Origin of the sequence: Bacillus sp. SD088 (assembly GCF_017355205.1) — a bacterium.
Classification (GTDB): domain Bacteria; phylum Bacillota; class Bacilli; order Bacillales; family Bacillaceae_C; genus Lederbergia.
This window is the reverse complement of record NZ_JADIJK010000027.1, coordinates 1-57,671: the sequence shown is the minus strand read 5'-3', so window position 1 is coordinate 57,671 and position 57,671 is coordinate 1. Positions and strand designations below refer to the sequence as shown.

Sequence of the window (57,671 nt, the reverse complement as noted above, 5' to 3'; positions counted from 1 at the left end):
AGGGGTAGATGGTTGAGTGGCCGCTACAGGCAATGGATTAGTAGGTGGTGCTTGAATTGATTGTACGTTCGATCGTTTTTTCAATTCCACTTTAGATCCTTCATGCTTATACACAAATTCTTCTATAGAGGATTGATCAATTAATTTGATAATCTCGCGAATTTCTTCTATTTTTAACATAATGACACTCCTTAAAATTTATGAGTAGCTGCTAATATCATAATATAATACCTCATAAAAATTCAATCCTTCCTTCTCTATTATTAAAAAAAACATGAAAGTGCGTGTTCAAAAAGGAGGATAAAGAGGACCAAGTCGGATAAAAACGCTGACTTCTACGTTGCCCACAGGACGTGGGCGGTGCTAGTAGAAGTTCCTTTCCTTGATATACGAGCACAAGGAAAACTTCCTCGAATCCGCATCGCACGAAGGAAAAGTAGTTTTCTTTTCCAAGGAGCGGAAATGCAAGCCAAGCGAGCTTCCACAGGATGTGGTGACTTCGACGTTCGACACAGGACGTGTCGGTAATTAGTCGAAGACCCTTTATCTCGCAGTGTCATTTTTACCGAGGCCTGCAGGACACAGGTCACAAAGGAGTTGCGACAGGATGTCGCGAATTTAGCCTTTGATCCTTTTGAACATCCTCTGAAAAAAAGAAATGGGACGGATGGGAATCCCCCCTCCGTCCTCAGTTTATTTCGTGTCAAATTCGATATTCGGCACATAATTCGTACTGATTTCATCTTTTACAACTTTAAGGATACTCACAGCATCTGCTGCTGAATGTTCTTCTGCTTTCACCATAATATTGACTGTATGATCTTCTATTTCCACTAGTGCATCACTATATCCCAAACCTATTATACTTGTTTCAATAATATTTTCTTTTGTTGCCATTTCATCAATTTTTTCCATTTCATCATACAATTTATTTTTTTCATCTGCTGTTAATTCTTTCTCCCCTAATTGGCTTTGCAAGTTTAGCTTTTCTTCACTACGCTTATCTTGCAAATCCATGCGCATGGCTTCATAGATTTCATCACCCGCTGCTTGAGTCATGATGTCTATATCCTTATCGCTCATTTGGTTACTGGCACTTTCTGCTTCCTCTTCCCCACTTGTCGCCAAATCATTAGATGTTGGGTTCTGTAGAACATAATAGACCGATAATACGACCACAAGACTTAACATTGTTAATAGCCAAACCGTTTGCTTTTTCAAGAGCATTAAGATTCCCCCTTAGATTTTTTTGGAATAACGGCCACTTTATGAACAGGTACATTTAAAGACTTGGTTACAGCCTCTCTAATCCACTTTTTCACTTGCATATTATCTGCTCCCTCCGCCACAACCAAAACACCTTGAATATCTGGCTTTCTCGTCTCTGAGGTGAGAGGCGTTTCTTTATCTCCATTTTGGATGATAACAATCTGCTCTTCCTTTGACTGATCTTCAACTTGCCTTGTCCCCCCGTTTGTGTCGCCTTCTTGGGTTGTCTGATTTCTTAAGACAGTATCTTTCTCGTATACTTTTTTTTCTGTTCCAGAGACAGTGACAATAACGGTAGCACTTTGAACACCTACAATTGATTCCAAAGCCTCCTTTAACTGCTGTTCATACTGATCTTCAAATAATTTCATCCCATCATTTGATTCTGATTGCTTCGAACCAAATGCCTCAGAGCTTTCATCATATTCTTTATCTAGTACGGCTGCTGGATGTTCCTCTACATCACTTTTCCATAGACTACCCATGATCATAAATAAAGCTCCTAATGCAAGTAAGATGAGAAGATAGGTTGTTTTACCGCCATTTTTTCCGGGAGGCTTTTGTTTAAGGTTTTCTAATTTTTCTTTTATCCATTGAAAAGGATTATTTTGATTCGCCATCTTTTCCTGGTTCCTCCCCCGAAACAATTTCAATGACATCTTCAGGAATTTCCCATCGATTAGACAGTAAGGCTTTGATTTCACTGTTTGGCTGATTGCTTTCCTTCGGCTTTTCTTCTTTTGTATTGATATTAACTGGTTCTACAATCGCTATTTCATTTTCGGAAGGGTCGATATGAACCACCACCTGATTGATCTGTTCTTCTGGTTGATCCATATTGGCATCGGCAGAGATTTGTATGTGGTTAATTACGACCTGATAATGATCCATCAACTCCTTTTCCACTTCCTTTTTCATTTGGACAGCCATCTGATCTAATGTATATGCATCTTGTGAGGCTTGTATCTCTATTTTTTTCTTTTCTAGCAAATTTCCTGTAGATTGTTCACTTGCTTCTATCTTTTTTGTAAAAGAGGTCAACACTTGTTCATAATCACTTGATAATAATTGAAATAAAGGTGTGATAATGATGGAAATAAGCAACAAACCTGTCACAAGCTTTACGTATTTCCGCATATTATTCGCTGGCAAAAGCATGTCGATAATCATTGCTAGAAGAAGGAAGATAATAATATTCAGAATCCAATCCTTTATAAATTCCATATCCTCTCCTCCTTATCGAACCATCATCGTAATATTGCCAGATGTAATAATAATCGTCATACTAATAAAAAACATGAAAGAAACAATGGCTAATGAGGCAAACACATAAATCATGCTGTTGCTTACAGCATTTAAACAAGAAATTACTGGGCCATCTCCAAGCGGCTGTAATAAAGCTGCTGATAGTTTGTAAATAAAGGATATGATCAATATTTTTATAGCCGGAAAAGCGGCGATTAAAAGAAGAATGATGACCCCTGCAATCCCAATGGTATTCTTCAATAAAACGGAAGCCGATAGTACCGTATCAGCTGCATCAGTAAACATCTTCCCAACAACTGGAACAAAATTTCCTGTTACAAACTTAGCTGTCTTAATCGCAACCCCATCTGCAACAGCAGAAACAGCTCCACGCAATGACATCACACCGAGGAGAATCGTAATAAAAGCTCCTAACAGGCCAACACTCGCTTTCTTTAGCAAACCAGCTAATTGAGAGACCTTGATCTCGCCATTCAAAGCATTGGCGATGCTTAACAATGTAGAAAGAAATAATAGGGGTAAAACGCCGTTTTTAATCAACAAACTACTAATATTTATTAAAAACACAAGGATCGGATGATAAAAACCTGAGGAAGTAACTCCTCCAGATGAGGCAATTAAGGCTAGTAAAAGTGGTAATAACGCCAAAATAAATTGACTCATTTGGTCAATCGCTTCAATTGCATATTCACTTGCAACCCGAAAACTATTGAGCGCGATAATAATAAGGACCATAAAAATAATTGAATAGGCAACCTTACTAACAGCACCTTGTTCAAATGCGTTATGAAGAGATTGCAAAAACACACTGAAAATTGTCAAAAGCATTAAGGTGCCTAAAAGCTTTAAATTCAGTGATATTTCTTGAACGATGAACGCAATAATTCCATTCATCCAGGCTTGCATAGAGGAGGTCCCGTCTCCTTTGACAAAGTCGATCAGGGTCCCTCGTTTACTTTCGGGTAAATAATTCCCATAATTTTCAACAACTGTGTCCCAATATTGATTTAATTCCTCAAGTCCTAAATCTTCCATATAACGATCTAACGTACTCTCTTTTTCATCTTCTATAGGTTGTTCCTCTTGAGCATTAACTTGTCCGGGTTCCATGAACATAAGTATAAAGAACAAAAGAATCATCCAATGGCGGAATTTCATCTATTTCCACTCCGTTCTACAAATGCATTTTAGGCAGGCATTAGAGCAAGAATCGTTTCAATTAGAACTGTTAAGATTGGCACTGCCATCGCTAATATTAATATTTTCCCAGCTAATTCTACCTTGGCTGCAAGAGAACCTAGACCCGCATCTTTGCTAATATGAGACGTGAATTCTGCAATATAGGCAATTCCAATTATTTTTAAAATTGTCTTTACATACATAGAGTTCACATTAGCATTTGCTGCCAGCGTATCAATCATCATAATGATCTTCTGAATTTGATCAACAAGAAATAGAAATACTCCTGTTCCTGTAAATAATATAAGCAAAAAAGCAAACCCAGGCTTTTGCTCCTTAATCGCTAATACTAGAAATGTCGTAATCAGGGCGATCCCCGCAATTTGCAACATAACAATGACGGACTCCCCCTATCACTGAAATAAAAACACCGAACGGATTTTCTGAAAAAGCCCGTCAACGATTGTCACAACCATGAATAAGATATAAATAAAACCAAACAAAGTGACCCACTGGGCATATTCTTTTTTTCCCACCTGGTCAAGGATCGTATGCAAAAAAGCAACAACGATGCCGACTCCAGCAATTTTGAAGATGACATCTACCTCTATGCCCATTCTCGTAACCTCCTATTTATCCCGCATTTACGGGTAGTAAGCCCCCATTTCAAGAGTTCATGAAAAAGCATAGTAGTATATATACGGGAGATCACAGCCCTAATCCAGCTCTAGCACTAGAAATTAACCGTTATATCAATAAAATAATTATGAGCATTCCAACCAAGACTCCTAAATTCCTGGACATTTTTTCGTAAGTTTTTTGTTTCTCCCTTGCTTCCTTTTCTTCTCTACCTAAATGATTCAGTGTTAAGATAATTTGCTTTTGCTGAGACTCACGATCATGCTTCCCAAGATTAGCACCAAATTGTTGAAGGATTTCAAATTCATTTTGCTTTAAGACTGTTTGTTTCCATGCTTCTTTTAATGCCTCTTCCCATGCCTGATAAACGGTTATTTCTTCTTTCTCCAGAAAATGAGCAAACCTTTCGTAATGAACACAAATTGGATTAGGTAGCTGCTTTGATATTTTCATACATGCCTCGCCAAGTGGAGTATGACCATACATGATCTCCGTCTCTAATGTTTCAAGGGAAGCCGCAAACAATTGAATTTGTTTCGGTCTCACGCTTAATCTTCTTGCTATTTCAAATCCAATAAAAGTTGTGGCAGCTAAGATGAGGAGAGAGCCGATCAATTTAAACATGATGGACCAGCTCCGGAATTCTAATTGGTTGCCCTTTGATATCCTTAATCGCTGCAATCGTTCCAGGACCGTCTATACGAGACAATTCAATAAATCGTTCAAATACTTGTGAATCAATAATCTTCTGAAGCAATGGCCTTTTCCTCACTTCCTCAAAGGAGTGACCATGGGTTGTCATCATTAAGGCAATCCCGGCATTGACTGCTTCCATAATCGCTAATTGATCTTCTTCTCGACCAATTTCATCTACAACTAATACATCCGGACTCATCGAACGTATGAGCATCATCATCCCTTCTGCTTTAGGACACGCATCTAATACATCGATCCTTGGACCAAATTGAAGTTGCGGAATTCCATGCACACAACCGGCAATTTCTGAGCGCTCATCCACAATACCAACTTTTTTCGCAGTAAGCTTTTGATGGGATGAACCAGTTGAGATCATCCGAGCTATATCTCTTAATAAAGTCGTCTTTCCTGTTTGCGGCGCACCAATAATCATGGTGTTTTTCCAGTTTTCTTGATACAAAAATGGCAAATATTTTTCGGCAACACCAATTTTCTCCCTTGCGATACGAATATTAAATGAGGCTAGATGGCGGATCGCCTTCACATGACTGTTTTCAAGAATGACTTTTCCAGCTAATCCTATTCGATGGCCACCATCAATGGTGACATATCCCTTTTTTAATTCTTCATCCAGTGTATAAAATGAATGATTGGCTAGCTTTGCAATAAATTGCTCAGCATCTTCTTTTGTAAATATATAGGAAAGAAAATGAGGTTGTCCTTTAGCAGCTACTTCCACTTGTTTCCCAATCCGTAGTCTAATTTCCTCCATCTCATTCCATATGTGACTAGGAAGCTGAGTGATTAAATCACTGATTCGGCGAGGCATCATTTGCAACACAGCTCTCATTTGTTCCTCCCCCTCTATCAATCCTCTAACTAATATGTATTCAGCTTGTCTCTAAATATGAAATAACCTCTTAGAAAAAAACAAAAAAACGACTCTACATTCACATTTCGAATGTTAGAGTCGTTTTTTACTGTCATAGCTTATTCTGTTTAACAATCAGAAAAAATTTCAGCACCCTTAAAAATAGTTCGTTTATGCTCGCGAAACATAGCTTGCATCAGATGTATTAATAACTAGACGATCTCCCGTGTTGACAAAGAAAGGGACTTGGACCGTTAGACCTGTTTCTAATGTTGCCGGCTTCGAACCACCAGAGGCTGTATCCCCTTTTATACCTGGTTCTGTTTCACTCACCTCAAGTTCGACTGTATTTGGTAAATCAACACCTAATGTTTCCCCTTGATACATGATAAGATGAACTTCCATGTTTTCCTTTAGGAATTGCAATTCATATTCAATTTGCGCTTCTGGTAATTCAATTTGTTCATAGGTTTCATTATCCATGAACACATGCATATCCCCATTAGCATAAAGATACTGCATTGTTTTATTATCAATTTGTGCTCTTTCTACCTTTTCACCAGCACGGAATGTCTTTTCTTGAATCGCACCAGTGCGTAAATTCCGTAACTTCGATCTTACAAAAGCAGCTCCTTTTCCAGGTTTCACGTGTTGAAAATCAATCACACGCCAAATCCCTCCATCTGTTTCAATTGTAAGTCCTGTACGAAAATCATTTACTGAAATCATCTTTATTCCTCCAAATCTTAAAATATGTGTTCAAAAAGGAGGATAAAAAAGACCATGTCGGATAAAAGAGCTGACGTCAATCGCTAACGCCCGACACTAGTACATCCTGTACGTCGAGAAAGTTCAAGGCAGACTTGCGCAGGAAGTGCTGACTTCTACGTTGCCCACAGGACGTGGACGGTATTAGTAGAAGTTCCTTTCCTTGATGCAAGGGCACAAGGAAAACTTCCTCGAATCCGCATCGCACCTAGGAAAAGTGATATTCTTTCCAAAGGTGCAGAGCAGAGAAGCAAACCAAGCGAACTTGCACGTGTATGCTAACTTCGACGTTCAACACAGGACGTGTCGGTAATTATCGAAGACCCTTTATCCCGCAGGTCATTTTTACCGGACTTTTTGAACTTTTATTAAAGTATAATTAAATCTTTCGTTGAATGGGTAAGGGCTTCGTTTCCTTTTTCAGTGATCAAGGTATCATCCTCAATACGTACACCGCCTACATCCGGAAGATAGATTCCTGGTTCGACTGTCACCACCATACCCGGTTGCAGTGTAATCTTAGACCGTTTAGAAAGCCCTGGTCCTTCATGTACCTCTAATCCAATTCCATGGCCGAGAGAATGCCCAAAATAGTCTCCATATCCTTTTTCCGTGATATAGTCTCTGGCAATCGCATCCGCTTCGATACCAGTCATCCCTGGTTTAATTTGTTCCATTGCTCGTAATTGCGCTTCTAATGTCACATCATAAATTTCTTTTAAAGTAGCAGCTGGCTCTCCCACCGAAATCGTGCGAGTAATATCAGACACATACCCTTTATGGAGGGCACCATAATCCATTGTCACAAAATCTCCCTTTTCAATCTCTTTATCACTGGCAACACCATGTGGCATAGAAGATCTTTTTCCAGAAGCGACAATAATGTCGAAGGATGAAGAGGTGGCTCCACATTTTCTCATAAAAAACTCTAATTCATTCGATACTTCTAATTCGGTTTTTCCAGGTTTTATAAAATCAAGGATGTGTTTAAAGGCCGCATCCGCTATGTCTGCTGCTTCTTTAATTTTAGCGATTTCATCATTCGTCTTAATTAACCGCATATTTTCCATCAAATTCGAAACAGGGACAAATTCTGCAGAAACAGCTTGGTCGTATTGAGTCCAAGTAGAATAAGACATATAATCTTGTTCAAATCCTAATTTTGTTATACCTAGCTCTTTTACTTTCGCTGCCACCTCATCCATAATCGGTCCTGAATGAATAGAAATCTCATATTCTTGTGCCTGATTTTGAGCTTGTTCCGCATATCGAAAATCAGTAATAAAGATGGCTCGGTCCTGTGAAATTAAAGCTAAACCAGCTGTTCCTGTGAAGTTCGTCATATAGCGTACATTATATGGACTTGTCACAAACATGCCATCAATTCCCAGTGATTGAAAAGACGAACGGATTTTATCTAACTTACTCATTTTACCCTCTCCCTTGTATGTATTGCTTTAAAGCTAGAAGTGCTAATTCATAACCATATAGTCCTAAACCCGTAATTTGGCCAATAGATACAGGGGCAGTTACTGATTTACTTCTAAATTCCTCTCTAGCATAAACATTTGAGATATGCACTTCGATCACTGGTAAATCAATAGTGGCAATTCCGTCTCTCAGGGCAATACTATAGTGTGTAAACGCACCTGGATTCATAATAATGCCTGCATATCCTTTGTTTTCTGCTGCATGTAATTCATCAAGAATGGCACCCTCATAATTAGATTGGAACAGATCGATTTCCATGCTTTCTTTTTGACACAATTGATGTAAGTTTTCTTCCAATTTAGCTAACGAATCTGTCCCATAAATATCGGGTTCCCTTTTTCCCAACATATTTAAGTTAGGGCCATTTAAAACGAGTATTTTCATTTTTCTCCCACCCAAAAATCAAAATCCTTTCGCAAACACATTTTACCATAAAAAGCCAACCAGCATCTAGTTATAGTGTAGGGTCAATGAGATTCAACTTTCTTCCAGTATTGTTGTTCATTATACTCATATGAAATCGAATAGCCAATAAAAATTCCATACAAAATAAAAAAGCTCGCTTCCGTTAGAATCGTCATGATATTATAGTTCGTAATAAACTGAATGGTGGGAATAACAGGATAGAAGACTAAAAAAACAAGACAAAAAAGTGCCGCTCCGTAAACTCCTCCCCATATAATCGATCGCTTAGTTTTCAATAAAGCATAATAGCCACTCGCCACCGCTATTGAAATCAACCCATATATTAAACAAGATATCAAGATCCCCAGCCAGCCATCTTTCCAATCTCCGTTAAAAATCATTAATATAAATGATGGCTTAATCTCGGTAAAATGAAAGTAATGAGCGGCAAAGCATAATAAAGTCCCTCCAGCACCTGCAACAAAGCCTGTATAAATCGACAATTGCGTTAATGACATATAATATTGCGTGTTATATTCTCTATTGCGCACAATTCTCACCTCAGCATTATCTTGCCCATTTTCGGCTGTTACATTTATAACTGGTGAAATTTTTATTTTTTTAGTAAGATATAGATGAAGCCTTTTAAGCGAATCTTGATTTTCTAGAAGAATGATTGTTTGCATTATTGGTTTCCAGTGGAAAATGAATTAACATCTATTCTATTAACGTTCAAAATAGTATATTTGGTTTTCTTTTTGGGAATACTGTTCAATACTCCCGAGGAGGTGGCATTCTTGATCATACGGAATTGGTTATTTGGTGGAATTATCATCGCTGCTCTTATTGGATTAGGTACCTGGCTTTATTATAATCCTGCCAGTCTATTTCTTCAGCTGTTTGTCACGGTTCTCATTGCAGGAATTATTTTTCTTGTTATTCGTGCTTTTATGAGGAGAAAGAACGGTTATAAAGAAAATAGATCTTACGCGAAAGCAGCTAAATTCTCGAGAAAAAAGTATGAGCAGCCAAGGAAAAGTGCTCATACAAATAAGTCTACAAAAAGACCGCTTCGCAAAAAGTCTACAGCCCATTTAACAGTGATTGAGGGAAAAAAAGGGAAGAAAAAAGACCGTGCTATTTTTTAATCAACTAATATGTCCAAGTTTTCAAAAATTCTCTTGTTCTGATACGTCCTGTTTCAACGAGGACGTCTTTTTTTTGATCTGATAAATGAAATTCAGTCGTTAGACCCTCGCCTAACGGGATAAAAATGATGTTCTTCTCATGTCTCCTTGAGATATAGCGCGCATCATGAACGTTTTTCATGGTACTAAATAATGCCTCAAATAATGATAATGCATTTTTTATTTCTCTTTTTGGTTGTTCATCAGCTCGATAGCTAAGTTTGATTCCAAGGATAGGACGCTTTTTCTTCCCTTTCTCTTCATCAAATAACCAGATCGGGAAATTACTTAATAAGCCCCCATCCACGATAATATTTTTTCCGGACAGGGAACGTAATTTCACAGGTTCAAAGAAAAAGGGAAGCCCGCAGCTCATTCTTACAGCCTTAGCAATCGGGAATGTTTCTTTTGGAATCCCTAATGCCTCAAGGTCATCTGGTAATACGAGTAGCTTCCCCGATGAAAGATCTGAGGCAATCAGTCTTAACTTCCCCTTAGGTAAATCCGCAAACGTATACACCCCTTTATCCGCTAATGTTTGACGAATCCATTCCTCCAATGCTTTCCCTTGATATAGGCCCATCCGCCAGTATAAACATAACCATTTTGAAATGGCAAAGGGAATAAGGGTCTTTTTTTGATCTAAAAAAACGGAAATCTCGGTCTCATTCAAGAGTTTTAGAATTTCTTTGCTTGTATAACCAGCCGCTATAAAGGTAGCCATGATTGCTCCAGCGCTTGTTCCCGCCAATCTGTTAAAATTAATGCCCTTTTCTTCCAAAACCTCGTAAGCCCCTATAAGGGCATAGCCCTTAATCCCACCACCTGAAAAGACGCCATCTACATTCATTCCCTACCCCTCCTGTTACCGCCTTTTTATTATTTTAGAAGAGGAAAACATTTTTAGAACAGAAGACAGGCTTGATTATTTTATGTTATACACTTTTCAACAAAAACGTCTGATTGTTGAAGCGCATTTATATGTCTTACAGAAGAAAAGTAACTTAGTACAATAAGAAAAAAGAGCGTTAATATTGAAATATCCAATTAACGCTCCAAAATATTTCTATATTATTTAATGAAACGTATAAATCGCTTTTTACCAATTTGTAATACTTCTTCATTCATTAATACACGGTCTAAATCATCTACATTTATTTTTTCTTTATTGAGCTGTACACCATTTTGTTTAACCAATCGTATAAATTCGCTTTTACTCTTTACGAATCCTTTTTCAATTAGCTGTGGGATGATGGCTTCAACTGTTTCTGCACCAATTTCTATTAATAATTCTGGGATATCATCTGGTATTTCTTTTTTACTAAAAGCCGTTTCAAAATATGATATCGCTCTTTTCGTTTCTTCTTCTCCACAGTATAAATTCGTAATGATTTTAGCCAATTTAATTTTAATATCTCTTGGATTTACTCCTTTTTCAAGAAGCGGTTTAATGTTTTCTATTTCTTCTGGATGCTCATCCGTTGCCAGCTCAAAGTATTTAATAATTAGGCTATCTGGTACTTCCATAACTTTTTTAAACATTACTTCTGCCGGTTCATATACTCCGATATAATTTCCAAGACTTTTACTCATCTTTTCTATACCATCAAGCCCTTCAAGCAAGGGCATAAAAATGGCAATTTGCTTTTCTAATCCCCAGTGTTTTTGAAGTGTACGGCCCATAAGAATGTTAAATGTTTGGTCTGTACCACCTAATTCAATATCCGCTTGTATCTCTACCGAATCGTACGCTTGCATTAGTGGATAAAAAAATTCGTGAATTCCTATTGGTACTTGATTATTATATCTGTTTTGGAAATCATCTCGTTCTAATATTCTTGCAACTGATGTTGTTGCTGCTAATTTAATGACTTCCTCGAATGTTAATTTTGAAAGCCACTCACTGTTATAGCGGACAGAAGTTTTTTCTGAATCTAAAACTTTAAAGATTTGTTCAAAGTATGTTTTTGCATTTGCTTTAACCTGTTGATCACTTAGAGCTAGTCGACCTTTTGCTTTTCCTGTTGGATCTCCAATACGACCTGTAAAATCACCGATAATAATTACAACTTTATGACCTAGATCTTGCATCTGTTTTATTTTTCTTAATACAACTGCATGACCTAAGTGAATATCAGGTGCAGAAGGATCAAGCCCTAATTTAATAATAAGCGGAGTCTGTGACTGGTATGATTTCTTTAATTTAACCAGTAATTCTTTCTCGTTTACTATTTCTTGAACACCTTTCTTAATAATTTTTAATTGTTCTTCAGGTTTTACTATCATACTAACATCTCCTTGAAATATTTTTTCTAATATTGCAAGTACTACAAGAAGCAAAGGATAATAAAAAAACGCCCTTTTGGATTAACCAAAAGGACGATTCATCTCGTGTTACCACCTTTAATTCATAAGCAACTCACATAGCTTATCTTAGTAAGTACAGTCATTTGACGATACTTTAGCACATGATTACGGGTGCTTAACCGGTAGTAGCCTACTAAGGAAATCCTGTTCGGTACACAGCTCCAAGATGTATTCACAATCGTTCAACATGCACCTCTCATCAACCGGTAACTTTCTGTCTGTTTACATGATTGCTACTCTTTCTTATCATAGCCTTTGTTCTTATACTCCGAATGCTTTAAACAAATCTTCGTAATGCAAATACTAATTGATACATATCATATCTATTTATTTAAATTTGTCAATACGAATATCCTTGTTCATTCTAGCTCTTTTGGACATAAAAACACCCCTTTAGATAAAAATAATCTAAGGGGGTGATTTTAAATCCACATTTTGTGTTGCTTAAAATTTATAAACCACATTTTAATTGGGCGTTACAGTTGTCACAAGTATTGCATCCACCAATATCTTTAACATTTCCTTTGCGGCAGACTGGACATGTATCTCCTACCTCAGATCCAAATGTAACACTTGTTGAGCGAAGATCCTGGATTGTATCAACCAAGACTACTGGTTCACTAAACTGTAGCTGCTCACTTGTCTCCGCTGTATTATCTTCGGCTTTCAAAGTAAGGACCTGTGAATCACGACTTCCATCCACATACACGGTTCCGCCTTTTGCTCCTCCCTGGTAGAGTCGTTCATACACCTTTTGTACTTGTTCTACCGCATATCCTTTTGGTGCATTCACAGTTTTAGAAATAGAGCTATCAATCCACCGTTGAATGATACATTGTACATCCGCGTGAGCCTCTGGCGCTAGACTCATCGAAGTCACAAACCATTCTGGTAAATGATCTGGATCCGTATCAGGATTTGCTTGTAAAAATTCCTCCACAATATCTGCTTTTACTTCTATAAACTTCCCGAGGCGGCCACTGCGATAATACGTAAAGGAGAAATAAGGCTCTAAACCTGTAGAAACGCCAACCATTGTGCCTGTACTCATTTTTGTTACTCTCTAGAAATTATAGAGGGCGGGATTATTAGTACCCGCTCCCCATGTCGCCATGGGGATCAGACTATATCATCAACCATGTTTTTATGTCTATTGCGGTGACACGGATGTTCACATAAACAAACCAAATTCGTTAATCTATTTGCTTCTTCCCAGTCTCCATTAAACTCCCTAAAAGGGATAATATGATGAACAGATAGTTCTTTACCATATTCTTTTTCGGTTAGTCCGCAATCTTGGCAAGTAAAATTATCTCTAATTCTGGCTTTTTTTCTTTGAGATCTCCAGTTAGGACCATAATAATCAATATCGCCACCTTGCCAAGCCAAGTTATTTTCCCCCGAAAAAGCTCCGGATTTTGTATAATATTCAGCCATACAAGTACTATCGCAAAAATTCCATTGCCTTATTATGGAGGGTTTACGTTCTAATGTACGTGAGCAATTAGTACATTGAATTTTAACTCGTTTTCTATACTGAATTTTACCTCTTTCACCATTTGCTTTTCCCAGACAAGACCTAGAGCAATATTTTGCAGTTTCTTTTCTTGATTCAATTACCTTGAATTCTTCCCCGCAAGCAAGACAAATTTTCGTGATTTGTTTTTTTAAATGTTGATTTGTGTTTTTGCCATTAGCTCTTAAGTAAGCCGTACGACAAGTTCGATTGCAAAAGTTACTCTTACTAATGGAAGAAGGTTTTCTTAATAATTTATTACCGCAATATGCACAAATTACAGTTGTCTTTTTACTTAAATGTTGAAAAGCATCTGGTTTTTTTGAGTGGTATTCCCCTTTACATTTTCGGGAACAAAATTTCTTTCTTTGATAAAGACTGGGTTTAACATTCATTGTAATTCCGCAATTTAAACATAATTTTTTCATTATGTCACCTCATTATATTCTTATTTCTCTGAGGTGCATATTTCATGGTTGCTCAGCGTGTAGTCGTTGAAGGGTCAGCCACGACTTCCCTGCGGATTGTCTCCACCATTCGATTTTTACTCTAATTGAGCGTTGGCAAGACGCGAGTACGAATGGATACTGAGAGTTTCCCGCATATAGCCAAGTTTACGCTACATCTTTACAGATATAGGGGGCAATCACTTTACCCGTAGGCGCAACAGTTAGTAGATGTGAATTACGAATACCGTATTCTAAAATATCTTCCCTAATCTCCTCTGGCATCTGTTTCATATAACCTGTTTCAATAAAGGCTTGACGTAAACGTTTTGTTTCTTCTTCCGATTCCCCTTGAAGGAATGGGAAACTACCTTTTTCTTGCGCAATTTCAATCGACTCTTTGTAGGCTTCTGTTGCAATGGTTTCAAATACTTGATCAACAAGCTTATTTCCTGCGGCTGATCCATATTCCTTTTCACAATAGATTAAAAGATCGGCAAGTCCCATAACACCAAGCCCAACACGTCTTTCTCCAAGTGCTTGTTTTTTATTGTCTTCTAAGAAATAAGGAGTTGCGTTGATGACATTATCCTGCATTCTTACACCGATTTTAACGGTTTGTCTTAGTTTTTCAAAATCAACAATTTTCTTTTCTTTATCTGCCATATTCGCAAGATTGACAGCCGCCAGATTACAAACAGAATATGGTGCGAGCGGTTGTTCCCCACACGGGTTAGTAGCAACAACCTTTTGTCCATATGCTTTCGCATTGGTCATGTCATTAGCATTATCAATAAAGAAAATGCCTGGTTCTGCTGAATAGGTGGCACAAATATTAATTAAATTCCATAATTCTTTTGCTTTCATTTTTCGGTATGTACGCACTTTATGACCAAGTTTCTCCCATTCACGCACATCCCCAACATTATGCCACTCTTCATTATAAATCTGCATGGATTCCTGATCATAATTTTCAACATCTGGGAAACGAAGCTCATATTCACCGTCTGCATCGACTGCTTCCATAAAATCATTTGTCAAACAAACAGAAATATTAGCTCCTGTTAAAAATTCAGAGTTATGAACAGAATACGTACCACCTTCATTTAATTTCTCCTCAGCTTCAAGAAAAATAGACTCATCAAAACCGCCATATCCAGGCATATTACGATAATTGAGAATCCCTTGGTACATTGCTTCTTCTGTTTGTGTTAAAGGAGTAAATTTCAGTTTATCTTTGGCATGTTTTTTAATGACAGGATCTGTTGTATTCTCAATTAGGAATTTTAAAATTCTTGGGTTCTGCATTTTGGAAATAATAAATTCCACAATATCTGGATGCCAAGAAGACAGCATGATCATTTGAGCCCCTCTACGAGACCCACCTTGTTCAACTAGATGTGTAAGCTTTGCAATATCATCAAGCCATGAAACAGATCCCGATGATTTCCCGTTGACACCACGAGCGAGTGTATTCCGAGGTCTTAAAGTGGAACCATTCGTACCAACTCCGCCCCCTCTACTCATAATCTCCATTACTTGCTTACGGTGCTCCGAAATTCCTTCTCTAGAATCCGGGACAAAAGGCATAACGTAACAATTAAAGTACGTTACATCCGTCTCAGAACCAGCGCCATATAAAACTCGTCCCGCCGGAATAAAATTTAAGCTTGAAAGTTCTTGATAAAACTTCTCAAACCATTCTTGTTTTTTGTCGGCTGTCTTTTCTACCGCAGCCAAACCATTAGCGTTTCTTTTAGCAATTTGTTCATAAAAAACTTCCAACGGTTTTTCGATGACATCAAGCGGGCGATCGATGAGTCCTGTTTGTCTTTCTTCTGCCTCATCTAACGAATTACGGAATTCCTCTTCTACAAGAACTTGTGCTGTATTCTCTTCCCAATCAATTGATTGGATAAAACCCAATCCTCTTGCCGGAAATTTCGGATCTTCTTTAATCGTTAAAACAATAAAGTCACCTGCTGCTAATGTTACTTTTTCTGTATCCTTATATGCATACCGATCAATCATAACGAGGCGGGATACCCCCTTATGTGTGATCTTCATGTCTGCTGTAACGGGAAATACTTGTTCGAACTGTCGGATATCCTTGTTTAATCTTTCAATATTCAAATCTGCGTATTGTTGAAAAGCTGTTGCCATTTAACTAACTCCTTCCATCTTAAGAAACACATAAACCCCTCTAAAATAATCACTATCAATACTATATATTGTTTCTAAACCATTATTAAACACAATATATTGTAAATCAAGTAAAAAGATTTTGCCTTTTGTCAAATTCAAAAATGGATGATATCGCGAGAAAAACAAAGATTCGTTACGAAAAAATCAAAAAAAACGACAGTTTTGGATATTTTCCTTTTTCGTATTCATTACCCCTTTTACTAAATTTCCTCACAACTCATATAAAAGTTTTGATAAAGGCCGCATTGAATAATATAATAAAAAATAGGCTTGTTTACCAGAGGGGGGAAGAAAAAAATTGACAGCTTTATACACATTACTTATTATTTTAGGGATTATCATCATATTTTCTCTATATAATTTTTTTCATCAAAAGAAAATTATAAACACACTTTCAGAAGATGAATTTCGTTCGGGCTATCGAAAAGCACAACTCATTGATGTGCGTGAGACAAATGAATTCGATGCCGGCCATATTTTAGGGGCTCGCAATATCCCTATTTCTCAATTGAAAAATAGAATGAAAGAAATTCGTCCTGATAAACCAGTATATCTTTATTGCCAAAGTGGAATGCGCAGCGGAAGAGCTGGGCAAATGCTATACAAAAAAGGATACAAGCAACTTTACCAACTACAAGGTGGATTTAAAAAGTGGACCGGGAAAATAAAGGCCACAAAAAAATATAATAGTTGATCTAAGCACCGCAGAGCCCTAATTGTCTGCGGTGCTTTTATATGCATTAATAAAGCGCAATCCCCAACACAGAAATAGATATTTAGTTTTTTGGCTATACTAGTACCTAACTGCTTAAAATCCCACTCGATATGTCTCGCTTTATTGTAGGAGGTACTTATGTCCGTAAACATACAATTCGACCAAAATTGGAGAAAAGATTTTATAGAAAGATTAGAAAAAGACGGTCCTTGGGCCAATGTAGAACTATTTAAACTGGCAATGAAAACCGAGAAACATTTAACAATCCCTAGCTTTGAAGGTTTAGTAGCACCAAAATATTTACAGCAATTAACCCCATTACCCCATCAGCTGGAAACCGCTCAACAAGTGGTTGAAAAAATGAACGGAAAGGCGATTTTAGCTGATGAAGTGGGATTGGGGAAAACGATTGAAGCGGGATTGATTTTAAAGGAATATATGATTAGAGGGCTGGTCAAAAAAGCGCTCATCTTGGTACCAGCTTCCCTTGTTTCTCAGTGGGTTAGCGAATTGAACGAAAAATTTCATATTCCAGCCGTTCCCCAAAGGAAAAGTTATGTATGGGATCAATTTTCTGTTGTGGTCTCCTCAATCGATACGGCTAAACGCAGCCCACATAGAGAAATAATTGCTAAGCAAAATTATGATCTTATTGTGATTGATGAGGCCCATAAATTAAAGAATCCTAAAACGAAAAACTATCAATTTGTCCAATCTCTTAAGAAAAAATTTTGTCTTTTATTAACAGCTACCCCTATTCAAAATCGAATGGAAGAAATTTTTCACCTTGTCTCTTTACTTAAGCCTGGGCATTTAGGGTCAGAAAGTGGCTTCTTAGACCAGTATAAAAATAATAAAGCTACCCTTCAACAAGATGAATATTTAAAAGAATTAGTGAATAAAGTGATGATCCGAAATAGGCGAGGTGAAACAGGAGTAGAATGGCCTGAACGCCATGTCGAAAGTATTTTTATCGATTTTTCAAAAGAAGAAAAAGCATTATATCAATCCATTGATACATTAAAAAATGCAGTAGATGGATTTGCTGCACATGGATTTTCCCTTCTCACCCTAAAAAGAGAAGCATGTAGTAGTAGAGAAGCCGTATTTATGACGTTAAAAAACATGTTAAATAAAATGGATAATCCTTCTCCAGCTATTGTTGAGAAAATGAATGATGTCAAGCAAAAAATTGATGTCGTTCAACAAAACTCGAAAGCTGAAAAAGCGTTAGAATTGATTCAAACGATCAATGATAAAGTCATCATTTTCACAGAATACCGCGCAACCCAATTATATTTACAGTGGTTTTTGCAAAAAAATGGCATTCTCTCTGTTCCTTTTAGAGGTGGGTTTAAGCGTGGTAAGAAAGATTGGATGCGAGAGCTGTTTAAAAATCATGCTCAGGTGTTGATCGCCACAGAAGCAGGTGGAGAAGGGATCAATTTACAATTTTGTTCCCATATTATTAATTTTGATTTACCTTGGAATCCGATGCGATTAGAACAACGAATTGGACGAATCCATCGTTTAGGACAAGAAAAAGATGTTCATATTTATAACTTCTCAATAAAGGAAACAATTGAAGAACATATTTTAAAACTGCTTTATGAAAAAATAAATTTATTTGAACGAATCGTTGGAGAATTGGATGAAATTCTCACAAGGTTTGATCATTTAAACATGGAGGAATATGTCCAAGATATTTTCCAAACCTCTCATTCTGAAGGGGAAATGAAAATTAAGATGGACAATCTCTCTTCTATCATCCAATTTGCAGATTCTATAAGAAAGGATGAGGATAATATTGCAGCAGAATGACATTCGCGAATATCTTGAAACCTTTTTTACAGAAAATGATTGTCCAATTGAGCAAAATGAACCAGGATATATGACCGTACAATTAACCATTGATATGGATAAAGCATTAATGAATCGTCCTTTTTACTGGACTTATTTAGAAAAGACGGGTGGAACGCCTAATCCAATGAAAATTCACCTAATCACAGACCCAAAACAAGCACCAGAAGATTTGAAAGGCGAAGTGATTCATTTCGGAGCTCCACGTCTGCATCAGCTCTTCGCTATCACGAAGCAAAGGGCTGGGTTTATACGCCTTTATGAAAATCCTGCGAAAGGGACCATCAATAAACAGGTTCCCTTACACCCATGGTTAATGCTGAATATTAAAATCTCTTATGAATGTGACAGAAAGAAAGATATTCTAAGATCGCTTGGATTAAATTTGATTAATGGGGTTTTGTTCGATCAATTTTTCGATAAAATGGAGCAGATAGATCTCCAAGCAAAAATTCCTGACTATTGCTTTACCGTTTCCCCGATCATTAAACCAGAAAGTGGCTTAAATAGAATGGAAGCCTATTTACAGAAAGAACTTCATTCGACAGATCATACATGGGCTGAAGAGGCAAAATTACGTTGGGAACAAGACTTAGATCTGCTTGATCATTTCTACGAGGACCAAGAAGAAAAGCCGAAAACCTATGAAGTTGAAAAAAAAGCACTTCAAGACCAATACGAGCCGTTGATAAATGTCGAAATCATTAATGGGGGAATTTTCTATTTAAATGCACTTTCTCAATAAGAAAAGATAGGCTCTCCTCTTGATCAAAAGGGGAACCTATCTTTTGAATATCATCCGAATAGAATAAGGCATTAAACCAAACCATTGGTATAACTTTGGTGGACTAGCCTCTTTGCGCTTCAATCTAATTTGTTTACGCTCTGCTTTCGGTCTTTCAAAATGTTTCACAAAGGTTTCTGTCATATATCTCATATAATCATCAAACGACATCGCCTTCACCTCTTTACAATTAAGGAAATGGTTGGAAAAACTACTTCCTTTGTAAAGTATAACCAAGTGAATTAGAAATCATTCATCTTTTGTATAATCATTTGGGCAACCTCTTCAATCGATAATTCGCTTGTATCCACCACAGATGATGCGCATTCCAAATAATAAGGCATCCTCGTTTGATACATATCTGTCACTTCTTCCAAGCTCTTATTTTGCAAAAGTGGCCTTCCGCTATCTAGCCCAACACGCTCCAGAATGGAACGAGGATGAGCTTGTAAAAAAATCGTCTTACATTTTTTTAATACCTCTCGATTGTCTTCTTTTAAGATTATCCCTCCACCTGTTGTAATGATAACAGGCTCCTGAGATAACTCGCTTAACACGTCAGATTCCACTCTTCGGAAATATACCTCTCCGTATTCAGCAAAAATTTCCGGAATGGTCATCTTCACCTTGCGCTCAATTTCCTGGTCGGAATCCACTACGGAAGTGCCGCAAATTTCAGCTAGTTTTTCACCAACAGAGGTTTTTCCAGCTCCCATAAATCCAATCAAAAATAATGGTCCTTTTATATTCAAAGTGATGCTCCCCCTTGTTTCACACTTTCATTTATGGTTATTTTATCATTAAATTTCTTTCCTTTGCATTTTGTTGAATTATTTCCCTGATTTCACTTTGATAAAAGGATTGAATTTCTTGGATATACCCCCACTCCGCTACATAAATATGGACCATTTCACCTATAAAAATTAAAACAAGCGCAGAAATGAGCATAACAAGTGGATAAATGGCCCCTTTCTCTTGCTTTAAAATGACTCTGCCTCCTTAATAGTAAAACCTGCTCCATCTTTTAATCCATCTATGAATTCAACTTGAAGTTCAAGCTCGTCTCCATTCAATAGAAATTCAAAATGTTGAATTTCTTGTAATACAATTTCGTGTCCTAGTTTATTCACTTGCCTACGCAATGATCGACCATAGCGCTCATAAGTAATGACTTGGTCTCTTTTTTCTAAAATGAGACTAGTATTCGTGTTTACTTTCACAACATTGACCTGTTCCGATTTCTCCAGCTCCTTCCGTAAGCCGATTATGAATAAGTTCCATTCATAATCTTGATCTGTCTTCATGAGCCCATCCAACGTATGGACCGATTGAAAGATAAGTGGCAGTATCGACATCATTAAAGTGACTAGCATTATTGAAAATAGGGTTTCTAATAAGGTAAAGCCTGATGACTTATTCAACACATTTTTGACGATTTTCATAACGAAAGCAAGCTCTCCTATTCCCTGTTTTTTCTTCATAAAATAATTCATACTGAATACCTTGGCTCAGTCTTGTTTCTCCCAGTGGATACTTAGAAACCGGATTTTGCTCGACATATTCATATAAGAGTCGGTATCCAATCATTTCTTTTTTCCCGTCAGATAATTTGTTCACCATCGAAAAGGAGATAGGAAATAAAGTTATACACAGTATAAGAAGAAAGGAAAGGGAGAGAAGCCCTTCTAAAAAACTAAAACCTCTCTCATTCTTCAATCCTAAAGCGCCCCTTTCCAATATAAAATGTCAATTTGATTGTATGCTGATGTTGTTGAAAAATAATGGTACCAAAATTAGAAACATTTCCTTCCGAGTTAATGACAAAGCTATTCACATTACTTTTTTGAATATAAATCGTTGATGGAATCCTTCTCTCCAATACTATTTCACCAGACTGAACATCGATAACCTTGTATTCTTTCTTGATCGACGAAAATTGAATTTGCACTTTATCCCTTCTACTGAGAGCGTAAGCATGGGCATAATATAAATCCGCTTCTAGTTGGGTAATAAATGTTTTTTTCTCCAGCATGTCAGAAAAGGATTGATACGTGAAAATACTAAATAGCAAAATGATCGATACAACGGATAAGACAATAAGCATCTCTAACAAGGTAAAGCCTTTGCTTGACTGTATATGCTTCACGACCCTGGCTTATTGATAGGCTGAACTTTCCCGTTTACAATTTCCAGTTCACTACCATCTGGACATGTGACTTTTTCCGACTCAAGATACCCCGCGTCACCAAGCTCTTGAAAATCCTTTGGATATTGGTTTTTCTCTATATGATAAGCTTGTACCTGCCCTTGAAGCATCGATACAAATGCTTCACAGCCTTTGCTATTAATATTTTTATTATGCTTCGTTACATTCGGTAACGTAATAAGCAAAATCACAGAAATAACAAGCAGAACAATTAGCATCTCGATTAAAGTGAAAGCTTTCTGATTCCGTAGATATTTCACTTTACTGATCCTCCTTATAATTAAATAGAATCCATCATTTGAAACATTGGAAAAAAGATCGACATATACATCACAGTCACCATTAATCCGACCAAAATAAAAATCAATGGTTGAATAATTGACATAAAGCGCAAGATTTTCTCCTCTAATCTCTCTGTACAAATTTGACTATAATACAACAATTCACTGCCTAGTCGATCATTTTTCTCCCCATGGGCAGCAATGATAACCATTTCGTCTGCAATAAAATGAAGCTTAGAAAGCGCATTAGGAAAAGAGCTTCCCAAAATCAGTTCCTTTTTCAAAAATCCCCCAACCTCTTGCATAAGTGGACGAAAATTTTGCGTTTCCATCATCTTGATAATTTCATTTAAGGAATGGCCACTTTGGAACAATAAACTCCATTCTCTAGCAAGGAAAATAGTTTGATATAGTTTATAGTAGGATTGGTAAAAGGGAATGGAAGATTGGTACGTAGCGATTTCAAAGGCTGATTTCTTGCGGAAATATCTTTTTATACATAAAGTGAGTAGAAAACAAACACTGAGAGAAATAACGAAATATATGGGGAGATGATCAACCAAGTGAATGAGGGTTTGAGTCATCCCATTTGGTTGAAAACCAATTGTACGATAGAGAAGCTGAAATTGTGGTAATAGCACGGTCTTTAAAATAAAAATCACAATCAGTAAAGCTACAAATAATAGACATGGGTATTGAATTAACTTTAGTAATTTTTTCTGTTGTTCTATTTTTTTTAGTAAGTAATTGCCACTTTCCTGAAATGATTTTGCAAGAAATCCATGTTTTTCCGCAAAATAAATTGTTGCACATGCTCGATTATCAAAACCATGCTGGAGGAAAACCTCATGGATGGCATTGCCTTCTTGTAAATCTTTCATCATGGATGCAAAAAGGGAACGTTGTTTCTCTTGAATATTCATAAAGAATTGAAAGACTTCTACAAAGGTATAACCATTTTCCAGCATATCACTCGCTCTAATAAAAAATTGCCCTTGGTCTTTTATCGATATTTTTTTCATCAACAATCCATTTTTCATATTCTTCATCTGAAATATAGCCAAGCGCAGCCCCCTTTGCAATCAGTTTTGGTAAGGACAATGATGGAGAAAAGTGATCTCCCCCCTTTAATTCTTTCATAGCCATTTGTAAGGTTTGACTGTGTAAAAGTTCATACACTCCTGTTCTCTTCGATATTTGCGATCGAATACAATATTTAGAACATGAAAATCCACAGAATGGACATCTTAACGTGACTAATCTTTGCGAAGTAATAGCGAGCAAAGTCTGCTCTAAATCATGATGTTTGACACCGAATTCGCTTAAACGATACAAAGCACCCTTTGCATCTCTCGTATGCAAAGTCGAAAGAACTAAATGACCCGTCAAGGCGGCCCTTATAGCTATAAACGCTGTTTCCGCATCACGAATCTCCCCTATTAAAATCACATCTGGGTCATGTCGTAAAATAGCTTTCAAGCCTTTATGAAAACTCACCCCTGCTTTTTCATTCACTTGAACTTGTATAAAATGATCATTTTGTTGCTCAACAGGATCTTCCAATGAAATAACCCGGCGATTCAGTTGCTTAGAACAATAGTCAGCCAACGTAAACATGGATGTAGATTTTCCACTCCCAGTCGGACCTGTTAGGAGAATCAAACCATGTGCTTGTGTCATAAAATTTTGCAGGATATGCATATTCTTTGGGAATAGGGATAATTTTTGTTGAGAAAGGATTTTTTTATGATGAAGGATGCGAATCACAATACTTTCTTTTGCCTTTGCGGTAGGCAAGGTGGATATTCGCAATGAAGTCAAATTTCCGGAGATGTAAGTTTGTAGGGAACCGCTTTGCGGCTTTCTTCTTTCACCGATATCCATGGAGGCTAAAAATTTCAGGTGAGAAATAACCCTCTCTCCCATTTGAATCGGGATTTTTTTATGGGAGGTCAAAATACCATGGATCCGAAATTGTATCAGATAATCCGCTGAACGAGGCATAGCGTGAATATCTGTAGCCTGATAATACAAAGCCTGGGACAATATGGATTCTGCGATTTTCTCAATGCTCATTTTTCATAAAACACCACCTTTCATACCTTTCTCAAATAACATTTTCGACATGTTTCCTGTTTTTCCTGCATGAATTTGAAAAATATTTTTAAAAAATAAAATCCAAGCCATAAAGGATGATCTTGCTCTTTCTAAGGTATACTATATCTAAGTCGGATCATAAAGAGTCCACGTATTTGACACAAAGTTGCTAGCTCATATATTTACATTTCAATCGACTTTCCTATATAATAAGGTATTGATGGATGAACGCTAAAAAGGAGGGAATACATATGGACCGCATGTATAGAGTATTAGGCTTTTGGACCGGTATATTTGCTATTATGCTGTATCTTGGAGATATGGAGAAAACGGCATTACTATTCTTGGGCCAAACTGGATTTTTTGTTCTTCTTAGTTATTTAAAATTATCTGAACGTATGTATATGTATGTATTCGCCGCATATTTAACCGTATTTATGTGCGGATTTACATACTATACCTTGTTCCTAATGCCTCCTGGCGGCGGATTAGGGTAACATGAAAAAAGACTGCTTATCTATTATAAGAGATGCAGTCTTTTTTTCTTAAACAGATGTCCTGACTTTACAGTTGTAGTAAAAATTCCTTCTCCTTGAATACCGGAAAAGCAAGCCAACGAACTTGAACGTGTGTGATGACTTCGAGGTTCGACACAGGGCGTGTCGGTACTTGGTCGAAGCTACTTGCTTTTTTGAATAACCTCTTTAAAGGAAAGGATTTCTCTTTTTCTCATCCAGAATGGTGGTGGTTGGTCCATGACCAGGCAGTACTTCCGTTTCCACCGGCATTGTTAATAATTTGTCTTGAATGCTTAAAAGCAATTGACTATGGTTTCCTCCTGGTAAATCTGTTCTACCTATACTTCCAGCAAATAAAGTATCTCCTGCTACAACAGCTTGAATCTCTTTTATATAATAAGAAAGACTTCCTGGCGAATGACCAGGTGTATGGAACATCTCAAAAGAAAACGGTCCAATTTCCAATTCCCCTTCCCCAGTAATAAGGTGTTCAGCTGGTTGTGCAGTAATATCATCTCCGAAACGACCGGAACCGTTTAAAGATGGATTAGTCAACCACTCTCCTTCTAATTCATGAAGATAAACTGGAATTTGCCACTGCTTTTTAACATGATCAACTGCGCCAATGTGATCGAAATGTGCATGAGTTAACAGAATCGCCAATGGTTGAAGCTGTTGATCTGCTACATATTGATTGAACTCTTCTCCTTGGCTACCGGGATCAAAGATAATACATTCTTTACGCTCATTTACAAGAAGGTAACAATTGGTTTGTAACGGCCCTAGTGGGATTTGCATCCATTTCAACATTCTTCGCCCCTTTATCTCAAAAGTAAACATTGAATGAGTTTGTTCATTCACGTATATACTATTCATAACATAGCTTTCAAAGAAGTGTCACTTTTACCGCTCGACAAATCTGAGAAAAAGCTATAAAATAGATGTGAGTATGAGTATTCATTACATAAAAAAATGGAATGATCCTACAGAAAGGAGTTTCTTATACATGGGTACAGGTATTATCTTTTTGTTAGTTGCATTATTAGCCGTTTTCGCAGTCATTAGTGCCTTAAAGAACAAGAATATCCTTGGATTTTTATTCGGTTTCGGAACTTTAGCTGTTTTTGGATTTTTCGCGGTTGCAACACTTATCCATCTTCCTGATTCATTACCTAAGTAATATGAAGATCATTAATAAAACGGTGCAGGATTTTTTCCTGCACCGTTTTATGTTGCTGTAATCAACTCGTCATTCTCTTCCTCTTTTTCTTTGGGGGGTAATACCAGTCGATCCTTCGTTTCTAAGTTGATTAATTCTTCTAGTTGGTAACCATATAAACATAATTTCCAATTAGGCGAACAGGAAATCGGCTTATTTTCCATATGATCGAACATGACTTCTTCATTTTGCTTTGAGAGGTCATAGGCAATAAGTTGAAAGCCTTCCGTATACATATCGGCACTTCCATGCTGTTTTGGTACGAACGTGAGAAATACCTGCTCCGACTCGATATAGTCATAATAAGGGATTAACCAGTCTGTATATTGCGTTAAGTTCGGTACCTGTATGGAAGACATCATCTCCTGTAACGAAGAGTCAAAAAACTGGTACTCCAATTGTTCTGAATCCATATCAGCCACATCGATCGTCATCAGGACATTTGAAAAAACATCAAAACGGTACAGATGATCTATAAGCGTTTCTTTTTCCGGAGAATTAGAGAGTGATTGTTGAACGAGAGGAGCAAAAACACTCGGCTCATCTGGTGCCCATTCCTGTATGAGAATAGCTTCCTCTCCAAACCACTTTATAAATGGCTCTATTCCTTCTTTTTTCTGAATGGAATGATCACCAACATCAAGCTGTAAACTTTCATAAGACCAATCTTCGAAAAAAGCTGTGATCATCATCAAATTGGAATTTTCTGGATTCCATTCTGCAGCAATTTCATGTGAATCAACAGATGTGGAAAATTTAACATCACCTGCTAAATCAATAAAATCAAGCTTTGCAGAGTGTGCATTTTCTGAGGTATATACAAGCAGTCGCTCTTTATCAGGATGAATCACAACTTCATTAAAAGGGGATTGAGAAGTGAAAATAACATCTGTTTTGCCCTCATAAAGCTGATAGGTCGCTAATTGGTAGTTCCCTTTATGTATAAATGCATATAGGATCGTTTCGTCATCAACCCAACCATATATTTGTTCAAACTCGTCACCCGCCTCTAATTGAAATGGAGTGGGAGTTGATTGTTCATCTTCTTTCGATGTAGGAGGAGGGTCTTTTTTCTCAATTTCTGGTGAAACAAATTTATTTTGTGACAAAGTACAACCAGGTAAAACGATCAGTACAAGTAGGATCAAGAATATCCAAAAAAACTTTTTCTGCACTTCCACTCCCCTCTTTCTTTTAAAGCCAACATTCCGCTGACCTCAGTCAAGCCAATTCTTCTCTTCAAGAAGTTGCCTTTTAACTTCATTCGTGATCTTGGGAGACTTAGATTATGCATTTACAACATTTATAATAATCGATTTTCAAAACAACTCCCGCAACCTGCAGTTGGGGAGTTGAAAATTATTGCGATGCAGCCGTCCGTAAATCACCCCTGATGGCAATCTTGCTTTATATTCAATTTTATTACTAGTCATCTTCATAAAAACGTAACAAGTCACCATTAATAATGCTATCGGAATAACCCAAATCTTTGCTTGCTTTCTCTTTATATGGTTCACAGAATGTCTCTTCTACAGGTTCCTCCGTTTCTTTGGAATAACAAGTATTTCTCGTATATATATACTCACTTGTAATAAAGCTGCCATCTCTAAATACAATAAAATCTTGATGGTCAGGTGAAAACAGATCTTCTCCAAAGGCTATATCATTTTTCGATTCCACTCCTACTAAGTGAAGTAACGTGGGTTTTAAGTCAATCTGACCACTTACTTTTGAGATCGTTTTGCCTTTCCCTTGATCTGTAACCCCTGGAATATGAATATACAATGGAACGCGTTGCAACTGGGCGCTTACATATGGGGTTACTTCTTTGCCCAAATATTGCGCCATCGCTTCATTATGATTTTCTGAAATACCATAGTGATCCCCATACATCACAATAATGGAATTTTCATATATTCCTTGATCCTTGAGTTCTTGAAAAAAGTGACGCAATCCTTCATCCATATAACGAACCGTTTGGAAATAACGATTTAACGTACCACTTTTCGAATCATACTCATCAATAAATTTATCTTCCTCATCCAATTTAAATGGGTGATGGTTCGTCAAAGTAATCATCTTCGTATAAAATGGTTGTTCCATCGTATTCATTAGATCAACCGATTGCTCAAAAAATGGAATATCTTTCATTCCCCAGCCAACTGAAATATCTGGCGTAATCTCATAATCATCTGCTGAATAAAAGTAGTCATATCCAATCGAATCATACATAATATCGCGATTCCAGAAGCTTTTATTATTGGCATGCATCGTTGATGTGAAATACCCTTTGTCACCGAGCTTGCTTGCCAGTGAATTAAGCTTATTACCCGAATGGGTGAAAAACACAGCTCCCCGACCTAACGGATACAAAGAATTTTCTAACAAAAATTCCGAATCGGATGTTTTTCCTTGCCCTGTTTGGTGATAAAACTGATCAAAGTAATAACTATCGTCAATCAATTCATTTAAAAATGGTGTGACTGTTTCACCGTTCATATCATGATCAATTACAAAACTTTGCAAAGACTCCAATGTGACCACAATTAAATTACGGTCCTCTGCGATCCCAAACATCTCAGGGTCTGGTTTCACATATTTTGCATTCACATGATTTTCGATATCCACCAATTGACTTCCGTCTGCCATTGCTCTTTGTGCAGATGATTTGGATTGTAAAAAAATGTCATATAAATGATAGTTGTATGTTCCTAAATTTTTCACTAACATTTCTCTATCAAAAGTCCTTGTAAGAAGCTGTGGACGTTCTGCTTCTGCAAGGCCAATATTAAGGAATAAGATCGCTGCCGATATAAGAAAATAAGCACGACGACTTGATTTTTTCACAGGAGTAAACTCTGTATTTTTCCAGTAATAGCGAGTCAGATAATAGACAATTACGACATCTATAAAATAAAGGAAATCGTACCAATGAATTTCGGTTGCTGCGCTATCACCCAAATCAGCAAAATTATTGGTTTGAAATAATACTGGTAAAGTTAGAAAATCTGTGAAAAATCGATAAAAAGCTACATTCGCATATAAAATAAAACTTAAAATCAAACTAGTTAAGAGGATATAGCGTGATTTCCCCTTTTCCGTTTTAAAAAATAGCGAGAGACCGAAGGCGAATAACAAAAAGCTAATCGGATTCATAAATAAGATAATCTCTTGCATAAAGTTCTCAATAGTAATAGAAAAACTTGTTTTATATACAATATATGTTTTGATCCAGAGCAAAAAGGCTGCAATTACTGGAAGCAATATAGTGGCCTTTTTCAACTTACTCAATTTTGCTAACCTCCTAAACTATTTCAAACCCAACTTTTTTCAAATATTGGAACCTCTCATTATCTCTGATCATAATGGTTTTACTGTGAATAACCAGAAATTGAAGAACACACAAATAAAGTGAAACTTCAATCAGTGGGTTTTTTTCGACGCAAAGGATCTTGTGCTAGTGCAGACGTGGCAATTGTTGTTGCGAACTTAGTCTGTTTCCTCATTCTCCCCCTACGGTTTCACTGTATTCTTTAAAGTCTTGAGGTGGGTTAATGCGGGATAAATCTACTTACTCTTATATAGACGTTTTATACGGTAAAAAGTTTCAGCTAATAGCGCATTTTCTTGATTATTCATATTTTAGACATATTTAGGCCTAGCAGGATGTTACGAATTGGGCCTTTGATTCTTAGAAGTTCACTATATATATATACATGGTCTAGACAGAAAGAAAGGGCGAGAATGTATTCTTCCCGCCCTTTATACAATCTTCATTTACTTAATCTTTCTGTCACAATAGATACTTACTTGTAAAATACTAGTTTATCCCGCATTAACTGGCTGTAAGATCCCCACTTCAAAAATTCGTGGAAAAATCTAGAATAGTAAGTGGGGGATCAACAGCCCGTAAAAGCCCGATTCGTTCAACTAACAATCAGTAGGGGATGAAGGAAAACCCCTACTGATTGAAGTTTCACTTTATATCCTATCAATGCAGCTTCATTCCCCCTTATTTGCTGCTAACCAACCCGCCCCAACAATGCCAGCATCATTGTCTAGTTGTGCTAAAACAATTTCCGTTGACTGAGCAACCGGTTTAAAGGCATAGCGAACAAATGCCTGTTTGATTTCATTAATGAGAAACTCTCCTGCTTTTGAGACACCTCCGCCAACGACAATTTTTTCTGGATTAAGGGTACTGCCGATATTGGCAAGTGCGAGCCCTAAATGATCAGCTAATTCTCCAACCGTTTCTTTGGCTAAAGCATCCCCTGCTTTAGCGGCATCAAATATGTCTTTTGCAGAAAGATCGCCACTTACTTGTAACTTCTCTTTTAAAATAGAATCACCTTCATAGATCGCTAAATGATCCTTCGCCGTTCGGACGATTCCTGTGGCGGATGCAACTGTTTCTAGGCACCCTGTTTTCCCACAATTACACATATAACCATTCCTTGGTACAGATGTGATATGGCCAATTTCTCCAGCTGCACCATTTGCACCATGAATAATGTCACCTTTGACAATCACACCGCCACCAACACCAGTGCCAAGTGTAATACAAATTAAATCTTTTGCACCTGCCCCTGCTCCTCTCCACATTTCACCAAGAGCAGCTACATTCGCATCATTTTCAATTACAACGGGAATATGTAAGGCTGCTTGCATAAGATCACGCAGCGGAAAATTGTCTTTCCACCCAATATTGACTGCCCCATCCAAAATTCCCTTTTCAGTATCAACAGGTCCAGGAGCGCCAACACCAGCCGCCTTCAATGCTTCATAAGGAATTTGCAGCTCAGCTAATTTTTCTGTGATTGCATTTTTTACGTCATTAAAGATCCCTTTTCCACCATCTGTTTTATCAGTTGGAATTTCCCATTTGGTGACGATTTCACCTGCTTTTGAAATCAACGCCAATTTAATTGTCGTACCTCCGATATCAATCCCTGCTAACATCTCTTTCATTCTAATCCCCTACTTTTCATTCTTTTCTTTTTTTTCTTGAACCATTTCATTCCTTATAACCAATAAAGCTTCATGCAACTCCTCTTTGGTTATTAGACCTGATAAATACAGTTCCTTTATTTCTGTTTCCATCATTTCCATATCAAGCATGCGGTCACCCATGTAAAGAAAATGACCAAATCTCTTTAACAATTGTTGAACATCATAAAAAGTTTTCATTCTTCATCCCATCGTTATAGTGCTTTGTGTAATCCAAAAGCTCGAATAGAGTTTTTTATCGGAACATTTTGAACATCTTCTGGTTAATAGACATGATAGCCGTAGTATAACATGAAACTTGTCAAGAGCCCTAGTATTATCATGAAAGTTATCTGGTTTTTCACTATTTTATTGTTCGGAAGGTGAACAATACCTGATGCAAAAAATCCGCCAACCAGGCCACCAATATGTCCTTGATAATCAATTCCCGGGACAATTAAACCAAATACTAAATTTAGACCAACGAAAAACAGGACATTTCGGCCAATCGTACGAAAGAATAGTTGTGGAAAAGCAAAACCGACATAAAGCAAAGCTCCAAAGCAACCGAAAATGGCTCCACTCGCCCCAGCCGCTAGATTTTGATTCATAACAAAACTAAAAAGCGTTCCCATAAAACCAGAAAATAAATAAATCCAGATAAATCGACTTCTGCCGAAAATCCGCTCAACGGCTGTTCCTAAATAATATAGTGCTAACGTATTCATGATCAAATGCAGAATACCAATATGAAGAAAGATCGGCGTGATTAAGCGCCACCATTCTCCTTGAATAATGAGGGGAGGAAATTTAGCGCCAAAGTAAATCAAAGTCTCAGGATTGGTACTCCCTCCATATAGTTCTAACAAAATAAACATGATCACTTGTATCGCAATAAATATATATGTAAATAAAGGTGTCGATGCGGAAAAAAACTTTTGATCTGCTTTTTCTTGCTGCGAAGCTTTATTTAAAACTGCTTGCGCCAGAAGAAGCACATCAGCCTCTTGATATTCATCTTTTAACGATAAGACTGGCTTCTTTCCAATACAACCTGCTAATTGGCTCGTTGAATCCTCAAGACCCTCTCTTGTCATAAATAGAGATGATACGGTCGTTCTTCCGTTCATTACTTGATCCTGGGTTGGCTCGCCAATCGGCAAATACTCCATTATATAGAGGTTTAAAATCGTTAATTTTCTAGTAAATAAATGTTTCCTAAGCCTTTCCCCTTGCTCCGCAGTTTGCTGTTGATCACGATTGAAACGGTTGGCCCAAGCCATATTCGAAAGAACGATTCTAATGATGCGAGCTGAATGATTTTGCCTATTTTCAAACCAAATTTCTGTATGGTTCTTATTAATCCGTAGTAAGCGATAGTCACATTCGTTCATAAAGAAATAGGCCAGTCGCCAAAACAAAAAATGCTCTCGTCCAGTCAAACCGCTTTCCCTTCTTTCATCTAACCTAGGTACTCTTTCTTCTCTTTACTATAACAGAATTAAAATGAGGTGAACAATCTATATTTACTAAAAAATAAAGCCAGCCTGTACAGGGCCAGCAGGAAAGTGTTTTAAATTAACTAGACAATTTCATCCAAAGGTTCGAGGCTAGATTTCTATAATAGCGGTTATATCTAATTGAATCGAAGATTTTTTCCCGAAAACGAATGAGCAGCACAGCAACTATAAAGACAATACAAAAGCGCAATAACGAATTTATCATGAACATCCCTCCTCAGAGATATCATGCGTTGAAATCTACTTTTTATTCTTTTTAACACATTCAATCAACGTGCTTTCAGTTACAATTTTTTGCACGGGCAGATCAAATGGCTCAATCGGGATTCTTTCATTTATCTGCCTCATAAAGGCCAGTGCCATCGTATCGCGATGATAATCACCTAGAAAACGATCATAAAAGCCTCCACCATATCCAAGGCGATAGCCCTCTTTTGTAAAAGTCAGCCCTGGCACTATTAATAAATCGATTTCGTTTTTTGGCTGAAGTCTAGTCTCTTCGGGAATTGGTTCATAGAGACGAGAGTATCCTTTTTCCATTTGTAAAAATGTTTCAAGCTGATAAAACGACATTACTTTTTGAATGGGGTCACTTTTAGGAATCGAGATAATTTTTCCTTGCCTCCAAGCCATACGAATAATCGGCCAAGTGTCCACTTCTGGAAAGCGCGATACTGTGATACCAATCGTTCTTGCTTTTTTCCATTCATTTGTGTGATATAATCGTTCACCTATTTGATAAGACAGTTGCGCATGTTGCAAAGAATCTAATTCCCGTAATGCTTGTAACATTTTTCTTCTTAGGGTTTCTTTTTCCATATTTTCGGCTCCTAATAAAGTGAAACTTCAATCAGTGGGGATTTTCCTTCATCCCCCACTGATTTCAGAAGATCAAAGGCTAAATTCGCGACGTCTTGTCGGCTGGCTCAAAGCACGACATCCTGTCGTTTCGCCCGCACTAGTACGTCCTGTACGTCGCAAGGCCTTTAGTGACCAACTTCCTGTCGGCCCGAACAGATCGGGGTTTTACTGGCTGTTGATCCCCCCACTTACAATTCTAGGTTTTTCCGCGAATTCTTGAAGTGGGGGTCTTACAGCCAGTTAATGCGGGATAAAAAAACGCCAGGATCACTGGATGCCCAATGGTTCTGACGTTTTTTAGCAACAATTATTTTGTTTCCCTGTGCAAAGTAACACGTTTAAGTCTGGGACAATATTTCTTCAACTCAAGACGGTCAGGGTTATTACGCTTGTTTTTTGTTGAAATATAGTTACGATCACCGCACTCTGTGCAGGCTAATGTAATATTAACGCGCATGTCTTTCCCTCCAAACTAGTACATTCTCACTGTTCATACGACTTTTATATAATAGCATTAAAACAAGAGAAATTCCAGTTTCATTTTAGCAAAGTTTTTATTTTTATCAAGAAGAAGCTTACTAAGTGAATGTACTGAGCTTATTCTGCTCAAAATTAAGCGATGTAGGTATAGACTCCCGCTACTTTCAAACGAAATATTCACTAGGCATGAGGAAGAAAACTTTTAAGAAATGGAGGATTTTGTCGATATATGGTATAAATAGAACAATGAATTATTTGAGGTGAACTATGCATACTTTGGTCATTATTTTACTTTCGCTAGCTGTTCTACTATTTCTTATCTCCCTGTTTCAGCCTGATCGGACAAAAGCATTGGAAAAAGAGTTAGAGCAAGTATCAATGAAGCTTTTACAAGAAAATTATTTACTAAAAAAAAGAGTGAAGGTATTAGAGGAAGAACTGTTAGCATCAGATTTCCAAGAATCTTTTGTTACGAAGGAACCCATTAATAAACCGAATGAAATTTTAAAAAACCAAGTAATTGCTCTTTACCATCAAGGATTAAGCCTCGGGCAAATTTCAAAGCAGTCCTCCCTTCCAATCAGCCATGTTCAACAGATTCTCGCAACCTACGAGTCTAGCTTGGGAGGCGATCATCGTGGATAAAAGAGGAACACGAGGGATGGCGATTGGTCTTCTCCTATCAGCGATCTGTTTATTTGCTTTCCAATATCTTAATCCTAGCGAAAACAAAGAATCTGAAACTAATAATTCGTCTGACGATGCGAATATTACAGCGGTTGAGCTTGAAGAATTACAAAATGAGGTAAGTGATTGGAGAAGCAAATATAAGGAACTTGAAAAAAAGCAAAAAAGTGAAAGCGAGCAAGAAAAAACGAAGAAATCAAAAGAGCAACCAGCAAGTTTTGAATTAGCAGTTGAAGCAGGCATGGCCTCTAAGGAAATCAGTGATCAATTAGAAGCAGCGAAAATCATAAACGATTCGGGAGACTTTAATAATTATTTAGAAGCCAAAGGATTGCAAACCAAGATTCGCACTGGTACATATACAATGGAGCAAAACATGTCTTATCAGGAAATTTCAGATATGTTGACAAAGCAATAATAGACGTTGACATAGAAGAAGCCTGCCATCCAGTAAAGTGATGGCAGGCTTCTTTTTTCTGGGTGTTTCCGCCCGGAAGATCCTTATTGTTTTAGTCTTCTCTTTCCTTCATTAAATCGAAATAGGCTTTCATCACGCGTTTGCCGATATCTGAATTAATTTTATTCTCAGTGGCCCCGTCCAAATAGGCGGAAGGAACAATAATTGACATAGCGATTTCCGGATTCTCATATGGAGCATAAGCAACTAAAGATAAATTCCACACACTTTGTCCTTGGTCATATGTTTCTGCAGTCCCAGTTTTAGCAGCAATGCGAAGCTTTTTATATTCGTTTTCTCCTAAAGCTGTTCCAGTTCCACCACTTGAGTGAACGACTCTCCAAAAACCGTCTTGTACACTTTCAATTTCACCCTTAGTAGCATCAATACGATTTAATGCTTTTGGTTTAATCTCTTGAGCAATCGCTCCAAGTTTTTCTTCGCCCTCTCCTGGTTCGCGAATTTCTTTAACAATATGTGGCTGCATCCGATAGCCGCCATTGGCAATCGTTGACACATATTGCGCAAGCTGTAAATTTGTAAACGTATCATACTGGCCGATTGCAAAGTCAAGTGCATTCCCTGCATTTGCGTTTGCGATATCCCCTTTATAACCAGGCATTTCCCCGGGTAAATCAATCCCAGTCATCGCCCCAAGGCCAAATTGATTAAAATAATAGCGCATTTTTTCAACAGTCTTTACTTTATCAATACTTAAATAATCGCCTCTACTATAATTGTAAACTCCGCCTATCCTCATTGCCGTTTTAAACATATAGACATTCGAAGATCTTCTTAAAGCATCTTTTTCATTCATCCATTGATTACTACCACCACGATTAAACCAAGAACTCTTACTCTTTGTAGCACCGTGGAAATATAGTGGCTCATCTAATATAGTATCACCTGGCTTGTTCACTCCAGTCATAAATCCTGTTAACACGGTTGCCCCTTTTACCGCAGATCCCGGTGCATAAGCAGTGGTGAAATTACCTGAAGCAAAGTCACGAAAGACATATTGCTTTTCATCCTCATCGTACGTATATTGCTTCCCGGATAATGCGAGGATCTCACCTGTAAAAGGATTCATTAAGGTGACAAACGCTCGATCTAATAATTGGGTGCCGCCGTAGTTCGCTTTTGTTTTCCTTAATTCATCTTCAATAATTTCGTCAACCTTTTGCTGCAGTTCCATATCTGTTGTGAGAACAAGATCCTTACCACGAGCTCCTTCTGACACAATATCTGTTTCTAAAATTTGTCCCGATTTGGTCACATTTTTCACTTTTTCTTTTTGTCCTTGTAAAACATCCTCATACTGTAATTCCAAATAGCTTTTTCCTACCCGATCACTACGGCTATAGCCATGCGCTTCATAATAGGCTAATTTTTCAGCCGGAAGACCGGAATTGACATTGCCTAAAATCGTACGTAAAGTATCTTTAAATGGATAGGTTCTTTGCCAGTCCATCGTTGTGTCTACACCAGGAAGATCATGTAAATTTTCACTTACTCTTGCGAATTCCTCAAGGGAGACATCTTTATTTTTGACGATTTGTGGATCAAGCGCATAGCCTTTTGTGAATTCTCGATAGATGGCCAACACTTCTAAGTCATCGTCGGAAAGCATCGCTAAATCTTCGTCTGTCACGCGTTCTCTTTGTAATTCGGCCGCTTTCTCGTCTTTATACTCATCCCATTCTTCCTTTGTCAACTTCGCCTTTGCCTCGTCAGGATGAAGTAATATCCAAAAATCAATCTGATCTCGTTCTGTAATTTTATCGGTTTTTTGCTCAATTAATGTCGCTAATTTCTTTGCCGTTTCCAGTGTTTTTTCTTGGTCGAATTTTTTCGGAGCTGTATATGTAATGGCTCTTTCTGCTTGATTCCCAACCACTGGCTGATGATCCCGGTCATAGATTAAACCTCTTGGTACACTTGTTGAGACCGTTACATCTTCTGTTCGATCCAGCTCTCGTTTTGCATCTTCCCCATGAACAATTTGGACATACCCGAGACGGAAAATTAATGCTGCAAAGAGAATAAAGACAGCAAAGAACAATAAATTAATCCGAAGTGGAATATGCGTCTTTTTCTTCTTATTCTTTCCCAACTGATCCAGCCCTTCCCCTTATATTTTCTCTCTTTATTGTAAAAGAAAAACGAGCGAGAAGCTAGCTTTAAATCGTATAAGCTCTTTTAGTTTAATTCCAGTTTCTGTAAAACTAAAGCTGCTAACGTATGTCCAAGTCCAAATATTAATAGCATAGCCGGAATAGCTGTCTCGGGACTGATTAACTTTATCGCGATAATAAAAAGAATAATGGAAATCACTCTTCCTGCATTTAAAAACAACTCTTTGACAACGACATATTCAATCCGCATTTCTGCAGCAGCACGACTTTTTCCAATCACATCATACGTAATGGAGGAATAAGGAACAAGCATTAGTGGATAAGCAATGCCGATGACTACACCATAGATAAGTAAACGAACATAAGTAGGATCTATAAAGATTAAAAAAATTGCGGCATAGAGGATCATACCGCCAATGATCATCACTTTCTTTCTTTTGTCCTTTTTTATTAGCTTTGTCGCCACTGAATACATAATAAAAGCGGTCCCCGCGTGAATCATCCCATAGGTTCCTAGTGCTAATTCATTATTCGTTGCAATGAAGAGATAAACCGATATGATAAATACGAAGGTCCCTTCACGGATACCTTGTAGTAAATGGGCATTGGTCACAAGCTTCCAGTTCTTATTTCGTTTTCTCTCCTGAAACACTTTTACAAATAAATATCGACCTGAAGAAGGACGGCGTTGGAGAAAAAAACTAGTGACCACCGCAGCAGAAAATAAGGCCAGAGATATTGCAAATATAATTGTGTATCCTGCATTAGATGTGAAGCGAGTAATAATAAAGCCAGCAGTGATTGGTCCAATGATTCCACCTGAAGATGTTAAAGCACCCATAAAACCATTAAAGAAATCTCTTGTTTCCGGCTCCGTAATTTCAAATGTTAATACATTAAACGCTAACCAGTAAAAGCCATAGCCAATCCCCAGTAGACCACCTAAAACAACTAAGTAATCATCCGCTTTATCACCAATTAGTAAAACAGCGATAAAAAATAAGGCTAAGAAAATCACGCCAATCCGTAAAACAATCACTCGATCAATTTTTTTCGCTAATCTCCCTGCCAAAATAAACGTAATGGGCTGCATTACAACAACTGAAAGATTGTATATCGCCAGATCCGTATAACTACCTGATTGTTTCCACAAATAAACATTCACGAAAGTATTGGAAAGAGCAATACTAAGCGAATATAAGCCTCCGACAATTAATAACAGAATTAAGTCTTTTGTTATATCCATTCCACTATAAAGGTTTTTGAGTTTCAGCATAGAAGAACTCCCCTTTTCTTCTCCTTAGCTTTGGTGAAGAAAAGAGATTTATACTTTAAATTTTTTCCTTTCCTAAAGAAGCATGCAAAAAGGCTGTCGAGTTGAACTCGACAGCCTTTTAGAGGATGTTCAAAAAGTCCGGTAAAAATGACACTGCGAATTTCTTCGTTGGCTTGCTTCTGCGCTGCTCATGTATCTAAATGCATACATTCTGCTGCTCGAAGGCTTCGCCGCCTTGAACTTCTTGGTCCTTTTTATCCTCCTTTTTGAACACGCACTTTTACGAAAGAAAATTATTTATTTTGCCGCATCGTATTGCTTTTGTACAGCATCCCAGTTAACAACATTCCAGAACGCGCTCATATACTCAGGGCGACGATTTTGATATTTTAGATAGTATGCATGCTCCCATACATCAAGGCCCAACAATGGTTTTTTCCCTTCCATTAATGGACTATCTTGGTTAGGAGTGCTTGTGATCTCAAGTTCTCCATTATTAACTACTAGCCAAGCCCAGCCAGAACCAAAGCGGGCAGCACCAGCTGCTTGGAAATCTTCTTTAAATTGATCAAAGCTACCAAATTTGCTAGTAATGGCTTCAGCCAAAGAACCTGTTGGTTCCCCACCACCATCAGGAGACAATAGTGTCCAGAACAATGAATGGTTTGCATGACCACCACCATTATTTCGTACAGCTGTACGAATAGATTCAGGAACCGAATCTAGATCAGAAATCAAATCTTCAACCGATTTGCTTGCTAAGTCCTCATGCCCCTTGAGAGCATCATTCAATTTCGTCACATATGTGTTATGGTGCTTCGTATGGTGAATGTTCATTGTTTCCTTATCAATATGGGGCACCAATGCATCATATCCATAAGGTAATTGCGGTAATTCGTATGCCATTCATAATTCCTCCCTATGTAATATTTTGAATCAAAACGTGATTCAAGGTTTCCAATTTAAGGTTATCAGAACCGGAAACCGTATTCAAATAATTTGCTCATATTGTTTCAGAATCTTTTCTCTTGAATATCCCTTCAATCCCGATGATAATATCTTTAGCAATGAAAGAAATAGAAAGCGACGTGAATACAATGAGAAATCTATCCATTTATACCTTATTCTATAAATCAATCTATTCCTTTAAGGATTTAGCAAAATTTCGTTTCCTTGATATTGGAAAAACGATCAAATACGTTTTTATACTAGCCATTATCTACTTTTTACCCGCAATGATCAACCTATTACTGATCGATCGCGACTTTTCTCATCTAGCAACAAATTTCGACAAAGGCAGTTTAGTGATCATTATTCCTATTTACCTTATTTTTACATATGTTCTCTACTCTGGATTGCTCTTTATAAAAATATCTATTCTAGCTGGGATTGCTCTTTTATTCGCAAAAGTGAGTCATCGTATATTGCCTTATCGAAACGCTTGGCGCTTGACAGCATTTAGTATCACTCTCCCAACCGTCCTATTTGCCCTTTTACCGTTGGCAAGAATCGACATTCCACTTGGGATTATATATGATGTCGCCCTCTCTATCATTTATATCCTATTTGCGATTATCAAAACGCCTCGTTCGAAAAAACAATCATAATTTTGCTCTTTCTATCATAAGCTTAATTAAGATGATAGAAAGGGTTATGTTCAATGAAAAAAATAATTGCTGTATTCGCTAGCCTCATTATTTTATATAGTGTTTATCATGATTTAACAGTGGGGGTACTTCCCGCTATTTCAGCCAACTCGACTATACAAGAAGATACGTCTATTCCTAAGGAAAAAGAAGAAAAGATGTTTACAGAAACAATACAGCCTGGTGATACTGTGCTATCTATATTAGAAACACATCAACAAGGAGCCTTACCTGTAGCCATCGAGCAAATTGTGACTGATTTTGAACAATTAAATAATGGTGTCAAACCTGAACAAATTCAAATTGGGAAAACCTATACATTTCCAATCTATTCGGAGGTAACGGATTAAATCTAGGTAGAATGTTGTCAAATAGCCTAAAAGATTGCTACAATAGAATAGTAAGAGATTTTAAAAAGGATGTTTAAAAAAAGACATTACGTTTATTTCATTTTTCTGATGTAAAAAGGAGAGAAGAACCCTTGGGTGAAATCATACATCGTACAAAAACACGTCCCATCAAAGTGGGGAATTTAACGATTGGTGGCGCTGACCAAGTTATTATCCAAAGTATGACGACAACGAAAACTCATGATGTCGAGGCAACTGTAGCTGAAATTAATCGTTTAGAAGAAGCAGGCTGCCAAATTGTACGCGTCGCTTGTCCAGATGAGCGAGCAGCAAACGCGATTTCTGAAATCAAAAAAAGAATTAATATTCCACTTGTTGTGGATATTCATTTTGATTATCGTCTTGCGTTGATTGCTATCGAGGGGGGTGCCGATAAGATTCGGATCAATCCTGGGAATATTGGCAAACGTGAGAGAGTTGAAGCGGTAGTAAAAGCAGCCAAGGCAAAAGGAATTCCAATTCGCATTGGTGTGAATGCTGGAAGTCTTGAAAGAAATATTCTAAAAAAATACGGATACCCTACTGCTGATGGAATGGTTGAAAGTGCCCTTCATCATATTAAAATTCTGGAGGACCTAGATTTCCATGATATTATTGTCTCTATGAAGGCTTCTGATGTAAATTTAGCCATTGAGGCATACGAAAAAGCTGCTAAAGCATTTGATTATCCTTTACATCTGGGAATCACGGAAAGTGGAACATTATTTGCTGGAACAGTCAAAAGTGCCGCTGGTCTTGGAGCAATTCTAAGCAAGGGAATCGGAAACACATTAAGAGTTTCTCTAAGTGCTGATCCTGTTGAAGAAGTTAAGGTTGCGAGAGAATTATTAAAATCTTTCGGCCTGATTGCGAATGCAGCCACATTAGTTTCTTGTCCAACTTGTGGAAGAATCGAAATCGACCTTATCAAAATCGCAAATGAGGTTGAGGAGTATTTGCAAACCATTAAGGCTCCTATTAAAGTCTCTGTATTAGGATGTGCTGTGAATGGCCCTGGTGAAGCAAGAGAAGCCGATATTGGCATCGCTGGTGCACGTGGCGAGGGATTGCTCTTTAAAAAAGGAAAAACCGTAAGAAAGGTCCCTGAAGCCACAATGGTCGATGAATTAAAAAAGGAAATCGATAAAATGGCTGAAGATTACTATAAAAAACAAGAAGAAGAAAAACAAAAAAACTCAGCTAATATGGAGGTAAAAGAGGGTGTCTAATGACAGCCTCTTTCTTAACACAACAAGAAGTATTACCAGTGGAAGGAGATTTTATGAAGAAAAGATTTGGTATCGATATTGATGGAACAGTTACATGCCCAACATCGCTTATTCCACATATCAATAAGGCGTTTCAAATAAACATTACATTGGATGATTTAACAGAGTATGAGCTAACCGATTGTTTGGATTTACCGAAAGGGGCTGTTTCTGACTGGTATATCAACACAGAATCAGAAATTTGTGCACAGTCCCCCTTAGCAGACGGTGCAAAATCTGTATTGAATGATTGGTTTTTCGAGTATGAATTATATTTTATAAGCGCTCGAAGTAATAGAGTGATGGATATAACGAAGACATGGTTTCTTGACAAAGAAATTGATTTTCACCATATTGAATTAATTGGTTCACATGACAAAGTAGGCACGGCTCGTAAATATGACATTGATCTATTTTTCGAAGACAAACATGATAATGCCGTCGCAATCTCAAACGAACTAGATATCCCTGTCATCTTATTTGATACACCATATAATCGCAAACCGATTCCCGAAAAAGTAATTCGAGTGCACAATTGGCAAGAAGCAAAAGATTGGGTCGATCAATGGATTGGGGCCTGTCCCCCAACGCGTTAAATCATTAACGTGATGGGGGTCAGGCCCCGTTACGTACAATTTGGACATTTGCCGTAGATTTCAAATTTATGGTCTGCTACTTCAAATCCGTTCAAGTCTTCTGTGACAAAATCCATTGGGCAGGCTTCAATTGCTTTTGTTCGACCGCATTGCAGACAGATAAAATGATGATGGTGGTCGTGATTTGCACAGGTAAAGCGGAAATGCTTTTCTCCACTTAATTCTGTTGATTCTAGAATTTCTAATTCATTAAACAAGGAAAGATTTCGGTAAATAGTATCGAAGCTGAGTTGCGGAAAATCTTCCTGCATCTCCAATAATACCTCTCTCGCTGTTAGATATTTATTATGACTAGCAAAAATGTTCAGCATTTGCTCTCGTTTGTCCGTTATTTTATACCCTTTATTTTTCAACATGTCAATCGCTTCTGTTACATTCATGCTTTTTCACCTCTTGAATTCCATAATGCACCTTTTGTTCGCAGACGTTTTAACAGAATAGTGATAAGTAAAATAAAAATAGATAAAACAACAATCGTTCCACCAGGTGCCAAATCCAGATAATAAGCGCTGGTTAAGCCGCCTATAACAGAAATTTCGCCGAATAGAATAGATAGCCAGATAGTTCGCTTAAAACCTCTAGCAATCCGCATACTTGCAGCAACCGGTAGTGTCATCAGTGCGGAAACAAGTAAAATTCCCACGATTCGCATCGAAGCCGCAATCACTAGGGCTGTCATCAGCATAAAAAGGAAATGAAGAAATTTTGCTGGTATCCCCGCTACTTTTGCATGTTCTTCATCAAAAGATAATAAAAACCATTCTTTATAGAGCAGAATGATAATCAATCCTACGAAAAAGGCAATTCCTAAAATAAGGTATAAATCCATTCTTGAAACGGCACTAACACTTCCAAATAAATAACTAAATAAATCTGTGTTAAACCCATCTGCCATCGAAATAAAAATAACGCTAACACCAATTCCACCCGACATAATGATAGGAATGGCCAGTTCTTGATAATGCTTATAAACTAAACGTAATCGTTCAATCAAAAGCGAACCAACGACGGAAAAGCCGACTCCCAAATAAAGAGGATTCATTCCCGCAAACGGCGGAAATGCTTTACTAAAATATAAACTTGTCGCAATTCCTGCTAATGTCACGTGACTCAATGCATCCGCGATTAAGGATAATCTTCTCACAACAATAAATGTGCCTAATAACGGAGCAATGAAACCTATTAACAAACCCGTTATAAATGTATTACGCAAAAACTCATATTGCAAGATGGCCTCAATCATATTTTCGCACCTTCTTGCTCATGAGTATGATCGTGTAGTAAAGCGTGCACATCATGATTATATACTGCAGATAAATCATCTGAATTAAATTTTTCAAATTCTCCTACATCGCCATGAAAATGCAATATCTTATTTAAACAAGCAACATGTGTCACTTTATCCGTCATTGTCCCAATATCATGTGTAACTAAAATTAAGGTAATTCCTTGTTCTTGATTTAATTGTACCAGCATATCGTAGAAAGATCGAACATTTCTTTCATCAACGCCGACCGTCGGTTCATCCAAAATAAGAATATCAGGCTTTGAAACTAATGATCTAGCGATAAAGACACGCTGTTGTTGTCCACCTGATAGCTCTCCTATATTTCGTCGAACGAAATCCCCCATACCAACAGCGTCAATGGCCTCCATGATCAATTTTCTATGTTGGTCCTTTAAAACGCGAAATAATCCTAGCTTTCCAGTTAACCCACTTGCCACAACTTCAAACACAGTCGCTGGGAATCCACTATTAAAAGAATTCGCTTTTTGTGATACAAAGCCAATTCGATTCCGATCTTTAAATTTTGCTATTGATTCATGAAAAAGCGATATTTCTCCAGTTTGAGGCTTAATTAATCCTAGAATTAATTTTAATAAGGTCGATTTTCCAGATCCATTTGGACCAACCAAACCTAAAAAGTCCCCTTTATGAACAGATAAATTGATCTGCTCTAATACCCATTCACGTTCATAACGAAAGCTTACATCTTTTATATCAATCACTGACTTCGTCATATATTTCATCCTTCATTCAATAAGAATCATTACGATTTATTATATCAGTATACCATATTTCTATTCAATTTGTAAATGGTAGTTCTTCAGAGAGTGAACCTTGATTTGGTTAGAAAGACTATGTTCGCACCGCTTTGCAACGTAAACCAGTTATCCACAAGCAGAATATATTATAGTTTCTTAAGCGTTTTAAAAAAACAGGCACAAATATCTTGATAAAGCATACATATTTATGGGGAGTGATGATCTTGAAGTTGATTAAAAATATGGTTAATTTAAAGGTTAACATGATTACGGCTGAAGAATTACTAAAATACGCGAAACAATTTAATTTTGAGGTTTCGAGGGATGAAGCGGAGAAAGTTGCTGCTTACTTAAGAGGAAAAAACTTAGATATTTTCGATGACCGAACTCGCTCACAAATCATACGCGAAATAGCCAAAATCGCCGGACCTAAAACAGCAAAAGAATTAAACAAATTATTTATCCAGTTTACAAGTTAAGAACAAGAGCTCAAGCGCCTTGATCAGCCCCGACAAGCAAATGTTCCTGAGCAGCCTAGGAATGGGCTTTTTCCCTTCATAGGTTCAGGGTTATTTGACCTCGAGGGGCTAGGCGCTGGAGCTAGATGACAAAACTCAAAATTACAACTTACCTACAAGCTACAATTTTTTATAATTTCCTAAACCAGAACAAAACAGCAAGTACTCATCCAAACTTTTTATTAAGGGGACATTTCTCTGTTTTTTAGATGTCCCCCTCTTTATTCTTTACTGAGACATGATATCTTCCAATAGATGCTCATTAAACTCGCCTTTTTTTAACATATCGATTTCATATTTATAAGGAGGCTTTTTATTCTTCTTATCTTCCCCAACATACGGTGTTTCTAATATTTTCGGAATATCCGTAAATTGCGGATGATTAATAATATAATGTAGTGCAGGAAAGCCAATATGACCAAGGCCAATATTTTGATGGCGGTCTTTTCGTGCACCGCGTTCATTTTTGCTATCATTAATATGCAATACTTTTATACGTTCTATTCCAATAGTACGATCGAATTCATCCAGTACTCCATCGAAATCTTGGACAATGTCATAACCCGCATCGTGAGTATGGCAAGTATCAAAACAAACTGATAGTTTATCATTTAAGTGGACGCCATCGAAAATTTTCGCCAATTCCTCGAAAGAACGACCACATTCAGAACCTTTTCCAGCCATTGTTTCAAGAGCAATTTGGACATTCTGATCAGCTGTTAGGACCTCATTTAACCCTTCAATGATCTTTTGAATTCCTTTTTCTGCTCCTTCTCCCACATGGGCGCCTGGATGTAACACAATTTGTTTAGCTCCAATTGCTTCTGTTCTTTCAATTTCGGACCGGAGAAAATTAACACCTAATTCAAATGTTTCAGGTTTAACACTATTACCAATATTGATAATATAAGGGGCATGGACAATAATTTCATCTATTCCATTCTCTCTCATATGGGTTTGTCCCGCTTCAATGTTTAATTCTTCAATCTTTTTTCTTTTAGTATTTTGCGGAGCTCCTGTATAAATCATAAATGTATTAGCTCCATAAGATACGGCTTCTTCGCTTGACGCTAGCAACATTTTCTTGCCACTCATCGATACATGTGAACCAATTTTCAACATACCCACTCCCCCTTATTTCTTACGATTTTTTACTTTTTGCTCACGCTTCATAATCTGTTCTCTTTGTTTTTGCATCTTCTTCTTATAACCAGGCTTTACTTGTTTAGGTTTTCTTACAAGCTGCTTGGCTTTGAGTTCTTCCTCGGAAACTGACTTCAGACGCTTCTTTCTTCGATTTCGGTCTGTACTCTCTACCCAGTCGCCATGTTCAAAATCTAAATAGTTAAATGAAACCCCCATTTTTTCCAATTTAACCAAGGCATCATCATCACTAGGCTGATAAAGGGTAACCGCGATTCCCTTATTCCCTGCTCTTGCCGTTCTCCCAGCACGATGAATATAAAAATCAAGGTCCTTTGGCAATTCGTAATTAATAATATGACTTATCCCTTGGATATCGATTCCCCTTGCTGCTAGATCTGTTGCAACGATATATTGAAAATCGAGCTGACGAATCTGCTTCATCATCCTTTTACGTTCACGGGGGCTGATATCACCATGAAGTCTCCCAACCTTTAAGCCTCTCTCAATCAATTGATCTGCAACAATGTCAGCCATTTGTTTTGTATTAACAAAAACAATTGCTAAGTACGGATTATACGATTGAAGCATGTCATGGATTAGTTCAACTTTTTCGCGACTTTTTAATGGTACTAAAATATGTTCAATGTTTTCGGCTGCGATACTCTCGGGATTTACCTGTTCATATTTCGGATTTTCCATGTATTTCTTTAAAAAAGGTTTTATTTTTTCCGGAATTGTTGCAGAGAACACAAGCATTTGCAATTCATCCGGCATTCTAGCAGCTACTTGATCCACATCATGTAAAAAACCCATATCAAGCATAAGATCTGCTTCGTCGACGACGAGCGTATTTGCTTTATGAATAAAAAGTGCTTGTTCCCTGATCAAGTCATGAATGCGGCCTGGGGTTCCCACAATAATATGCGGCTGCTCTTTCAATCTGCCAACATCTCGCTGTTTGTCTGTCCCCCCAATAAAACGCTTGGCCGTAATCGAATTGTCTTCATCATATTGTAAAACATTTAAAATCTCTTGATATATTTGATCAGCTAATTCTCTTGTTGGCACTGTAATAACAGCTTGAACATGTTTCTGTTCTGGTCTTATCGACTGTATAATCGGCAAGAGATAAGCATGCGTTTTCCCTGTACCTGTTTGGGATTGTCCAATCGCACTATACCCCTGTAAAATCAGAGGGATCATTTTTTGCTGAATTTCAGTCGGTTGACAAAATCCCATTTCTTCAATGGCACGAACAATAAATGGTTGCAGCTTAAATTGTTTAAAATCGTTCATTTTTTCACTTCCTATAAGTAGGATCATCTCAAATATCTAATTATATACGAATAAGCACAGATTCACAAATATTGACCTTTCGGGAACTTTTCTTCCTTTATCCCAATAAATTACAACAAAGGCACGGCGATTATCCAAACTTTTCTTGGTTGTTTGCATAAATTATCTATAGGAAGGGAGGTTATGTAATTGGCATTACGTAATCCAGGCCCAATGCCCCCACAAAGAATGGCATGGCCAGCACGCAATATGGGTCAATCAGGGATGTTTGGTCCAGGTGGTCCTCGAGGAATGCAGCCTTTCGGACAGCAACCTGGTCTACCTGCAAACAGAGGATTATTAGCAAAATTATTCTCAAGACAGGCTGCACCTGAAGCTGCAAATATGTTTGCAAGGTCCGCAGGCACAGAGACATCTTTGCTTCAGGGGCTTACGAATCCGCAAACAATTGGTAATTTCTTAGGGAAAACACAGAATGTATTAAATACAGCGCAGCAAATCGGACCACTTATACAGCAATATGGACCCATGGTAAAAAATCTTCCAGCCATGTGGCGGATCTATCAAGGGTTAACATCTTCAGAGAATGATGATGCGAAGGAACCCACTACGGAGGAACAATCGCTAGACGATGCTTTAGAATCAAAAACGAATGCATCGACTACAGAAACGAAGAAGAAAACAGAAACAGTTGCTCGTCAGAAAGAGCGAGAGATGGGAGAATCCGTACCAAAATTATATATTCCATCATAATAACGTTTTAAGGATGATTAAGGTTGAACGCGCCACCCTCAAACAGTGACGTCCTGTCGCTTCGTCGACTCTCGTGCATCCCGTATGTCGAAACGCTGTTTTGACCAACATCCTATTGGCCTCCTGCGTTTGGCTTTTTTATCGATCTCCTTTATAATAGATAAGGAGTTCAATAGATTACAGGCTAAAGCCTCTTGTCAGGAGGATTTAAATGAAAGTTATTAAGATTACCCCACGGGGTTACTGTTACGGTGTGGTAGATGCCATGGTTATCGCTCGAAATGCTTCTTTGGATAAAACCTTACCACGTCCCATCTACATTTTAGGGATGATTGTTCATAATAAACATGTCACTGATGCATTTGAAGAAGATGGAATTATCACATTAGACGGACCGAATCGAAAAGAAATCTTAGAAAAGGTTGATCAGGGTACTGTTATTTTCACCGCTCATGGGGTCTCCCCTGAAGTTCGTGAACTAGCAAAACAAAAAGGATTGACAACAATTGATGCCACCTGTCCGGATGTAACAGTCACCCATGACTTAATAAAAGAAAAAGAAAAAGAAGGTTATAACGTCATTTATATTGGTAAAAAAGGGCATCCTGAGCCTGAAGGTGCTGTCGGAGTCGCCCCCGATATCGTCCATCTGGTTGAGAGTTTGGATGATGTAGAAACACTAGACATTCAAAATGAAAAAATTATTGTCACAAATCAAACGACAATGAGTCAATGGGATGTCCAAGCGATTATGGATAAAGTACGAGCTAAATATCCACATGTCGAGCAACATAAAGAAATTTGTCTTGCCACCCAAGTCAGACAAGAAGCAGTTGCCGATCAAGCAGGGGAAGCGGACGTACTTATTGTAGTTGGTGATCCAATGAGCAATAATTCAAACCGTTTAGCCCAGGTATCAAAGGAAATCGCTGGTACTGCCGCCTATCGTATAGCAGATGTATCAGAAATTCAAATTGAATGGATTTTAAAGGCAAAAACAGTAGCAATTACGGCTGGAGCGTCCACTCCGACGCCAATTGTTCGCGAGGTATTAAAGTTTTTAGAACAATTCGATCCCGCCGATCAAGCAACATGGGATCGCGAACACAAAGTGCCTCTAAATAAAATCTTACCAAGAATTACAAAAACTTCACTTACTACCAGGTGATAGAAAAGCACAAAATTCATAATGAATTTTGTGCTTTTCACCTATATTATCATAAAAAGATAAACGGGTTTGTGTCCTCCTCTGATGGAAATATATTCACATCAAATCGACTACTTTCACATTCTTTCCTGAGGATCTCCGATACACCCTTCTTCATAATTTTTTCAACATTATGGCCAGGATCGACAATATTTAACCCGAGATTCATTGCATCATGGGCTGTATGATAATAGAAATCTCCTGTGACATAAACATCAGCCCCTTTGAATTTAGCTTGAGAGAAGTATTTATTGCCATCCCCGCCCAATACAGCGACTTTTTTCACTTTGTCCTCTAGATTACCAACAACTCGTACCCCAGAAGAATCCAATACTTTCTTAGTGAAAAGGGAAAAATCTCCTAGAGACATTTCTTCTGGTAACTCCCCGATTTTTCCAAGTCCAAGCTCCTCCCCTTTTAAAGCAAGATCATAGAGATCATATGCTGGCTCTTCATAAGGATGTGCTTTCAACATCGCTTTGATTACCCTTTTCTCTATTTCAACAGGGTAAACAGTCTCCACTTTCACCTCTGGAACGGCTTCAAGCTTTCCATGCTGCCCAATATGTGGATCTGTATGATCGCCTGGTAAAAACCGCCCCGTTCCTTCTGCTGAGAAGGAACAATGACTATAATCCCCAATTGCTCCAGCACCAGCTTCTCCTAAGGCTGTGCGTATCTTTTCCTCATCCTCCACGGGAACATAGACAGCTAATTTCCTTAGTTGTTGTTCATAAGTTGGAACAAGAACAGACGTGTACTCAAGCTTAAGCGCTTCAGCTAACATATCATTTACGCCCCCTTTTGCTATATCTAGGTTCGTATGGGCAGCATAAACAGTTATATCATGTTTTAGCAGCTTGGCCACAATTCTACCTTGAGCTAAGTCTGTTTGGATGTTTTTCATCGGCCGAAAAATCATCGGGTGGTGTGCAATAATCAAATCGACCTCTTTTTCAATCGCCTCATCGACAACATTCTCTAATACATCTAAGACAATCATAATATTTTTTACAGGCTTTTGAAATGAACCTACTTGTAGACCAATTGGGTCTCCTTCAAACGCATACTTCTTTGGCGCAAACTGTTCAAATAATTGAATGATTTGACCTGTCTTTACTTCCTTCACATAATCTCCTCCCTTACCATGGCTATTTTGTTTATGAGCACTTGCTTTTTCTTCTCTATTACTTGATTCTGCTCTGCCTTATTTAATTCTAGTAACACTTTTTCCCATATTCGCAGTTCACCATGCCACTTTTGCTTAAAATGGTCGTCCTTTTTTTTCAATAAGAATGGTCCTAATAAAAATTCCTTGGTTACATCTGTATAAGGAAGGGATGGATTACCAGGTTCAGCTACAAGAACTTCATAATATTTTCCCTCTTCCTCGATCAACTGTTCAGCTACAAGCTGCCAGTTTTGCTCATAGAGCCACTTTCGTACTTTTTCAGCCGCTATATTGGGTTGAAGAATCAAACGGCTTATAGAGGCTAATTTTTCCTTCTGAGCCGATAAAATTTCTGTGATTAGACTTCCTCCCATTCCAGCAATGATAATACAGTCTACTTGATCCGTGGATTGAAGCACTTCCAAGCCACTTCCCTTTCGAACCGAGATTTTGTCTGTTAAATGAGCCGCCTCAACCTGTTTTAGAGCTGATTGATAAGGTCCTTCTACAACCTCTCCAGCAATGGCGGAGATGGCAATTCCCTTGTTCACAGCGTAACATGGCAAGTATGCGTGGTCTGAACCAATATCAGCAATGCTCATACTTGGTTTAATAAATGAAACAACGGTTTCCAATCTTTTCGATAGTTTTTCACTATTCATTCCATCACCTCTTATTAGGAAAAGTTCGCGACGTCCTGCACTTCGTCTGTACTCATACATCCTGTTGCCCTCTGACAAGCAAATATTCCTGAACCTTGGAAAGGCGATCCTTCCCTTCATAGGTTTAGGGTTATTAAGCAGAAATCGACTAAAGGCGCGACATCCCGTGAGCTTCTCGGGGCTAGGCGCTGGAGCTAGATCCAGTATTAGCCAAATTTATACTTCTTATCTTTTAAAGTTAAAAGAGTTCCTTGCAAAATGCAAAGAACTCTTCTTACAAGTCATTATTTTAGATTTGCCACATACTCAGCCATTTCATCAATATTATCTGGTTCTACCAACCCAGCTGGCATTCCACCATCTGTTCCATTGGTTAGAATCTCGGCAATTTCTTCTTGGGAAAGCCCTGTTCCATGAAGTGAAGGACCAGCACCGCCTTCTAGATTTTCACCATGACAGGAAATACATGTTTGAGTTGCGTATGATTCAGGATCAAAAGCGACTTCTTCTCCGCCACCTTCTTCTCCTTCATTAGCTATTTCTTTAGCGTCCCCAATCCCTTTAATCCCGAGGAAAAAAATGATGACAAATCCCATTGCAAAAATTAGAAAATAGGGAACGAGTGGATTACGTTTCACTACTTAAGCCCTCCTTAGTAAGATCACTATGTATACAATATAAATTATGCTTCAAACAACTCTATTTTACTCGAAATACAAAAAAAGTAAAAGCTTTTGCAGTAAAATTCATGTATTATTCAATATTTAGCCAAAAATACTCTGCTAAATGAGCATAACAAAAAACAATAATACCGCGGCGATCAAACCAGATAGCGTGAAAAATAGCTTTTTTCCAATCAGTCCACCAACAATCCACATCATACAATTTAATAGAAGAAGCCAATATAAGCTAGTTGTCTTATTTCCAAAAAACGCCGCATTGATTTGAACGGTATAAAAAAGGAGTAAAAAAGCTGCCGTAATATAGACAAGCATGGGATTTAAATTTTTTTTACGAAAATAAAACCAACTAAAAATAAGGGCGACGACAAAAACAGACAGAAAAAGCGTTTGCATTCCGAATGAAATAACTGTAATATATGTTATTACAGCCATTACTAAGATAAATGTTACTAGTAGTAATGACAAAATAGCTTCCCATTGAAAGATTTTCTTGTGTTTTTTTCGTTTTTGGGGTTGTTGGTTTTCATCTCCCTGTGTATACAAGGCGATGAGGTAATCACAGTAATGCTCTGGAAGAATTTTATGCTCCTTCCAGAAATTGATTTCATGTAATAGGACGGTTTTTCTATCATCCTTCATTCGGAGTTGCCTCTCTTTTATATTATTGAAAAAGCATTATTATAAATCGGTAATAGGAAAGGAGGGGAGCAGATAGCTGCCATCGCCCTAAGTAAAGGAAAAGTTTACTTCCGAAACCAGAAGTAAACTGTAAAGTATTCCGGATTATTCTAAAAAGTCTTTTAGTCGCTTACTTCTGCTAGGATGTCTTAGTTTTCTAAGGGCCTTCGCTTCAATCTGTCTTATCCGCTCCCTTGTGACACCGAAAACTTTGCCTACCTCCTCAAGCGTACGTGTGCGACCATCATCAAGTCCAAAACGAAGTCTTAGCACATTTTCTTCTCGATCCGTCAATGTGTCTAATACATCCTCTAGCTGTTCTTTTAGAAGCTCATAAGCAGCATGCTCTGATGGTGATGTCGCTTCCTGGTCTTCAATAAAATCACCTAAATGGGAATCATCTTCTTCTCCAATGGGTGTTTCTAATGAAACAGGCTCTTGTGCGATTTTCAAAATTTCACGGACTTTATCTGGTGTCATGTCCATTTCTTCAGCAATTTCTTCTGGAGTTGGTTCACGACCCAAATCCTGTAATAATTGACGTTGCACTCTGATCAATTTATTGATCGTTTCAACCATATGCACGGGAATCCGGATGGTTCTCGCCTGGTCAGCAATTGCTCTTGTAATAGCTTGACGGATCCACCACGTTGCATACGTACTAAATTTGAACCCTTTATCATAGTCGAATTTTTCAACTGCCTTAATGAGACCCATATTGCCTTCTTGAATCAAGTCTAAAAACAGCATACCGCGACCTACATAACGCTTGGCAATACTTACAACAAGTCGCAGATTCGCCTCAGCTAATCGTTTCTTGGCTTCCTCGTCACCTTGTTCAATCCGCTTAGCCAATTCAACCTCTTCTTGGGCTGATAAAAGGTCTACACGTCCTATTTCTTTCAAATACATTCTCACTGGATCATTAATTTTTACACCCGGGGGAACGCTCAGATCATTTAAATCAAATTCTTCTTCACTTTCTTTTTGAATATCACTAACATTTGGTACCTCTTCCTCATCGGAATCTTCAACTAACTCTACCCCTTGATCTGTGAGATGCTCATAAAATTCATCCAGTTGATCAGAATCCAAGTCAAAATGACCTAGTTTCTCTCCAATTTTTTCGTATGTTAAAGTTCCAACTTTTTTACCGTGTTCAATCAATTGATCTCTCGCTTGATCTACAGTAAGTTCAGTATCAGTTTCATTGGAACGAGCTGATTTTTCAGCCATGCATTTTCCTCCTTCCAACATTAAGCTAACGCGATGCTTATTTACGTAGGCTAGACATGTATTAATGCCAGTTAGCTTCGTAAAACTCCTTAAACAATGGTTAGCTTCTACAGCATAAATATCATTTTTCACATGTATTCTTGCTCATCGAAGTAAAAGAATTAAGCTATATACAATCAAAGAGATCGGCGCAATTCCACTATTTCCTTAGCCAATTCTATTGCTTTCCCAAATTCCTTCTTTCGTTCAGCTGCTTTTTGTTCTGCTTGCTTTTCTTTTATCATTAACAATTTAGGATATTTCAACACATGGCCCACATAATCATTTAACTCTTTTTCACTATATTCATGATCAACAGCCAACATCTCTATTTCAGAAACAATTTTTCGTAATTTTACATCTGGAAGATAATTCATAAACAAACTTGAGTCTGGTTTATTTCCTTCCTCATAATAGCCAAGCAGATACGTAACGATCGCTTGATGCTCATCATAATGGAAGACTCCATCCCCCATCATTTCCATGATTCGGTAAACTAATTCCTCTTGTTGCATCATTTTAGCAATTAATTGCCGTTCAGCTAATGCGATTGCTGGCAATCGTTGTTGTTTTGGAAGATCTGCTATTGGATTTTCTAATTGTCGCACCTCTGTCTGTTGTTGCTCGATCTCTTTAATGACAGGTGGTTGAATCCGTTCATTTAGTTGTGACATTAAAGCTTCGAGGGACAGAGAAAATTCTTCAGACAACTGTCTTATATACATATCCCGTTCTACAGCGTTCCCTAACTTGGCAATTTCTATGATGGCACTATCGATAAAGCTGAGTAAATCCCCCTCATGTTGAAGGTTTTTCCCTCTTCGAAAATAAAATAACTTAAAAGCCATCCATGTTTGAGCATTCCCTATTACATCCGCATGGAATTTTTCTTCTCCATATTGCTGAATGTAGTCATCGGGGTCCAATTGATCAGGCAATTGAGCTACGGTCACATCCATCCCGAATCTTTCTAATAAAGAGCCTGATTTAAAAGCTGCCTCCACCCCTGCATCATCTGAATCAAGACAAAGGACAATAGTATTTGATAATCTTTTTAATAGCTGAATATGTTTTTCCGTTAGGGCTGTCCCCATAAGAGCTACACTATTGGAAACTCCAGCTCGATCGGCAGATATTACATCCGCAAAGCCTTCAAATAAAACTGTATATCCAACCCTACGTATATGACTCCTTGCTTGATAGTAATTGTACAAAAGTGAGCTTTTATGAAAAAGCAATGTTTCTGGAGTATTTAAATACTTTGGATGGTCCTCGTCTGAAAGGGATCTCGCTGAAAATGCGATAACTTTCCCTTTTTCATTTAGAAGTGGAAACATAATGCGATTGCGGAAACGATCAACAAAAGCCTGATCTTTGTTCCGACGAGCTAGCAATCCGGCTTTATTCATGGTTTCTAAAGAAAAGCCATGCTGTTCTAAATAGTTCACCGCGAAATTCCACTCCGGCAAAGAATAGCCGATATTAAATTTTTGAATACTCTCCTTTGTAAAACCTCTTCTAAGTAAATGTTGAAGAGCATCGGCTCCCTCATTGGTGTTCAAGAGCAGATGATGGTAGAATTTTGTTAGCAACTCATGGGCCTTGATCATCTCAGCTTGCTCGGGAGGTAATGAACTCTGATTATCGTTATAGGTGCTTGGGTCTATTTGAAGTTCAACATTTCCTTTCGCAGCAACCTTTTCAGCCGCTTCTTGAAAGGAGGTTCCTTCCATTTCCATAATAAAAGAAAAGGCATTTCCTCCCATCCCACAACCAAAGCAATGAAAGATTTGCTTTTCCTGTGAAACAGAGAATGATGGAGTATTTTCACCATGAAAAGGACACAGTCCAAAATAATTACGGCCCTGTTTTCTTAGCTGAACGTATTCACTAATTACATCAACGATGTCAACCGATTGTTTTATCTCGGCAATCTTATCCTCAGGAATCCTTGCCACACAGTCCATCTCCATCTATTAAAGTTAAACTTATTAACACGTTAAAGAAGATGTAAGAGATGATGAATTTTTTTATTTTCATCTAACTAGTTAAACATCCTCCTCATTCAATGAAAATAGCATACTTTTTGCCATTTATTTTTAATTCGACGCAAATGTTGAATCTCCTTCAAAATTCGACAATAATTCACAAAGAGTTTGTATAAACCTATTTCGATCACCATCAGTGAACGTCTTAGGCCCCTTACCGTAGTTCCCTTTTTTTCTTTCGATAGCAGATAAGTACCGAAAATCAAGGGCTGTTTGAATAGAGTCTTCTTTAAAAGGCACTCCACGTGGTGATAACACATGGACATTTCTCGCCAACGCTAAGCTAGCTAAGCCTATATCCTGTGTAATTAACAAATTGTTCGGGTGAAGATGATTTAAAATATAGAGATCTGCCGAATCCCTTCCAGGATCTACAAACACCCAATCTTCCTGATCATTTAAATCAGTAGGTTTATGATCGTAGGAAGCCACAAAGCGAACATGCCAGCCGTATTGATCTGCGGCTTTCATTATTTCCTTTTTTACAGGACATGCATCTGCATCAACAAATATGCGTTTATTATCTATAATTCTACATCACTCCGCTGATTCCTTCTTATTATGAAAAGTAATTAAGGAAACATGTCGTTTTTTCCCGTCTCCGGTAATTCTCCATTGTCCCTAGTGTATTCCTAAACGTTTTGCTCTAAACCTTTTTTAGGCACTTATTGAACACAAAACTATATTATAACGTATTTCTAATAGTTTTGCCATGATTAACAACTGAATAATTTATCCTTTTCGGTGATTCATATAACTAATAATCAAATTAGCTGTTTCCTCTACCGCCTTATTCGTAACATCAATAATCGTGCAACCAATTTTTTCGGAAATGAAATCAAAATATTCCAATTCTCTCTTTATTCTTTCGATGTTCGCATAACTTGCATTATCGTTTAATCCTAGGGCAATTAATCTCTCTCGGCGGATATGGTTCAATTTTTCCGGACTAATTTTCAAACCAATACATCTTTTAGGGTCCACAGTAAACAACTCTTTGGGAGGGTCTATCTCAGGAAGAACTGGGACATTGGCCACTTTGATACTTTTTAATGCCAAGTGTTGGGATAAAGGTGTTTTCGAGGTTCTAGAAACTCCAATCAAAATAATATCAGCTCGCAGTAATCCCCGGGGGTCACGTCCATCATCATATTTAACTGCAAATTCAATTGCTTCAATTCGCTTAAAATAATCTTCATCTAACTTTCTCACTAAGCCAGGTTCATTTAATGGTGCTCTTTCAAATTTCTTTTCAAATTTATCCATTAATGGCCCCATGATATCAATCCCATTAATCTGATGCATGTAGGTCATTCTTTGCATATATTCTCTTATCTCAGGTTTCACTAATGTGTAAACAATCATTCCTTGATCCTTAATAGCTTTTGCTATGATTTGATCAATATCTTCCTTGTTCTCGATATAGGGATAACGATTAATTAAGGCATCTGAACCATTAAACTGCCTTAAAGCTGCAATGGTCACAAGTTCAGCAGTCTCCCCTACAGAGTCTGATACTACATAAATAATAGGCTCCGTCACTTACTACACAACCCCTTTTGGAAGAGGCTGGGACATAATTACAACGTTAAGCTCCAAAGATGAACAATGCATTACCTTAAAGGAGGAAATATACGTAGACACCTGCGGGAAGTGAAAGTTCGGCAAAACCCCAGAAGGCTTGCCACTCGTCCGCGGAAAGTGAAGTATAATTCCGAAGCAGGGATTATGCCCCCTAGTAATTCAATTTTTTCTTTGGTGAAAATACTTATGTCCCAGCCTCTTTAATTTTATACCCGCACGCAGCAGGTCAGAAGTCTTCAAATCGGTACATCACTT

Annotated in this window: 63 protein-coding genes, 2 pseudogenes and 1 other annotated feature (1 of these 66 running past the window's edge); of the genes and pseudogenes, 15 read left to right on the top strand and 50 right to left on the bottom strand. The window is 37.7% G+C overall.

The genetic code is table 11. The features are described from left to right. The 13 genes from accB to IPU53_RS19975 form a co-directional block, all read right to left on the bottom strand. Window positions 1-180, bottom strand: partial view of an acetyl-CoA carboxylase biotin carboxyl carrier protein gene (accB, locus tag IPU53_RS20035; RefSeq protein WP_207452769.1) — the start only. The gene continues 312 nt to the left of window position 1, outside the view; only the first 180 of its 492 coding nucleotides appear in the window; it begins with the start codon at window positions 178-180; its stop codon lies off the left edge, out of view. Window positions 181-693: 513 nt separating this feature from the next. After that, the gene (locus IPU53_RS20030) at window positions 694-1,227 is read right to left on the bottom strand and encodes a SpoIIIAH-like family protein (RefSeq protein WP_207452768.1); all 534 of its coding nucleotides are present in this window, start codon (window positions 1,225-1,227) and stop codon (window positions 694-696) included. Continuing rightward, window positions 1,227-1,889: a stage III sporulation protein AG gene (gene spoIIIAG, locus IPU53_RS20025; protein WP_207452767.1), complete on the bottom strand. Its 663-nt coding sequence runs from the start codon at window positions 1,887-1,889 to the stop codon at window positions 1,227-1,229. The genes IPU53_RS20030 and spoIIIAG overlap by 1 nt, the downstream gene beginning before the upstream one ends. Further along, complete coding sequence (spoIIIAF, locus tag IPU53_RS20020) at window positions 1,873-2,493, bottom strand: stage III sporulation protein AF (protein ID WP_207452766.1); 621 nt, start codon at window positions 2,491-2,493, stop codon at window positions 1,873-1,875. Before spoIIIAF ends, spoIIIAG begins: the two co-directional genes overlap by 17 nt. A 12-nt stretch (window positions 2,494-2,505) precedes the next feature. Beyond that, window positions 2,506-3,693 carry a stage III sporulation protein AE gene (spoIIIAE, locus tag IPU53_RS20015; protein WP_207452765.1) on the bottom strand — a complete coding sequence of 396 codons (1,188 nt, stop codon included), beginning with the start codon at window positions 3,691-3,693 and terminating at the stop codon, window positions 2,506-2,508. Window positions 3,694-3,722: 29 nt separating this feature from the next. Then, on the bottom strand, window positions 3,723-4,106 hold the full coding sequence (gene spoIIIAD / locus IPU53_RS20010) for a stage III sporulation protein AD (protein ID WP_207452764.1): 384 nt from the start codon (window positions 4,104-4,106) through the stop codon (window positions 3,723-3,725). 21 nt (window positions 4,107-4,127) lie between these two features. After that, complete coding sequence (gene spoIIIAC / locus IPU53_RS20005; RefSeq protein WP_057983258.1) at window positions 4,128-4,331, bottom strand: stage III sporulation protein AC; 204 nt, start codon at window positions 4,329-4,331, stop codon at window positions 4,128-4,130. A 130-nt stretch (window positions 4,332-4,461) separates the two neighbouring features. Next, a complete protein-coding gene (gene spoIIIAB, locus IPU53_RS20000; protein ID WP_207452763.1) occupies window positions 4,462-4,977 on the bottom strand; it encodes a stage III sporulation protein SpoIIIAB in 516 nt (171 codons plus the stop codon). Then, complete coding sequence (spoIIIAA, locus tag IPU53_RS19995) at window positions 4,970-5,899, bottom strand: stage III sporulation protein AA (RefSeq protein WP_207452762.1); 930 nt, start codon at window positions 5,897-5,899, stop codon at window positions 4,970-4,972. The genes spoIIIAB and spoIIIAA overlap by 8 nt, the downstream gene beginning before the upstream one ends. 192 nt (window positions 5,900-6,091) lie before the next feature. Further along, on the bottom strand, window positions 6,092-6,649 hold the full coding sequence (gene efp, locus IPU53_RS19990) for an elongation factor P (protein WP_207452761.1): 558 nt from the start codon (window positions 6,647-6,649) through the stop codon (window positions 6,092-6,094). A gap of 407 nt (window positions 6,650-7,056) precedes the next feature. After that, window positions 7,057-8,118, bottom strand: a complete 1,062-nt coding sequence (locus tag IPU53_RS19985; RefSeq protein WP_207452760.1) for a M24 family metallopeptidase — start codon at window positions 8,116-8,118, stop codon at window positions 7,057-7,059. 1 nt (window position 8,119) lies between these two features. Beyond that, complete coding sequence (gene aroQ, locus IPU53_RS19980; protein ID WP_207452759.1) at window positions 8,120-8,563, bottom strand: type II 3-dehydroquinate dehydratase; 444 nt, start codon at window positions 8,561-8,563, stop codon at window positions 8,120-8,122. Between the two features lie 83 nt (window positions 8,564-8,646). Then, window positions 8,647-9,270, bottom strand: coding sequence for a YqhR family membrane protein (locus tag IPU53_RS19975; RefSeq protein ID WP_207452758.1), 624 nt, complete (start codon window positions 9,268-9,270; stop codon window positions 8,647-8,649). A 111-nt stretch (window positions 9,271-9,381) separates the two neighbouring features. Between IPU53_RS19975 and IPU53_RS19970 the strand changes: the two genes are divergently transcribed. Next, window positions 9,382-9,732: an SA1362 family protein gene (locus IPU53_RS19970; RefSeq protein ID WP_207452757.1), complete on the top strand. Its 351-nt coding sequence runs from the start codon at window positions 9,382-9,384 to the stop codon at window positions 9,730-9,732. Window positions 9,733-9,736: 4 nt separating this feature from the next. On the opposite strand, the gene IPU53_RS19965 is transcribed toward IPU53_RS19970, so the two are convergent. From IPU53_RS19965 to IPU53_RS19945, 5 genes and pseudogenes are all read right to left on the bottom strand, one after another. Then, window positions 9,737-10,621 (bottom strand): patatin-like phospholipase family protein, encoded by an 885-nt coding sequence (locus tag IPU53_RS19965; RefSeq protein WP_207452756.1) that lies wholly within the window; start codon window positions 10,619-10,621, stop codon window positions 9,737-9,739. Between the two features lie 221 nt (window positions 10,622-10,842). Then, the gene (tyrS, locus tag IPU53_RS19960; protein WP_207452755.1) at window positions 10,843-12,057 is read right to left on the bottom strand and encodes a tyrosine--tRNA ligase; all 1,215 of its coding nucleotides are present in this window, start codon (window positions 12,055-12,057) and stop codon (window positions 10,843-10,845) included. Between the two features lie 86 nt (window positions 12,058-12,143). Next, window positions 12,144-12,397, bottom strand: a binding site (T-box leader). 192 nt (window positions 12,398-12,589) lie between these two features. Then, window positions 12,590-13,186: pseudogene (locus tag IPU53_RS19955) on the bottom strand (vitamin B12-dependent ribonucleotide reductase); the annotation flags it as partial. A gap of 71 nt (window positions 13,187-13,257) precedes the next feature. Further along, on the bottom strand, window positions 13,258-14,082 hold the full coding sequence (locus tag IPU53_RS25085) for an HNH endonuclease (RefSeq protein WP_242698451.1): 825 nt from the start codon (window positions 14,080-14,082) through the stop codon (window positions 13,258-13,260). A gap of 225 nt (window positions 14,083-14,307) precedes the next feature. Next, window positions 14,308-16,263: pseudogene (locus IPU53_RS19945) on the bottom strand (vitamin B12-dependent ribonucleotide reductase); the annotation flags it as partial. A gap of 340 nt (window positions 16,264-16,603) precedes the next feature. Here IPU53_RS19945 and IPU53_RS19940 point away from each other — a divergent pair. The 3 genes from IPU53_RS19940 (at window position 16,604) to IPU53_RS19930 (ending at window position 19,625) form a co-directional block, all read left to right on the top strand. Further along, window positions 16,604-16,999 (top strand): rhodanese-like domain-containing protein, encoded by a 396-nt coding sequence (locus IPU53_RS19940; protein ID WP_207452754.1) that lies wholly within the window; start codon window positions 16,604-16,606, stop codon window positions 16,997-16,999. Between the two features lie 159 nt (window positions 17,000-17,158). Then, complete coding sequence (locus IPU53_RS19935) at window positions 17,159-18,841, top strand: DEAD/DEAH box helicase (protein ID WP_207452753.1); 1,683 nt, start codon at window positions 17,159-17,161, stop codon at window positions 18,839-18,841. Then, window positions 18,828-19,625, top strand: coding sequence for a YqhG family protein (locus tag IPU53_RS19930; protein ID WP_207452752.1), 798 nt, complete (start codon window positions 18,828-18,830; stop codon window positions 19,623-19,625). Before IPU53_RS19935 ends, IPU53_RS19930 begins: the two co-directional genes overlap by 14 nt. 36 nt (window positions 19,626-19,661) lie before the next feature. Here the strand turns inward: IPU53_RS19930 and IPU53_RS19925 are convergent, their stop codons facing one another. The 8 genes from IPU53_RS19925 to comGA all read right to left on the bottom strand — a co-directional run bounded on the left by IPU53_RS19925 (window position 19,662) and on the right by comGA (window position 24,227). After that, window positions 19,662-19,835, bottom strand: a complete 174-nt coding sequence (locus IPU53_RS19925) for a YqzE family protein (protein WP_207452751.1) — start codon at window positions 19,833-19,835, stop codon at window positions 19,662-19,664. A 71-nt stretch (window positions 19,836-19,906) separates the two neighbouring features. Next, window positions 19,907-20,416 (bottom strand): shikimate kinase, encoded by a 510-nt coding sequence (locus IPU53_RS19920; protein WP_207452750.1) that lies wholly within the window; start codon window positions 20,414-20,416, stop codon window positions 19,907-19,909. Window positions 20,417-20,644: 228 nt separating this feature from the next. Further along, a complete protein-coding gene (gene comGF, locus IPU53_RS19915) occupies window positions 20,645-21,106 on the bottom strand; it encodes a competence type IV pilus minor pilin ComGF (protein ID WP_207452749.1) in 462 nt (153 codons plus the stop codon). Continuing rightward, on the bottom strand, window positions 21,078-21,380 hold the full coding sequence (locus tag IPU53_RS19910) for a hypothetical protein (protein ID WP_207452748.1): 303 nt from the start codon (window positions 21,378-21,380) through the stop codon (window positions 21,078-21,080). Before IPU53_RS19910 ends, comGF begins: the two co-directional genes overlap by 29 nt. Beyond that, window positions 21,370-21,810: a competence type IV pilus minor pilin ComGD gene (comGD, locus tag IPU53_RS19905; RefSeq protein ID WP_207452747.1), complete on the bottom strand. Its 441-nt coding sequence runs from the start codon at window positions 21,808-21,810 to the stop codon at window positions 21,370-21,372. Before comGD ends, IPU53_RS19910 begins: the two co-directional genes overlap by 11 nt. Continuing rightward, the gene (comGC, locus tag IPU53_RS19900; protein ID WP_207452746.1) at window positions 21,807-22,130 is read right to left on the bottom strand and encodes a competence type IV pilus major pilin ComGC; all 324 of its coding nucleotides are present in this window, start codon (window positions 22,128-22,130) and stop codon (window positions 21,807-21,809) included. The genes comGD and comGC overlap by 4 nt, the downstream gene beginning before the upstream one ends. Window positions 22,131-22,150: 20 nt before the next feature. After that, window positions 22,151-23,173 (bottom strand): competence type IV pilus assembly protein ComGB, encoded by a 1,023-nt coding sequence (gene comGB / locus IPU53_RS19895; RefSeq protein ID WP_207452745.1) that lies wholly within the window; start codon window positions 23,171-23,173, stop codon window positions 22,151-22,153. Further along, a complete protein-coding gene (comGA, locus tag IPU53_RS19890) occupies window positions 23,130-24,227 on the bottom strand; it encodes a competence type IV pilus ATPase ComGA (protein WP_207452744.1) in 1,098 nt (365 codons plus the stop codon). Before comGA ends, comGB begins: the two co-directional genes overlap by 44 nt. Window positions 24,228-24,499: 272 nt before the next feature. On the opposite strand from comGA, the gene IPU53_RS19885 reads away from it, so the two are divergent. Then, window positions 24,500-24,745 carry a DUF2626 domain-containing protein gene (locus tag IPU53_RS19885; RefSeq protein WP_057983290.1) on the top strand — a complete coding sequence of 82 codons (246 nt, stop codon included), beginning with the start codon at window positions 24,500-24,502 and terminating at the stop codon, window positions 24,743-24,745. Between the two features lie 207 nt (window positions 24,746-24,952). Here IPU53_RS19885 and IPU53_RS19880 read toward each other — a convergent pair whose 3' ends face one another. Beyond that, the gene (locus tag IPU53_RS19880; RefSeq protein WP_207452786.1) at window positions 24,953-25,573 is read right to left on the bottom strand and encodes an MBL fold metallo-hydrolase; all 621 of its coding nucleotides are present in this window, start codon (window positions 25,571-25,573) and stop codon (window positions 24,953-24,955) included. A gap of 199 nt (window positions 25,574-25,772) precedes the next feature. On the opposite strand from IPU53_RS19880, the gene IPU53_RS19875 reads away from it, so the two are divergent. Beyond that, window positions 25,773-25,946 carry a DUF2759 domain-containing protein gene (locus tag IPU53_RS19875; RefSeq protein WP_207452743.1) on the top strand — a complete coding sequence of 58 codons (174 nt, stop codon included), beginning with the start codon at window positions 25,773-25,775 and terminating at the stop codon, window positions 25,944-25,946. A gap of 47 nt (window positions 25,947-25,993) precedes the next feature. On the opposite strand, the gene IPU53_RS19870 is transcribed toward IPU53_RS19875, so the two are convergent. The 7 genes from IPU53_RS19870 to rpmG all read right to left on the bottom strand — a co-directional run bounded on the left by IPU53_RS19870 (window position 25,994) and on the right by rpmG (window position 33,812). After that, window positions 25,994-27,160, bottom strand: a complete 1,167-nt coding sequence (locus tag IPU53_RS19870) for a hypothetical protein (protein ID WP_207452742.1) — start codon at window positions 27,158-27,160, stop codon at window positions 25,994-25,996. Between the two features lie 250 nt (window positions 27,161-27,410). Further along, window positions 27,411-29,276, bottom strand: coding sequence for an LTA synthase family protein (locus tag IPU53_RS19865; protein WP_207452741.1), 1,866 nt, complete (start codon window positions 29,274-29,276; stop codon window positions 27,411-27,413). 711 nt (window positions 29,277-29,987) lie between these two features. After that, a complete protein-coding gene (locus tag IPU53_RS19860) occupies window positions 29,988-30,956 on the bottom strand; it encodes an ROK family glucokinase (protein WP_207452740.1) in 969 nt (322 codons plus the stop codon). A gap of 9 nt (window positions 30,957-30,965) precedes the next feature. Continuing rightward, a complete protein-coding gene (locus IPU53_RS19855) occupies window positions 30,966-31,175 on the bottom strand; it encodes a YqgQ family protein (protein ID WP_207452739.1) in 210 nt (69 codons plus the stop codon). Window positions 31,176-31,258: 83 nt separating this feature from the next. After that, window positions 31,259-32,416, bottom strand: a complete 1,158-nt coding sequence (locus tag IPU53_RS19850) for a rhomboid family intramembrane serine protease (RefSeq protein WP_207452738.1) — start codon at window positions 32,414-32,416, stop codon at window positions 31,259-31,261. 318 nt (window positions 32,417-32,734) lie between these two features. Then, window positions 32,735-33,313, bottom strand: coding sequence for a 5-formyltetrahydrofolate cyclo-ligase (locus tag IPU53_RS19845; protein ID WP_207452737.1), 579 nt, complete (start codon window positions 33,311-33,313; stop codon window positions 32,735-32,737). A 349-nt stretch (window positions 33,314-33,662) separates the two neighbouring features. After that, the gene (rpmG, locus tag IPU53_RS19840) at window positions 33,663-33,812 is read right to left on the bottom strand and encodes a 50S ribosomal protein L33 (RefSeq protein WP_207452736.1); all 150 of its coding nucleotides are present in this window, start codon (window positions 33,810-33,812) and stop codon (window positions 33,663-33,665) included. A gap of 290 nt (window positions 33,813-34,102) precedes the next feature. On the opposite strand from rpmG, the gene IPU53_RS19835 reads away from it, so the two are divergent. Both IPU53_RS19835 and IPU53_RS25340 read left to right on the top strand, forming a co-directional pair. Beyond that, the gene (locus tag IPU53_RS19835) at window positions 34,103-34,480 is read left to right on the top strand and encodes a hypothetical protein (RefSeq protein WP_207452735.1); all 378 of its coding nucleotides are present in this window, start codon (window positions 34,103-34,105) and stop codon (window positions 34,478-34,480) included. Then, entirely contained in the window at window positions 34,473-34,940 is a 468-nt protein-coding gene (locus IPU53_RS25340; RefSeq protein ID WP_207452734.1) for an endolytic transglycosylase MltG, read from the top strand. Before IPU53_RS19835 ends, IPU53_RS25340 begins: the two co-directional genes overlap by 8 nt. A 91-nt stretch (window positions 34,941-35,031) precedes the next feature. Here the strand turns inward: IPU53_RS25340 and IPU53_RS19825 are convergent, their stop codons facing one another. From IPU53_RS19825 to sodA, 3 genes are all read right to left on the bottom strand, one after another. Beyond that, window positions 35,032-37,092: a peptidoglycan D,D-transpeptidase FtsI family protein gene (locus IPU53_RS19825; RefSeq protein WP_207452733.1), complete on the bottom strand. Its 2,061-nt coding sequence runs from the start codon at window positions 37,090-37,092 to the stop codon at window positions 35,032-35,034. 86 nt (window positions 37,093-37,178) lie between these two features. Continuing rightward, window positions 37,179-38,390, bottom strand: coding sequence for an MFS transporter (locus tag IPU53_RS19820; RefSeq protein ID WP_207452732.1), 1,212 nt, complete (start codon window positions 38,388-38,390; stop codon window positions 37,179-37,181). Between the two features lie 297 nt (window positions 38,391-38,687). Beyond that, window positions 38,688-39,296: a superoxide dismutase SodA gene (gene sodA, locus IPU53_RS19815; protein ID WP_207452731.1), complete on the bottom strand. Its 609-nt coding sequence runs from the start codon at window positions 39,294-39,296 to the stop codon at window positions 38,688-38,690. Between the two features lie 122 nt (window positions 39,297-39,418). Between sodA and IPU53_RS19810 the strand changes: the two genes are divergently transcribed. The 4 genes from IPU53_RS19810 (at window position 39,419) to IPU53_RS19795 (ending at window position 42,289) form a co-directional block, all read left to right on the top strand. Beyond that, window positions 39,419-39,997, top strand: coding sequence for a DUF1189 family protein (locus IPU53_RS19810; RefSeq protein ID WP_207452730.1), 579 nt, complete (start codon window positions 39,419-39,421; stop codon window positions 39,995-39,997). Window positions 39,998-40,050: 53 nt separating this feature from the next. Further along, window positions 40,051-40,386, top strand: coding sequence for a hypothetical protein (locus tag IPU53_RS19805; RefSeq protein WP_207452729.1), 336 nt, complete (start codon window positions 40,051-40,053; stop codon window positions 40,384-40,386). A 131-nt stretch (window positions 40,387-40,517) separates the two neighbouring features. Continuing rightward, window positions 40,518-41,654, top strand: a complete 1,137-nt coding sequence (gene ispG, locus IPU53_RS19800) for a flavodoxin-dependent (E)-4-hydroxy-3-methylbut-2-enyl-diphosphate synthase (protein ID WP_242698450.1) — start codon at window positions 40,518-40,520, stop codon at window positions 41,652-41,654. Between the two features lie 53 nt (window positions 41,655-41,707). Next, complete coding sequence (locus tag IPU53_RS19795) at window positions 41,708-42,289, top strand: 5' nucleotidase, NT5C type (RefSeq protein ID WP_207452784.1); 582 nt, start codon at window positions 41,708-41,710, stop codon at window positions 42,287-42,289. A gap of 29 nt (window positions 42,290-42,318) precedes the next feature. On the opposite strand, the gene IPU53_RS19790 is transcribed toward IPU53_RS19795, so the two are convergent. From IPU53_RS19790 to IPU53_RS19780, 3 genes are read right to left on the bottom strand one after another with little or no spacing between them, the layout of a single operon-like run. Further along, on the bottom strand, window positions 42,319-42,729 hold the full coding sequence (locus tag IPU53_RS19790) for a Fur family transcriptional regulator (protein ID WP_207452728.1): 411 nt from the start codon (window positions 42,727-42,729) through the stop codon (window positions 42,319-42,321). Further along, entirely contained in the window at window positions 42,726-43,592 is an 867-nt protein-coding gene (locus tag IPU53_RS19785) for a metal ABC transporter permease (protein ID WP_207452727.1), read from the bottom strand. Before IPU53_RS19785 ends, IPU53_RS19790 begins: the two co-directional genes overlap by 4 nt. Then, entirely contained in the window at window positions 43,589-44,371 is a 783-nt protein-coding gene (locus IPU53_RS19780) for a metal ABC transporter ATP-binding protein (RefSeq protein WP_207452726.1), read from the bottom strand. Before IPU53_RS19780 ends, IPU53_RS19785 begins: the two co-directional genes overlap by 4 nt. A gap of 242 nt (window positions 44,372-44,613) precedes the next feature. Between IPU53_RS19780 and IPU53_RS19775 the strand changes: the two genes are divergently transcribed. Next, window positions 44,614-44,874: a DUF2624 domain-containing protein gene (locus tag IPU53_RS19775; protein WP_374706881.1), complete on the top strand. Its 261-nt coding sequence runs from the start codon at window positions 44,614-44,616 to the stop codon at window positions 44,872-44,874. Window positions 44,875-45,141: 267 nt separating this feature from the next. On the opposite strand, the gene IPU53_RS19770 is transcribed toward IPU53_RS19775, so the two are convergent. Continuing rightward, window positions 45,142-46,035, bottom strand: coding sequence for a deoxyribonuclease IV (locus tag IPU53_RS19770; protein WP_207452724.1), 894 nt, complete (start codon window positions 46,033-46,035; stop codon window positions 45,142-45,144). 12 nt (window positions 46,036-46,047) lie between these two features. Then, window positions 46,048-47,355, bottom strand: coding sequence for a DEAD/DEAH box helicase (locus IPU53_RS19765; RefSeq protein ID WP_207452723.1), 1,308 nt, complete (start codon window positions 47,353-47,355; stop codon window positions 46,048-46,050). A 189-nt stretch (window positions 47,356-47,544) separates the two neighbouring features. On the opposite strand from IPU53_RS19765, the gene vrrA reads away from it, so the two are divergent. Further along, the gene (vrrA, locus tag IPU53_RS19760; RefSeq protein ID WP_207452722.1) at window positions 47,545-48,108 is read left to right on the top strand and encodes a VrrA/YqfQ family protein; all 564 of its coding nucleotides are present in this window, start codon (window positions 47,545-47,547) and stop codon (window positions 48,106-48,108) included. A 211-nt stretch (window positions 48,109-48,319) separates the two neighbouring features. Further along, window positions 48,320-49,276 carry a 4-hydroxy-3-methylbut-2-enyl diphosphate reductase gene (locus IPU53_RS19755; RefSeq protein ID WP_207452721.1) on the top strand — a complete coding sequence of 319 codons (957 nt, stop codon included), beginning with the start codon at window positions 48,320-48,322 and terminating at the stop codon, window positions 49,274-49,276. Window positions 49,277-49,325: 49 nt separating this feature from the next. Here IPU53_RS19755 and IPU53_RS19750 read toward each other — a convergent pair whose 3' ends face one another. The 8 genes from IPU53_RS19750 to IPU53_RS19715 form a co-directional block, all read right to left on the bottom strand. Next, entirely contained in the window at window positions 49,326-50,444 is a 1,119-nt protein-coding gene (locus tag IPU53_RS19750; protein ID WP_207452720.1) for a Nif3-like dinuclear metal center hexameric protein, read from the bottom strand. Then, the gene (locus tag IPU53_RS19745) at window positions 50,441-51,148 is read right to left on the bottom strand and encodes a tRNA (adenine(22)-N(1))-methyltransferase (protein ID WP_207452719.1); all 708 of its coding nucleotides are present in this window, start codon (window positions 51,146-51,148) and stop codon (window positions 50,441-50,443) included. The genes IPU53_RS19750 and IPU53_RS19745 overlap by 4 nt, the downstream gene beginning before the upstream one ends. A gap of 284 nt (window positions 51,149-51,432) precedes the next feature. Continuing rightward, window positions 51,433-51,786, bottom strand: coding sequence for a cytochrome c550 (gene cccA, locus IPU53_RS19740; RefSeq protein WP_207452718.1), 354 nt, complete (start codon window positions 51,784-51,786; stop codon window positions 51,433-51,435). Window positions 51,787-51,930: 144 nt separating this feature from the next. Continuing rightward, window positions 51,931-52,470: a hypothetical protein gene (locus IPU53_RS19735; RefSeq protein WP_207452717.1), complete on the bottom strand. Its 540-nt coding sequence runs from the start codon at window positions 52,468-52,470 to the stop codon at window positions 51,931-51,933. Window positions 52,471-52,614: 144 nt separating this feature from the next. Continuing rightward, window positions 52,615-53,745 (bottom strand): RNA polymerase sigma factor RpoD, encoded by a 1,131-nt coding sequence (gene rpoD, locus IPU53_RS19730; RefSeq protein WP_207452716.1) that lies wholly within the window; start codon window positions 53,743-53,745, stop codon window positions 52,615-52,617. 176 nt (window positions 53,746-53,921) lie between these two features. Next, window positions 53,922-55,742: a DNA primase gene (gene dnaG / locus IPU53_RS19725; protein WP_313886539.1), complete on the bottom strand. Its 1,821-nt coding sequence runs from the start codon at window positions 55,740-55,742 to the stop codon at window positions 53,922-53,924. Window positions 55,743-55,883: 141 nt separating this feature from the next. Beyond that, window positions 55,884-56,303 (bottom strand): YaiI/YqxD family protein, encoded by a 420-nt coding sequence (locus IPU53_RS19720; protein WP_207452715.1) that lies wholly within the window; start codon window positions 56,301-56,303, stop codon window positions 55,884-55,886. Window positions 56,304-56,564: 261 nt separating this feature from the next. Next, on the bottom strand, window positions 56,565-57,374 hold the full coding sequence (locus IPU53_RS19715) for a pyruvate, water dikinase regulatory protein (protein WP_207452714.1): 810 nt from the start codon (window positions 57,372-57,374) through the stop codon (window positions 56,565-56,567). Between the last annotated feature and the right edge of the window lie 297 nt (window positions 57,375-57,671).

Coding starts and splice junctions, on each gene's coding strand:
- efp (WP_207452761.1), bottom strand. CDS start 6,649: ATGATTTCAGTAAATGATTTTCGTACAGGACTTACAATTGAAACAGAT.
- spoIIIAF (WP_207452766.1), bottom strand. CDS start 2,493: ATGGAATTTATAAAGGATTGGATTCTGAATATTATTATCTTCCTTCTT.
- aroQ (WP_207452759.1), bottom strand. CDS start 8,563: ATGAAAATACTCGTTTTAAATGGCCCTAACTTAAATATGTTGGGAAAA.
- IPU53_RS19790 (WP_207452728.1), bottom strand. CDS start 42,729: ATGAATGTAACAGAAGCGATTGACATGTTGAAAAATAAAGGGTATAAA.
- IPU53_RS19935 (WP_207452753.1), top strand. CDS start 17,159: ATGTCCGTAAACATACAATTCGACCAAAATTGGAGAAAAGATTTTATA.
- IPU53_RS19820 (WP_207452732.1), bottom strand. CDS start 38,390: ATGCTGAAACTCAAAAACCTTTATAGTGGAATGGATATAACAAAAGAC.
- IPU53_RS19775 (WP_374706881.1), top strand. CDS start 44,614: ATGATCTTGAAGTTGATTAAAAATATGGTTAATTTAAAGGTTAACATG.
- IPU53_RS19835 (WP_207452735.1), top strand. CDS start 34,103: ATGCATACTTTGGTCATTATTTTACTTTCGCTAGCTGTTCTACTATTT.
- IPU53_RS19735 (WP_207452717.1), bottom strand. CDS start 52,470: ATGAAGGATGATAGAAAAACCGTCCTATTACATGAAATCAATTTCTGG.
- IPU53_RS19860 (WP_207452740.1), bottom strand. CDS start 30,956: ATGAAAGAGATGTTAGCAGGGATTGATATCGGAGGTACGACAATTAAA.
- IPU53_RS19875 (WP_207452743.1), top strand. CDS start 25,773: ATGGGTACAGGTATTATCTTTTTGTTAGTTGCATTATTAGCCGTTTTC.
- IPU53_RS25085 (WP_242698451.1), bottom strand. CDS start 14,082: ATGAAAAAATTATGTTTAAATTGCGGAATTACAATGAATGTTAAACCC.
- IPU53_RS19855 (WP_207452739.1), bottom strand. CDS start 31,175: ATGAAAACTTTTTATGATGTTCAACAATTGTTAAAGAGATTTGGTCAT.
- IPU53_RS19780 (WP_207452726.1), bottom strand. CDS start 44,371: ATGACGAAGTCAGTGATTGATATAAAAGATGTAAGCTTTCGTTATGAA.
- IPU53_RS19765 (WP_207452723.1), bottom strand. CDS start 47,355: ATGAACGATTTTAAACAATTTAAGCTGCAACCATTTATTGTTCGTGCC.
- spoIIIAB (WP_207452763.1), bottom strand. CDS start 4,977: ATGTTTAAATTGATCGGCTCTCTCCTCATCTTAGCTGCCACAACTTTT.
- IPU53_RS19805 (WP_207452729.1), top strand. CDS start 40,051: ATGAAAAAAATAATTGCTGTATTCGCTAGCCTCATTATTTTATATAGT.
- IPU53_RS19885 (WP_057983290.1), top strand. CDS start 24,500: ATGGACCGCATGTATAGAGTATTAGGCTTTTGGACCGGTATATTTGCT.
- IPU53_RS19985 (WP_207452760.1), bottom strand. CDS start 8,118: ATGAGTAAGTTAGATAAAATCCGTTCGTCTTTTCAATCACTGGGAATT.
- spoIIIAE (WP_207452765.1), bottom strand. CDS start 3,693: ATGAAATTCCGCCATTGGATGATTCTTTTGTTCTTTATACTTATGTTC.
- comGA (WP_207452744.1), bottom strand. CDS start 24,227: ATGAGCATTGAGAAAATCGCAGAATCCATATTGTCCCAGGCTTTGTAT.
- tyrS (WP_207452755.1), bottom strand. CDS start 12,057: ATGATAGTAAAACCTGAAGAACAATTAAAAATTATTAAGAAAGGTGTT.
- IPU53_RS19770 (WP_207452724.1), bottom strand. CDS start 46,035: ATGTTGAAAATTGGTTCACATGTATCGATGAGTGGCAAGAAAATGTTG.
- rpoD (WP_207452716.1), bottom strand. CDS start 53,745: ATGGCTGAAAAATCAGCTCGTTCCAATGAAACTGATACTGAACTTACT.
- IPU53_RS19925 (WP_207452751.1), bottom strand. CDS start 19,835: ATGTCGTTTGATGATTATATGAGATATATGACAGAAACCTTTGTGAAA.
- IPU53_RS19965 (WP_207452756.1), bottom strand. CDS start 10,621: ATGAATGTAGATGGCGTCTTTTCAGGTGGTGGGATTAAGGGCTATGCC.
- IPU53_RS19845 (WP_207452737.1), bottom strand. CDS start 33,313: ATGGAAAAAGAAACCCTAAGAAGAAAAATGTTACAAGCATTACGGGAA.
- comGB (WP_207452745.1), bottom strand. CDS start 23,173: ATGAAAAAAATATCGATAAAAGACCAAGGGCAATTTTTTATTAGAGCG.
- IPU53_RS19745 (WP_207452719.1), bottom strand. CDS start 51,148: ATGAATAGTGAAAAACTATCGAAAAGATTGGAAACCGTTGTTTCATTT.
- IPU53_RS19720 (WP_207452715.1), bottom strand. CDS start 56,303: ATGAAAGCCGCAGATCAATACGGCTGGCATGTTCGCTTTGTGGCTTCC.
- IPU53_RS19975 (WP_207452758.1), bottom strand. CDS start 9,270: ATGCAAACAATCATTCTTCTAGAAAATCAAGATTCGCTTAAAAGGCTT.
- IPU53_RS19755 (WP_207452721.1), top strand. CDS start 48,320: ATGAAAGTTATTAAGATTACCCCACGGGGTTACTGTTACGGTGTGGTA.
- spoIIIAG (WP_207452767.1), bottom strand. CDS start 1,889: ATGGCGAATCAAAATAATCCTTTTCAATGGATAAAAGAAAAATTAGAA.
- spoIIIAC (WP_057983258.1), bottom strand. CDS start 4,331: ATGGGCATAGAGGTAGATGTCATCTTCAAAATTGCTGGAGTCGGCATC.
- IPU53_RS20030 (WP_207452768.1), bottom strand. CDS start 1,227: ATGCTCTTGAAAAAGCAAACGGTTTGGCTATTAACAATGTTAAGTCTT.
- spoIIIAD (WP_207452764.1), bottom strand. CDS start 4,106: ATGTTGCAAATTGCGGGGATCGCCCTGATTACGACATTTCTAGTATTA.
- rpmG (WP_207452736.1), bottom strand. CDS start 33,812: ATGCGCGTTAATATTACATTAGCCTGCACAGAGTGCGGTGATCGTAAC.
- sodA (WP_207452731.1), bottom strand. CDS start 39,296: ATGGCATACGAATTACCGCAATTACCTTATGGATATGATGCATTGGTG.
- spoIIIAA (WP_207452762.1), bottom strand. CDS start 5,899: ATGAGAGCTGTGTTGCAAATGATGCCTCGCCGAATCAGTGATTTAATC.
- comGF (WP_207452749.1), bottom strand. CDS start 21,106: ATGAAAATCGTCAAAAATGTGTTGAATAAGTCATCAGGCTTTACCTTA.
- IPU53_RS19785 (WP_207452727.1), bottom strand. CDS start 43,592: ATGATTGAGGCCATCTTGCAATATGAGTTTTTGCGTAATACATTTATA.
- IPU53_RS19795 (WP_207452784.1), top strand. CDS start 41,708: ATGAAGAAAAGATTTGGTATCGATATTGATGGAACAGTTACATGCCCA.